The sequence below is a fragment of the Yersinia sp. 2545 StPb PI genome (assembly GCF_052217125.1).
GTDB lineage: Bacteria > Pseudomonadota > Gammaproteobacteria > Enterobacterales > Enterobacteriaceae > Yersinia > Yersinia enterocolitica_E.
The window spans coordinates 2,768,236-2,818,991 of sequence record NZ_JAZGPY010000001.1 but is presented as its reverse complement, the minus strand read 5'-3'; the positions used below and the strand labels follow the sequence as shown (position 1 = coordinate 2,818,991).

The window sequence follows — 50,756 nt, the reverse complement described above, 5'->3', positions numbered from 1 at the left end:
CAACCGAGAGGCGCTGAACCATGCCAGCTTGTTGCTGGGTATGACGGATTGTGCGGTCAACTTCAAAGTTAGTGGTTTGGTCGTGGCGGCTGTTGCTTGATGTCGCTGTCGATTTAGCGGCAGTGGCCGGACGATTAGCCGCGTTGGCATTGTTGGCCGTGGCACCAGCAGCACCGGCAGCAGGCGTCGCTGCTGGGGTTTCAATCGGTGCGACCGGTGTGGCAGATGGCTGATTGGATAATGCCCCCGGAACACCACCGACATTGGTTCCCCCTAGTTGTTCACTGGTGCTAACTTGCTGTGAGCGGACCGCGCCTTTGTCGGCGGCCTGATTAGGCTTATACTCTTCATCGGTCTGTTCACGGCTGGCAAAATCAACTTGAGCCGTGACCTGCGCATGCACATTACCGCTACCGACCATCGGGGCGAGTATGGTTTCAATGCGACGTTGGAAGCGATTTTCAACTTCGTTAGTAAATTTGAGTTGTGCGGCGTTTAAATCACGGCCCGCACTGTCGGATTGCGTCAACAAACGGCCGGTTTGGTCAACGACAGTCACGTTACCCGGCGGTAAACCGGCCACGCTACTGGAGACCATATATACGATGGCGTTAATCTGACCATCATCAAGGGCACGACCTGGTTGCAATGCGAGTGTTACAGAGGCGGTGGGAGACTTTTGTTCCCGAACAAAGAGAGAAGGTTTTGGCATTGCCAAGTGAACACGCACATTCATCACTGGCCCGAGGGTGCCAATAGTGCGCGCCAGTTCACCTTCCAATGCCCGTTGATAGTTAACTTGTTCACTGAACTGGCTGATGCCAAATTTTTCCTGGTCCAGCAGTTCAAAACCTACCGCACCGCCTTTAGGCAAGCCTTGTTGGGCCAGACGCAGACGGGTTTCATGCACCTTATCTGCCGGGACCAACAACGCGCCACCATTATCCGCGAAGCGATAAGGGATATTCAGTTGTGTCAGTTGCGTAACGATATCACCACCGTCACGATCATTCAGGTTGCTATAAAGGACGCGATAATCCGGGCTTTTAGCCCATAACATCAGCGCGACAATAATAGCGACGGCCGCAGCCGCAGCAATCAGCAGTGGGATTTTTGGATTCGCGCGTAGGCGTGCCAGTGTTGTCGTAAAAACATTTTCACGATTTTCACCGCCAGTTATCGAGGCATTCATACACGTCCTTGGCCAAGCTGAACAACGTTTGAGTTAGTATTTTTTATGTAACTAATGTGTCGAAACAAAACAGACTCCCAAGTGCTGTGAGCGATAAAGCATCAATAGCTGATCTCCCCTTTTATGGGCATGCCATTATTTGCTGTAAGTGATGAATTCGATGGCTCAATAAGCCGGTATTTTTGTGTCTAATTAGCGGCTTTAGTCCAAAAATGATGTGTTAGGGTGTCATCCTGAAAATAGTGACACGTGGCGAATGGTGAATAACTGCATTTACGGACTCACTTTCCATGTTGTTATTTGACCCATTACATCGTTTGAGGATGAGCATGTCTGTTCAAGGTATTGAAGGGGTTTTACAGCAGTTGCAGGTCACTGCATTGCAGGCATCCGGTTCGGCAAAGATGTTGCCAGCAGAAGCCGGTTTCGCCAGTGAGTTGAAAGCGGCCATCGGCAAAATCAGTGAAAACCAACAGCATGCCCGCACTCAGGCACAGAATTTTGAATTGGGTGTGCCCGGTGTTGGCCTGAATGATGTGATGGTAGATATGCAAAAATCATCAGTATCTTTACAACTGGGCATTCAAGTTCGTAATAAGTTAGTTGCGGCTTATCAAGATGTGATGAATATGGGGGTGTGAGCGGGTAATGCTATTGAATTATATAGTAAAAACCACTATACAATTTTCTTGTGGGGCATGAGTGGGGCATTTTGAGAAAATTTAGCATTCAAAAGTGCAATTTGCTCATTGTTGCTTTCTGGCATCCATTCCCCATAAACAGAGAAAACCATCTGCGCAGATGCGTGCCCCATCTGTGAAGCGATGAATGATGGGTTTGCCCCGGCCGACAATAGCCAGCATGCGAATGTATGACGTGATTGATATGGTTTCCTTGACCTGATCCCCGATCTCCTCAATGCTCCGTTCCATATCTGGCCTAGTGACTCAGTTGAGTAATAATCACCGCAAAGCTGGTTTGATGATGTAACTCTGGGTATGAAAACGAAAGTGCAACTGTCTTCCCTTGTTTTTCTTGCTTCTCTCGTATGGACCAGTATTTGATATTGCGGCCCCATCCTTGTGTGTAGCATTTGACTGCGCAGGGCTTCTTTTGCATTGTCCGTAAGCTGAATAATGCGATCGGTTCCTGCGTCGGTTTTTGGTAAAGTAAACTGCTTAACTCGGGTAAGATTTCTCCTTACCATAATTGTGCCTGCTTCGAGGTCTACATCCTCCCACGCCAGTGCACAAAGTTCTCCATGCCGCATGCCGGTATATACAGCGAGTGTCCATAAGTTTTTAATTTGCTGATGGGTGCAACCATTAAGCATTCTAAAGAACTCATCCCTTGTTAGCGGATCTGGCTGTGGCTTACTTTTCCGCAGTCGAACCAAATTTGATGTTGGATCTGAATCAGAGTACCCATTCCCCGCCGCAAACATAAATGCTGATTTAACACATGCCAGACAATAATTAACAGTCGGTACCGACCGCCCTCTAACCGCCGTAATCTGGTGACGTCGAGGTAATTGCATCCCATTAAGCAACTCATTTCTCAACTTCAAAATGTCTTCATTTCTGATTGATGAAGCCTGCCGGTCAGGACCAAGTAAAATAGCTGCCGTTTTCAGTGTTGATGTATATCTATCGTGGGTGTTTAGCGAAACCTCCGGCTCTTTCAGGGAAAGCCATTTGTTGAACAACTCCTGAACGGTAATATTCCTGATTTCTGTGGTGGCATATTGTGATGCATTTGGTGACTCAGGGAACTGCTTTGCATAGTCAAAGGTTCCGGTCTTAATGGCGTACCCAATTGACTGACGCAAATCAGATGCTATTTTTCTGTTCTTAGGCGTATCAGGAACCCCAAGGGATTCCCTACAGCGCTTTTTCTGATACATAAACCAAATGCGTAGATATCCTCCATGATGCTCTACGCCGGTAGGATATTGCTGTTTGCTCATAATTGACCCTTATGAGGTTGATTGGACTGTAGGTTATACCGCTTTTTTTAGCTTTGCGGTTGATGGCTGGATACTTTTTTGACGCTCTACCCAGTTATCAATAGCTTCCCTGTTATACATACACTCGCTATTAGGTTTTGGATCATCCTCAGGAGAAACCAGTAAATACTCTCTCCCTTGCAGCCACGATTTCTCTCTGGCCCTCTTAATTGTTCCAGGACGAAGGCCGGTTAAAGCAATAAGCAGATCCTCTGTTACCCACTTATTCGGCACAATTTGAATAACATTTGTCATAGCTGGCCTCTTATCTCTTTATCAACCCCATCACCTATTCCACTTAAACTGACCATTCAGCACGCCGATGGCGAAAAGAAGCCAAGCCAGCTTGTAGCCAAGCGGCTTTAGCTTTTCGTAGTGGCGCAGGATTATAGGGCGGGTGATGGAGTCTTTGTTTGTGTTAGCCGGCAGAGCGGCGAGGGTAGTTTTAATTTCGTTGTTACAGTTTTTTGCGGCTGACAGGAGGGCGTTTTGCTTCTCTTCTGGAGTCACGTATTACTCCTTCAGTCTTTAGCGTCAACGGGAACCAGTCTTCGCTCCGCAACCGTATCGACACACTCATCAAAGTCAGAGGTGTACGCATCGAGTAGCTGCTCGCGGTCCTGATATTTCTGCATGCCATCCCACCATAATTTCTGACCGGTACCGCGAACCACTGCCAGCCGCTTAGCCCAATGTGGAGCACCGATGAAATCACCGACGGAGCCGGATAAAATTGTCCAATGCATCATCATTCACTCCTTGGGTTTCCGGTAACCGGCATCGTAAATAGCCTCCATTCCCTTCCTATCCCAGTCATTCCCAACATCTACGCCTGCGCCGTCAGAAAAATAGATAGATAACAGGTCATCAACGGTAGCCTTTCTCCGCTCAGACTCTTCCTCGTCAAGGATCTCATTGCATAGGCCCACGCACTCATTGCAGATATTCACCTCAGGTCCGGTAATTATGCGAACCTCGCTTTCAGGCTTTTTGCAGAATGAGCATGTAACCCCTGCCGGTAGCTCTTCAACTTTCCACTTAGCGAAATCAATTTTCATAGCCATCATCAGTGAACCCCCTTCATAGCATCACCAATCACATAGATAATCATGCACATAGAGAAGAGGGTGAGAATTATCACCACTAATATCTCTGTTGATAATTTGAGTCGCTTCATGCTGCCTCTCTTAACGCTTTCAAATGTGGAGCATTAGCCCGGAAAACCGCTTCAGCGAAACCGCGAGGTGTGGCGCTTCGAATATTCTTCACTCGCTCTGACTTCCCACCCAGCTTTAGATGTTGAGTTGAATAACCATCAGGCACAGGAACTGGCAACTTATCCGGCATCACAAATCCCCCTCCAGTCCATAAACAGGTTTTCTTCGGGTATGCATCACGTGGAGCAATGTAGTCTGGATAGGTTGGGTGAACATCGTGCTCTGGCAGATAGCCGCCGTAGTCGCTCGGATTGAAAATGAAATTAGGCTTTCCAAATATGCCACTGAAAACACTTACTGGATTCTCGAAGAACCAGGGCGCTCCAGTTATTTCACCAATCATTCGGCATTGTTCAGCAACGAGAGCGGCCTTAGCCTGAAAGTGGGTGTCCGCATTGCGCTTCTTTTCGAAGTGAGCAGCACCACTTACAGCTACGTCCGTACATGGTGGAAATCCAGCAACAAACACAATTTCTTCATTCCGGATAACATCACCTAGAGCGCCGGCAGCCGTCAGGACTGTGTCTGGCCACTTTCGTATTCCCGCCTGGTTACTTTTCTCAATGTGCTGTGGGTCAATTAAAATTGCATCATACCCAGCCGCTACCCACGGTCCTGCCATAATTCCTGTCAGGTCGCACAGGCAAATAATCGTTCCTCTACTCATGCCGCCTCCATTATTTTTCTCACTTTCGCTTTAACTGACTTCACCGTTTTAACTGGTGTTGGCTGGACAACTTGCGTCGGTACCGGTCTCTTTGATTTATCGCCGGTTCGTAGCCGCTGCTTTATTTTCATGTCCCACAGGTAGCAGTCTTTGTGGTCACGTCCGTCATCCGGCGCGCGGCCAACAGTCAGAATTAGTTCGCTGATATCGTCCATCAGGCCACCTCGTTCAATTTCTGGTTAAGCAATACAAACTTGACGATTTCCAGAACGCCAATAACCTCACTGAGACCTAATTCACCGTCATACTCGTGAATAAGGTCATTAATTCGGCCCGTTAATTCAGCGGGCAGCGGAAATTTACGCTCGACGGGGAGCATTGAAATAGGCATAGGGAATCTCCAGGTTATTTAGATGAAGTCCGTTTCCCTTTGATTGCTTTCTCGCAATCTGTCCATACGGTTTTAGCGAAGTGTTGACGGGGTATGCTGAGGACGTAGCGGCGTTGTTCACCTTTAGGCCCGATTGGCTCGTTGAGCCACTTTTCGAATGAGTCGCTCATGATTTACTCCCAATAAAAAACCCCGCATTTAGCGAGGTTCATTGAGTTGTGCTTGGTTAGAATATCTTGAAGTATTTATTCATTCCGCGCTCACCCTCATCCATTAAGCTCCACCCGAGTTCATTTCGAGTGATATGGGCGTTAGCTTGCTCGGCATCGTAGAAGTGATTGACCTTTTTTAGCTCGGCAATAAATCTTGCCGTGGTAACCACTTTCCTTCCATTTGGCTCTATCTGCACTGCATCCATGAATGCGCTATGTACATCAGCCCGGCGCGCCATTACTTCTTCTCTGGCGGGGTGTATTCCATTTTACCCATCGTTCTACCCGCTTCCCTGTAGTGCTTCACTCGGTCACGAAAATACTCACGCAAATGCTCTGGCTGCTGGTCCTCTATTTGAGCAGGGATAACCGGCATGTTGTAGCGCTCTTTGAATGCAACGCCTGATGCGGCTAAGTCCACAGCCATCTTGTCTTTGTCGTCTTGCGGTATATCAGCGAGATTGTAGCTCATGGATTCCTCCTATTCGTTTGGAGGAGTATAGCGCGGTTACCGATACACTTCGCCGCAAACAAGCACAACGTCGGGCCTGCGCTCTTTAATCAGCGTTGATATTTTCAAACATTCGGATTGAGTGGGGTAGATGTCTTCTGTGACTGGTATGGCGTTGCAACTATCGTTAAAGCAGGAAGTAGTGAGAAGAACAAAGCCGATTAGCATTAGTCCTCCGGACAATTTATTCTTTTTACGAGCGACTCATACTGCATAGCAATCGTTTCGGTATCTGGAGTAATTTCATCGAACATGATTAGAAGTGCTTCTTTCTGAATGACCTCTGCAACCTCCTTCACCATGCTATTTTTCACCCCAGCCATGAATTTGGCTATTTCACTATCCTCCGCTGGTTTGGCTTCTAGATATAATAGTGTACCATCTTGAAAGTTATCCCAATCAGACTGGTCATGCAGACAAACCAATCGCGCCGTTCGTGTTCCGTCAGAGTCATAATCACTCAACACAATTTTACCAATCGGCTCCAACGCTTTCAACTCTGCAAGTTGCTCACGCAGTGATAGCAGTTCAGCATTTCTTGCTTGCCACCCCTCCCATGCCATCGTGTGATCTGTAGCGATGTAGTTACCAAACCTGTTTCGCTTCATGTTCAGCGGGTGCCATATGTTAGCGTACCAAGTTTCAAAATCTTGGCGGTCTACTTCTTCTTCACTCAGCATCTGCATTCCCCTCCACAGCGGTGGCTCGTTGTATCGTCGCAGCCATATCAGTTAAATCATCACCGTAGATGAAGAAAGGCTCTGACTCTTGGTAGTTACAGCTAACGCACATGCTGATTACGTAACATGGGTACTGTTCTGGCCCCTCTTCAAGCCATCGTTTTGAGATAACTTGCTTGTCATTGTGATAGTCATAGAAATAGTTATTACGCAGCCAGCGTTTATATGCTCTTGCGTCTTTGAGATACGATAGCCGGTCTGTTAATTTATTAGGCATCTGCATTCCCCTCTACCAGAGTGAATGTTTTGCAGCCACAATCGGGGCAGCAATTATCCGTCCAGCCGCTTTTATTCCGCTTTCCAACCAGCTCATCTTTAGCGTGAGTTTTCCGGCAGCGGCGACATTTGAATTTTTGCATCACTCCCCCTCTACCGTGAAACCGGCTTTGATAATCTGTTTTTTACTAAACTCAACGCCAGCTACCCATGCTTCACATTGCTTTTCTGAATACCAGTGAGCGATATGTGAAACCGCAGCAATATCACAATCAGGGAATGCAACAGGCTTACTCAGCTTCTCGTTTGCCGCTGATAACGCTGTTTCTGCTGCCAATAATTTAGTATTTATGTCTGCTATTGAGTTCATCAGTCGTGTAATTTGGTACTCAAGTAGCCCACCAACATTAGTTTTCCCTATATGTTCAGCCCATTCATTATTTTGCAGAAGCGTGATGATATCTCCGACATCAGAAGCTAAGTTAGCGTATACATCACGCTCTTTCTGCGCCCCTTCCAGTTGGGCTATCAGCTGCTCTATCCGTAAATCACGCCATGCAAGCTCTACTGCAATATCTGACTTGCTGTGTAAATCTTCCGCGGTCATTGCATGAATATGTACACCGTAATGGTTCGTTCCCATCACGGCCTCAAGTCTTACTTCGGTGTCGTATTGCTTTATCTCAGACATAACTGTTTCCTCAGCAGATTGCTGTAATGGGGTGGGGGATTAGGCTGCCAGTCCGTTGGTAGCAAGTGACAATTTCAGATTTGAGTTAATCCGCTCAGCAGTCCGTTGCGCTATAAATGGGTTTTTAATGACTTCGTTGTAAGGGGTAATCCATCCGTGGTGTACTTCTGAGTAGACTAGAGTTATGCAGCCAACAGTGATGTTGTCGTGAGAGTGGGTCATTGCGCCCTCCATTGCTCCCCGAACACAAATCCCAAATCGGTTAAAACGCTATCCATTGCTGTTATAAATTCAGGAATGTGCTCATCGAACTGGCGCATCATCTCCTCGTCACGATCCAGTGTGACATGGTGAATTGCCTCTCGTTTCATGCGTGGGTCGTAGTTTGCAAAGTGCCATCCTTGGCGGCCTGTCACCCACATGCTGAATTGGCACTGAGCGATGTATTCAGGTTTTATTTCACCATTAACGCGAAAATCTAAATAAACTGGCGTAGTGAACGGGCATTTAATTTCTAGCCCATTGCCATCATCAACTAACCCGTCTGGGCTGGCTGCCGTGCGCATACCTTCATCCTTGAAGATAATTGGCACGGTAGAAACCTGCTTACCGGTGGTGAATTCAAATAGGCTTCTTGCCTCATCTTCGTGGTTATTTCCCCACTCCAATGGCTTGCCGAAAATCTCAAGTGATTGCCCTGTACATACTTCAGCCACCAATTCCATTAAGTAGCCTTTCTTTTTCTCACCCCAGCCTTTACCGCCTCGTCCTGTTGCGATAACACAATGCGCTCTTGATGCCGTAATCACCCCAAGGCGTAACGCTTTCCATCCCTCACTACCTTGCTCCAGATTTCTTGCGTCAATCCCTGTGCGCTGCAAGATAACGTCATAATCAATCATGCTGCCGCCTTAGTTGTCTGAGTAGTTAGTAGTGAAAGTGCTGTTTTTGCCTCAGCTTCTGTTAGCTGGTTTGCTTCAGTGATTGGGCGTTTAAAACGCTTAGAGAGGTAAGGTAAAAAGGTATCCCATGCTCCATCACGGGGTAGCATTGCATCGTTGATTGCTTTCAGTGTTTCGTCAGTGGCGGGGCTTACATCCTTCTCAACCCCGCGTTCGGCTGCAAAGTTAATTCCCTCGCCACCTTCGGTATTAACGTAATCAATGGCTTGATCCAGTCGCTCACGGCGGGGCCAGTATTTAGCGGCCTGTTTAACCACTGTTTTTAGGATCATTTGTTCTTCATCGGTAGACCAGGGTGAAGGTTTTCCGCTTTTATACGCCTCAGATCTGTCTCGAATGGCATAGACATCTGCAATTCGCATGGTATTAGTCAGGTAGTCGCCATCATCTGTTTTGACGACACAATAAACACCGACCATTTCACCGCGTTCTTCAGCCGTAGCAAACTCGTTAAATTCATGCTCTGGCGCTCGGTCGATACCAACCCGTTTAAACTTATCGTTCTTTCTGACGATTGCTGACTGGCACCACTTGATAGCGCCAGACTGTTGAGCGATATGCATCAACCCCATGTAGCTTATGTCGAGACAAATCTTTCCCTTGCGTGGGACTAAATAAGCGAGCTTTTGGGCGGGGTTTAGCGTTATTCCAATGGCTGATACATTCATTACTGCACTTCGAGTTGATAGCGGATTCCCTGCCGCGACCTTCGCAAGGTATTCATTGCCGCTAAACGCCTGCATGGCGAATTCCATTTCGCGCTTGAATGCTATTGTTGGCTCTGAACATACAGCCTGAAAATCTTTCTCTAGTGGCTGTAACGTTCCGTAAATTACATCAATATTGCTAGCCATTATGCCGCCTCATCGTGTTCAGCCAGTCGCCGCTGTATTTCCAGCGCCTGTTGCCATTTGGCATTCTCAAATAGGACGTTGTAGAGTGCGGTGTCGAGTCCCTCGAAGTCGTACTCATCAACTAAAATATTGAAAGCTTCACGGTCGAATTCAGGAAGGTGTTCAAAGGCTTTAATTAGGTTATGAACCCGCAGTGCCTTTTCCTGCCTCTCTGCGACTTGTCCAGCTTGCTCTAAGTCTTGCTCGTTCAATGAGCTATAAAGATTCCGTGCTTCGGTAATGTCTGTGGGTGTCATAGCGGATTACCTTTCTGTTGAAATATGCTGAGAAACCAGCGGATCCACGGATTGGTGTTTTTAACTTTTGGCTGGTGTTGGCAATAGCGACCCATGACGGCATCGCCAGTTAGTACGAATTGGTACATGAGTGGCTCCTGACATTTAAGTTTGATTAGTAAGTGATGCGAACTGAGGCGATGAGGTTCTTAGCGATAGCTGCTACACATTTCTGTGCACAATCTTCTGGCAATCCGTTTGCAATTAAGTCGGCTACTGCCTGGCGGTTAATGGTGCGACGGTGTTCTACGTCAGCCGCGCGCTTGGCATTTTCATCAGCAACACGCTTCTCTTCAGCTAAACGTGCATCTTCTTTCTGCTTGGCTTCACGTTGAACTCGCTCAGCTTCCTGCTGTGCTTTAAGTTTCTCGGCTGCGATAGCTTCCTGCTTCTCGCGCTCGACGCGTTCAGCTAATTCCTTGGCATCACGCTCAGCTTTGGCTGCGGCATCCTTGGCGGCCTGTTCCGCTCGTTCCTGAGCTAGTTTTGCATCACGTTCACGTTGTTCCGCTGCTTCAATGTCATGCTTGGCTTTTTCTTCAACTTCCCGCTTCGCTTTCTCTGCGGCCTGTTGAGCTATGAATTCTTCATGGGCTTTCCGCAGGCGTTCAACTTCATCAGCTTTCGCTTTGGCGTCACGGTCGAAAGCGTCATTCATCAGCAGAGCCATCTCGTGGGCCACTTCAATTTCTGCCGCTAACTGTTCAGCTTTCTTCTTGGCTTCAGCTTCCTCCTTTAACCGGTCCTGTTCAGCCTCCCACTCAGTCAGCGAGCGGCGCGTTTCGTCGCGTATTTCATCGCATTCAATGACAAATCGACGAAGTTCGGCCTCAATGATTTTCGGCTGCTCTTTTAGGTGGCGAAGGTACTCACGCCCCGGCTTTTCGATTGCTGTCTTGCTGCGTGACGCACCAGCGGCAAGTGATGCTATCCGTGCTCGGCCCTTTGCAGTCGACACATCAGGGACTTCATTAACTGCCTGACGAATCTGGTTGAGGTATTTATCAAGGCCGTTCGTGACGTACAGGGTCGGGTAGGATTCTGGCTTAATGTCGATTACCACCAAGCCGGTGTTTTCGTCTGCCATGCTCATTTCCTTGTGTTTAGCCCACAGCAAAACACCGACAGTTGTCAGTTCTTTACTCTGGGGATTGGTGGGGGTGGGGATTAACTACGTTTTTGGGTTGTGTAATCAGCGATTACTTGTCCGTCTTTCCCGAAATATTTAACCTGGTCAGTTGGGTGGCAGTTCTGCTTATGCTTATAGAAACGGAAGGTGTACGGCAGCCTGACGCTACAAAAATCACCCTCAGCAAACACCAGCGCGCTATGCGCAAAGCCACTTTCTGCAACCTCAGCCACTTCATTACCCCGACGCTCCAAGATATGCAGTTTCATTTTCGCGCTAACTTCATCAAAACATTCACACGCCATACATCACCTCATCTAGTGGTCTTGCCAAAGCTCACTAATAAGTAAGCAGTGGTAAGGTCACTCATTAGCGGTCACATAATTACCTCTCCAGTTTTGCGCCTGTTAACCATGGTCAGGCTCCTTATAGAATCTAGTGGTTTTATTGCTGCCACCGGTTAAGTGGCAGGGGTAAGGTCACTCAACTAAAAGAATCCAAGCAGAGCGCCGAGTGGGGCCACGAAAATACCGATAATGCGAGCTACCTGCATGCCACCCCACTCAGCAATGACAAATCCGTAGGTAACCATTTTGTAGATGTTTGCTATATATCCACCCACCGCCAGAAACATCAGCGCATAGAATCCAAAAATCAGCTTATCCATCATTCATTCCTCATTTACCCGCCAATAAAAAAGGCCACCTAAGTGACCTCTATCGTTCTGTTGCTTTATCAATTATTCTCTTGAGACGCCGTAACATCTTTTCGTATCTCTCTGGCTCGCTGCTCGGAAAGTGATAGCCGGGGTAAGTCATATATCCGATATCACTATACTCACACTTTTCTACAGGGTAGCGCTGCATGATTTTGGCCTTGGCTTCCGCATGAATCGCACCTTTCCTTGTGAGGTATCTGCGCCCCTTAGTTGGAGAGCGCCAAACTTTGGTTGTTTCTGCCGTGACCATTCTCTTACCCCTTAACTATGTGGTGGGCTTCTTTGCGAACGTTATGTTAGATGCCTGAACTGTCTTAACCACCTCAGGCGGCGGTGGTTCTGCTATTCCCCAACAGCAAAATCGGTTATTATTCAATCACCCCAACAGTAGAAGGAATTATACCGTGAACGATAATCGCATTATGGCGCAAGACCACATGCCACCACGGATGCAACCAAAACCGCAGCCGAAGCCAGCAACACCAAAACCGCCAGGCAGCAAACAATAAAATTAGGAAACAAATGGACAGAGAAGAACTGCTTTATAGAGTTGAGTACTCATATAATTTTGAACATCTATTCAGCACGCTAACGTGGCGAATAGATAAACTTATTTCCTTGGCTCTTCTCGTTCTTGGTTCTGCTGTCTTTTCCGGAGTCCGTGGAGTCTTTTGGTATGGTTTGGCAGTGGCGGTTTTAACGGCGATACAAATAACTTATCAGTATGCAAAATCATCAGAACATTCGTCGCGACAGAGTAGGGAATATTTAAAGATCCTAACTCTTGAAAGTCGTTATTCTGATGATGAATTGCTAGATAAGCTTGTTGAGCTGGAAGATAACGACCTTAAGCCATGGCTCATACTCTCTGACATATCCTTGGTGAGGACAAATATCAGAAAGGAATACCCAGAAGATCAAGACCCTCACCTGTCTCGGACTAAGCGTTTTATTGCATGGTTTGCTGGAGATAATCCGCGCCGGTGAACCACTCGAAGGATCGATGATGACCCGTAGAGATATAACCCCTAACCACGCTATTCCTCGCCCAACACCAAAACCGCCTAAACCCAAAGGCTGAATTTATCGCGGTAGTTAATTCTACCGCGCCGTAACGCTCTCACTCTTACGGAAGCCTGCTGCAAACTTAGCTACTTCAGGCAAACATAATCCGCCCTCAATTACCGGCTTGCGCTTGAACTCATATTCGAAGAGATACGAAGCGCGAATAATCTGCATCTTGTATGCCTTAACGCGACCAAATGCTGCTTTAGCAATCATCCGTAGCGGAGCAGGTGAGTAACCAGCGCGTCTAACTAGTGAGACTGTTTGGGTATTAAACTGATACTTGCGACCGACTGACATAGGGTTAGCGCTGGCATATGTCTGTTGCTTCGCTTTACGCTGCGCATCACGACGGCTGCGGCAATTTTCTTTGATAGTGTGCGGCTTAATCATGTTGTTCTCCTGAAGTAGCTTTGGTGGTGTGGTGGCCGGTGCTGATATATTCCGGCACATGCGCCTGTTCAGGGCGCAAACAGCCTCTAGCCAGAGCTTCCCCGTCCGTACCTTGTGTTACGGACACCTTTTTCGCATCAGCCTGCGCATTCACCACATCCCAAACCTATCTCGTTTGGTTATTTGCACTTTTCAGCGCTCGATTGAGTTTTAACTTCCTGTCTTACTTTTGGCGTCCTGCCGTTTCGATAGGATGATTATCACCATTAGTAATTTGATAGTCAACACTAGTGGTGATAAATAATTACTAATGGTGATTTTGATTTTGATTTTTAAGGTAATTTAATTTGAAAATAATTCAGACGTGACCCTCCGCACCCATCTATCAGGCGTGAAAAGTGTGCTAGATTGGGTGAAATTTATTCTGTGAAGGGGCGAAATATGGATAGCGAACAAGAGTTTTTCGAGCAGCAGCGGCCGGAAGTGGCGCAAGTTATCGGTACTGCTGTGATGCAGCTACTAATAGAGAGTGGGGAAGTGTCGAAGGAGTCGATAGCTGAGATGATAGAGGTGCTGTATCAGGAGGAACAGGTAACTTTACCCGTCGAGCTAGCTATTGATATTCTGAGATTACCGCCAGAAGGCTGATTACAGGCACAAAAAACCCGGCAGCGGGGCCGGGTGATTATTTTATTCAGCGTTATCGTGATCTTCTGCTTCAGGAACTTTAAGGACAGGGTGAACCTTCTCAAGTAATGTTAGGAATTCATCATAACTATCACACGCTTTCATCAAGGTGGTAATGCCAGAGAATCTCTTCTGGAGCATTTCATTTCCAACGCCTTCAGAAAGAAACTGGTGCATTTTAGCTCCCTGTTTATTTGCTTTAGTACGCTCTTCCTTGAGTATGGCCCTAAGGTCTGGAGCCATACGATCATAAGTGATGTTATTGACGAGATGTCCGAAATACTGAGGTCTGCGCATATTCGCTTTAAAAGGAACATCTCTCAAACGGCATAATTCCTCAAAGAATTCAGGCGGGTAAGTTTTAACCCAAGGACGCATTTCTTTTGCTATAAATTGCTCAAGCAACTTAGCTAACTCGTCTCTTTCACGCTCTTTTTGGTATCCTGTGGCTTCATCAACAAGGGCAACCGCACCAACTCTTGCAAGTGCTTTATATAACGCCTCTGCTTTTCTTGCAGTAGTTAAGTGGTGTCTTTGTCGCAAAGCTCCGTCTCGTTCGGCAGCTAGCCAAACTTCGCAAAGTTCAGGCAGCAATGTTGCATCCAAACCGTATGCGGAACCTACCCCAGAAGTATTTTTAAATACAATTGGCTCGGCAATGGCCTCTCTTAATTCATCTGTAATGTATGGCTGAAGCTCTGTAGCCTGTAGAACATATGGTAGTTGCCCAGCATCCCCCCGAGGCACCCACTTAGGCATCTTAGATCCAACCGATACACCAAATGTTTCTGCCAGACCATTATTACCTTGCATGGATACTACTCGTCGCCCATCAGGTAGTACGGCACAAGAAACGCCTGTGGACATTAAGCCACTATGGGTGGGCTTTGGTGCAGATCGAACAACGGCGGAAACGGCTGCAGCCTTTTTGGATCGCTCTTTCTTATCCATAATATTCTCTTTCAGTGAGTAGTAAAAAAGATACTAGCTTACAATGACATTAGCTGTAAATAGTAGCTAATAAGTAATTTAGCTACTATATTTATCTTTCACAGTCAACTAACTGAAAAATAAGAATAATGAAAAAACAAACAATTTGCAAAAAGTTAAAAAAGCATAATAATTTAGCTTAAAATGCATTTAGCTATTATTGTGATCATTAAATGAAAAAGGCCGCCTAAGCGACCTTGATGACCCACCCCTCTATGGGCTAGCAGTGTTTTCGGTAAATATGAATATTATCAATACATATCCCACTGATGTTCAGTCCTTCACCCAGCAAGTCAAGCATACTCACTGCTACAAGCGAAAGGCTCACTATGCTTACTGCGACTAAAACTGTAGGAATCACATACTCTTTCATTAATCCTCCTTGAAATGTGAGCTAGCAGTGGGTTAGCTGAATGTCTCTTCGGGCCACTGAGCCTTAACTACCTTCCCGATGATCCGGCAGTTGTCATTGCATTCAATGCTTTGATAGCGAGGATTGGGGTTTAGAGGTTCCAACCATGGCTTGCCATCCTCCCAAACGAATTTCTTGAATGTCACCTCGGTATCGCCATAAATACCAGCCACGCAGAAATCACCAGGTTCAACATCTTCGGCTGGGTCAACCAAGATCAGCATCCCCTCCGGAAAACTTGGCTTGCTTCCTGGCGGGGCAGTCATGGAATGCCCAGACACTTCAAGCCAAAATGAATCGTTACTTGCTTTTCTAGTTGTATCAACCCAGCACTTTGCATCAGCCTCACGAAATGATCCAACAGCAGAGAATGCCCCCGCTTGAACCTCAGTAAGCACCGGATATGTATAGCGTCTTACTTGATTACCATTTTGATCTACAGCCTCAAACATTTCAGCTATTTCTCTAGCTAGTGAGGGGCTGAATTCATCAACTTTAATTCCCAGCGCCTTAGCAAACTGAGCGGCATGGGTCGCATTTATGGCGTTAGACCCATTTAGTAATTGAGACACTCCGCTTTGCCCCATGCCCATTTGCTCAGCCAATGTTTCTTGCGAAAGGCCGAGGTCGTTTTTTTTAGCGTCAAAGATTAATTTCAATCTTTCTGCGTCAGCTAACTGTTCGTTTGTTAAAGGCTTCTTTTTCATACGCTAAATTTATCACCAATAGGAATATGCGCCAATCACCATTAGTGTTGACACGTTCATTACTAACAGTGATAATTGATATTGATTCACAAGGAGACCTTTATGGAACGAATCCCGTTAGAAGCGTTTGTGTCCAGTAAAGGCCAAGAGAAGACAGCTGAGATCTTTGGCATTCGACAGAGTGCAATCAGCAAGGCTTTGGCCTTCGGACGAAATATTACGGTCATCATTCATGATGATGGTCGCGTGGAGGCTGAAGAATTAAAGCCATTCCCAAATAACAAGCACTTAGCTGCTTAATCACCACCCGCATTAAACACTTCAATCGAGCGCTGAAAAGTGCACCAGCAAAAAACTAATCACAAGTGGCATTAGCTACGGCTTTGTCACGTAACAACATCTAACAAGGGAAGAGTACGCAATGGAACGTGCACAGAAACGCACTAACGCAATTGAATTGGAAGTACAGGTTATGAATGGCATCAGCAGCAAGGGCCAACTGGAAGCCGCTAGGCACGTAGGTGTTGACCGGTGCCAGATAAGCCGCTGGATATCAGGCAAGGACAGCATGTTGAGCAAGTTCTGCCGGTTGCTGGAGTTTGCCGAGATTGAGAAGCCTGAAAACATTCTGGCAATAGCAGGGAATGAAGCAAGGGAGATAGCAACGACACTTCGAATGATGCGGTTGTTGATTAACCCGCAAAAGCAAAAAGCCCCGGCGGTAACCGAGGCTTCAGAACAGCAAATAACTATGTCGTTTTAACTGGACAAAACAACAGGAGTAATTATGCGAAAGAAACAAAGAAATAGCAATAGAAGCGATGTTACTCAGCAGCGTTCTGCAAAGCCAGACGAATTAGTCATGGTCTGTGTGGACAACCCAATATTCGGTCACAAGCGCGTTGAGAAATTCAAGGAGCTTAAGGCTATGCAGGGGAAAGCCAATGAGTAACGCTATCGATTATAACAGCAATGTCTCACCTATCAGGCCTCATCTGGAGGTCGTGGAGTGTCGTGTGGCAGATACCAATGATGGCTTCATCATGCTGGCCATGGAACTTTATGAGGAGCTTATAGGCGCTAATCTGACGAAGAATCAAGCCAAGGTGGTGCACGCTGTATGTCGCAAGACTTATGGCTATAAAAAGAAGATGGATCGCATTGCCGACAGCCAGTTAGCAATTCTATGTCGAATCAGTAGAGAGAAGGTCTGCACTGCAAGAAACGAACTGATTGAGATGAAAGTCATCCTTTCAGATGGTCGAAAAATAGGGCCAAATAAAAACATTTCTGAGTGGAAAATTCCGGTAAGCACCCGAATAGGTAACATTGTTACCAAGAAGGATACAAAAACTGTTACCGACTTGGTAACACCAACTGTTACCGACTTGGATACACACAAAAGAAATACTTTAAATAAAAAAGAAACTACCCCTAAATCCCCAGAGGGGACTTTGGTTGAGAAGGATAAATCAAAAACCAAACAGTCAGCATCGTCAAAGTTCACATTCGACCGTGAGCGTTTCAAAGAAACATGGAACCAAAAAGCAAATAAGCACGGCTTGCCTCGCATAGTAAGCATCAGCACCACTACCGAGAAAGGGCTTAAACGCCTGTATGAATCCCACCTTAAGCATTGCAAAGAAACAAAGCGCATCCCGCGAGACATGGACACCTTCATCAATGGATACATAGAGTTCGGTTATACGCCAAGCTCGTTTGCGATGGGTGAAAATCCGGCTGGTAAGAAATACGGGATAGATACTGCTCTAACCCAAAGGATCATCGACCAAGTTATTAGTCAGGAGGCTTAACATGGACAGTTACGACTTTGAAGAGCAGTTGATTGGCTCGATGATTATCAAAGGCGATCACATCGACTGCCATGAAATCACCGGCAAACTTCCTGCTGACGCTTTTGAAAATTTCCACCTACGCAGCATGTACAAGGTGATCGTTGCCCTACTCAGCAAGTGTGAGCCAATCGACCCGTTTACTATTCAGGACGCGGTTCCTGATTCAACCAAGGGAATGGTTCTTACAGTTTCCTCGCGTTGCAAGTCTGCGGCAAATATCAAGGCGTGGGCCAAGCGCGTTCGTCAGTGTTGGATGCTACGCAAGGGTGAGTCTGAATTCCTCAGAGCGGCAGAAATCCTGCGCAGCGCTGGATCTCACAATATCAACGAGTGCATAGCGGAAGTATCAGGAATTGTTTCTCGTTTGCAGTTTGAGACGAATGACAAGGTTCCCCGCAGAGTGGGTGACATGCTGGACGATTACATGCAGGTTCTGGAAAAGCGAATGCAAGGTTCTGAGTCTGGACTCTATCTGAAAACCGGCATTGAACCGATGGACGAAGAATACGGCGGCTTTGACCGTACTGACCTGATCATCATCGCCGGACGCCCCGGAATGGGTAAGACTGAATTGGCAATAAACATTGCTAACTCAATCGGCAGGCAGAAGGGGAGAGGCCTTATTGTGTCGATGGAAATGTCCGATATGCAAGTTGTTGAGCGTCACGTTGCAGATCGTTCCGGGCTGGCAATTGGGGCTTTACGCAATCCACTAGGGATGATTCAGGAGCAATACACCCGGCTAACAGCAGCGACAGGCACTCTGCTGAACGAAAATAACTATGTCATCGACGGGTCTTTCACCGTTGACGAATGTATAGCGCACGCTGAGCGAATGAACATGGATGGAGGGTTGAGTTTCCTTGCGATTGATTACCTTGAACTGATGAATTTGCCAAAGGCTGATCGATATGACCTATCCATTGCAGCAGTGACCCGCAAGCTGAAACAATTCTGCCTTCGAAATAAAGTCCCGGTCATTCTCCTCGCGCAACTTAACCGTAATGCGGAAGGCCGGCAGGAGAAGCGCCCGAACATGAGTGATCTCGCTGGATCAAGCTCTATCGAGAAAGATGCAGACGTTCTTATCTTCCCGTATCGCGACGAGGTTTATAACAAGAACAGCAACATGAAAGGGCTGGCAGAAATCATTATCGGCAAATACCGCTCTGGCAAACCAAATACGTTTTACATGGGCTGGCGAAATGGTCACTTCACTAACATTGATCAGGAAGATGCTGCGAGACAATTTGCTGCTAATGAAAATGAGCCTAAACAGGCTGCCAACTGGCGCTAATTCGAGGAAATCATGATGGACATAACTAAATCGCGGGAAGATTTTGAAAAGTGGGCAAATAGACTTCCATCCATATCCATTACTGGTCGCTTAGAACGATGCGGCGAAAACTATGTTGATGATTATCACACGGTATTTTGGCTAGCTTGGAAAGCCAGCCGTGAAAGCATTGAGGTGGAGTTGCCGAAACGACAGTCACTCTACGCATCTGGATATGGTGATGGTTATTTCGTCCCAAGTATTTCAGGCGAAGGTTTGGAATATGACGAAGTAGTTGAGGCCCTCCGCACTGCCGGTATTCGAATCAAGGGAGAGAGTGAATGAGTGAACTAGCCAATCAAATAATTGACGTTTTCAAGAAATACAAAGAATGGCAGGACGATAATGTAGGTGCTGGATACCCAGTGCAAATGGCTACGTGGAGCATTCGAAACCACTTGGAGAATGAGCACAAACAAAAATTCAGTTGCGCCGATATCAGAAAGGAAATTAAAGGAATGCCGGCCATCTGTCTGGACGAATACTATTCACGCCGCGGCAATTCAGTATGGAGATACACAGTATGAAAGAGTTAGATAGTTTTACTGTAGAAGAGATTGAAGAAATTATAAGTTCCTGCCAGCAAGAAATTCACAACACGCCAACCAGCGATGAGTTTCCTGTAAGCCCTCGATTACTGCTTTCACTAGCCCGAATCGCGTTAGCTGCAAAGAGGGCTGAGCCTGTTGCTTGGAAATGGCGTGGTGCAGTTGGTGATATTTGGACGGAGAAAAAAGAAAGGGCTGATTTCGTTACGAAGTTCTGTCCAGAATTGCCCGTGACTGAACTCTACACCACCCCACAGTTGAACTCTCCGGAGATACCGCAAGGTTGGATTAAGTGCAGTGACCGGATGCCTGAAAATGATGAATTTGTGCTTATCTGGCCGCTTCCTGATTTTGGGGTTGATCTGCATGTTGGCCAGTATATTAAATTCCATAAGAAAGGACCGGGATGGTTCGCTCAAGTGTCCGAGCAAAATTATGGCGTTGAGTTTTATCCCATCACTGTAACTCACTGGATGACACTACCCGCCGCTCCGGAGAGTGAATAATGGATAAACAAATAACCCTGTCCAAGAAGCAATACCGCCAACTCTGCGACGCATACATCAACACAGTAAACATGATGCCCCAACTCCTGATGATTACACCTCTTCAAGATGACAGGTCACCAGATGCTTTGTATGCGCTACAAACGACAATACAAACCGTTCAGCAGCAACTGAAAGGAGTAGTTGATGGTTAATCAAAAATATTTACTTCTAAACGAAAGCATCAGACAAAACGCAATAGCAGCCATCAGAAACACACCGCTCGATTTCAAATCTCCCAAAGAAGTAATCATCCAGGAACCCAAGCGAAGCCTTCCACAGAATAACAAAATGTGGCCGCTGCTTACTGACATTGCCGAGCAGGTTTTCTGGCATGGAGTGAAGTACAGCAAAGAGGACTGGAAGGATTTAATCACTGACCTTGTAGCAGAAACCAAGAAGCAGGAACGCAGACAGGCACCGGGCATTACTGGTGGCTATGTTCGCTTTGGTCATCGCACAAGCCAGATGAGAAAGAGCGAGATGGTAGAAATTATCGAGGCTGCTTACTGGTTCGGCACTGAGCATAACGTGAAGTTTAGCGATGATGCCAAGCGAGATGTGGAGTGGGCCAACCGGTTCGGTGACAAGGGGAAGGTGGCAGCATGACCGGAATAACAGTAGCGCTTTACATGTTTGTCGCTGGCATTGTCTGCGAATTTACCAGCACTCAATTACTGCGAATGGGGAAGGCTAATGTGTATATCACATCGCTATTGGCTGGGCTGCTATGGCCTTTATTTATTGCATGGGCGCTGATATGGAGGATTGAACGTGAATGAGTCGATATGTCAGTTCAACACAACTCGCACTAGATAATCTCAAATTCAAAGTATCCCACCGAACCAAGCCAACCAAACCAATCCCCGCCAGCGAAATACCCACATATGACCACATATGCGTTTTGCTGCAAGCAAAATTCGACAGAGTAAGGAGAACGCGATGTTAACGCTTAAGCACTTTCTCGATAGGCCAACATGGGCCGCCGCCGCTGGTTATGACTTCAATATCATTGATTGCATGTCATACGCCGCCGCCAGATACGGCGATATCTGGTCAACCCTACGAGACCATATATTGGACTTTCCCGATATTGAGGTTCGCGAGGTGCCGCTATCGATACTGATCATGCTTGCCGGATTATTTGGGATTGTTGTTTACCCATTCATATTCTGGATATTTGGCATAGCCCTCAACGTTCGATGCCGGAGAGACAGAGCTAAATACCATGGGCAGCCACAACCTGAGATTGTTCAAATAAATCTGCGTAACTGGTTGAATAAATGCGAGAAGAAATTCAAAAAAGGCGGGCGCCATGCTTGAACTACAGCGCTCCGTCTGCGCGCTCTGTTTCAAGCCAATGACTGACGGATCTATTTACGCTCATCAGAAATGCATTGATAAAGCAGCGAAGGAGAAAAGAGATGGCGAACTTACGCAAAGAGGCTAGAGGCCGCGAGTGCCAAGTTAGGTTACCAGGTATCTGTAACGGTAATAACGAAACCGTAGTGCTGGCCCACTACCGGCTATCGGGAATATGCGGTACCGGAATCAAGCCGCCTGACCTTTTCGGCGCATGGTGCTGCTCTGCGTGTCATGACGAAATAGACCGGCGTACGCACATTATGGATATCGAGAGTGCGCACTTGGCTCACCTGGAGGGAATGGTGAGAACGCAGGCAATCCTACTGTCGGAGAATAAGGTGAAGATATGACCGAATATCACATAGACCTACCCTGGCCGCCAAGTGTTAACACATACTGGAGACACGCAAGGGGAAGGCACTACATCAGCGAGAAAGGCACCAAATACCGACAAGCAGTAATCGATACCATCAAGCAGCTAAACCTCGATATCAACACCTCCGCACGACTCAAAATATCAATATCAGCACACGTACCAGACCGCCGCCGACGTGACTTAGACAACCTGCAAAAGGCCGTCTTTGATTCGCTGGTGCATGCGGAATTCATGCAGGACGACGAGCAGATAGATGATTTCAGGGTTAGGCGGAAACCGATTGAAAAGGGTGGGCGGTTATCAATATCAATTACTGAACTGGAGGTGGCATGAGCACTGATACCGAAAGTGAATTAAGTAATGTCGTCGCCTTCCCAGAAAGAAAAGAAGATATGGCTGATGAACTGGCGATGCGGCGCGATAGCGGGAAGAAGATTCATTGCCATCATGACGCCGTCTGGGTTGATGAGAAAGAGAGAACCTTGCGTTGCCGTCGATGCGATGCTCTGGTTGAGCCGTTCAACTACCTGCTTCACCTCTGCGAAACCGAAAATAGATACATGGAGAACGTTAAATATCTGCGACGGGAGGAAACACAGCGGCGGCAGAATATCGAAAAGCTGATTCAGATAGAGAAAAATGCAAAGGCCAGAATAAGAAAGGCTGGATGCAAAGAACCTCTCCCGCTATGGCAAAACGAAAGGGTGGAATCATGAGACTGGAATCAATAACGAAACACTTCTTCGCTAAATCTACGATGATTAGTGACTCTCCACGGGCAACGGCTTCTGATTCACTTACCGGCACCGATATCATGGCAGCTTTAGGGTTGGCAGACCTTAAAAGCGGCTTCGGGCTGGAATTGTTCTTGGCAAAGCAGGGGATCAGTAATCCGCATCGCGCCGTGGAAAGTCTTACTCAATATGCGCTGAAAGAATCCGTTAAGTACAAAGCAATCTCTAAGCTCGATGAGGATATTAAACAAAGCGTCGTGCAAACTCTCGCAAGATATGCGTTTGCTGATTATGCGCGGAGTGCTGCTAGCGTTCGTGAGTGCGAATGCTGCAAGGGGGAGGGGTTTACAGAGTCAGAGGTGTTCACAACTAAAACGTCAATGCCACTATTCAACAGGGAGATCGTTAAAGGCTCAATTAGCTTTGGAATTGAGGGATTCCGGCCTTCTGAGTATGAAGTTCATAGGGATCTGCGTGAAAAAGTGAAATTGCTATGTAAACCGTGCGGTGGGAAAGGTGTGGTTTCCAACTCATGCCGGTGTAATGGGAAAGGCACTGTGGTGGACAAAGAGAAATCAGAACAACAGGGGATTCCGGTTTATAAAACCTGTGGGAAATGCTCAGGTCGTGGATATTCGCGGCTTAAGTTTTCTGACGTCTACGAGGCTATTAGAGAGCACCTTCCTGAACTGGCATCCAGCACATGCTACGAGAGCTTTAAGCCGCTATATGAGCTGCTGGTAACGAAATGCTTAATGGAAGAGGGCGTGGCTGATTCAATGCTTGCAAAAGTAACACGATAGAACACGATGGGAGCATGATTGCCACGGATGGCGACATTATAAAAACAAAGTCTTGCATTTACCGGAAAAATGGACTAGATTCATCTCTAACGGTGGTAATTGCATCCGTTGAGTTGGTAAACAAGATTTTGCGGCGGCACTTGTTAACCATAGATACCGCCGAGTTGGTCACTTCGACTTAGGTCTGGAACTCCAACCATACTGGCTGAGAGGTCGGTAAAATTAGAAGCCCGAGGTTAACGACTTGGGCTTTTTGCATTCTACATTCGCGCATACCAATTTTAAGGCTCACTTCGGTGGGCCTTTTTTATTTCCACTACACGCCCAGCCCGTATGGGAGGGGGAGATATGAAAATGCATAACAACCCTGACCTTATGGACATCATTACCCGATGGATAGCCGCACATCGTCCCGAGTTGGGCTATGGCGGGATCGCTGGGATTATCGCCTGGTTACGTGGCCGGTATAACGAGAAGCCATGGCGTAGATGTTTTTTGGATGCACTGATGTGTGCTGCGATAGCTTTTGCGGTGCGTGACCTACTTAATTTCTTCGGGTTATCGACCGACCTCGCATACCTTTCAAGCGTAATTATTGGTTATCTCGGCACGGATTATTTATCCAGCTTGTTCAAGTGGAAAGTAACGGGCCGGCCGATTGAAGAAGGGAAGGGTAATGACAAGTAATTTCAGATTCAGCCAGCGGAGTGAGGGGAACCTCAAAGGCGTTAATGCTGACTTGGTTAGAGTGGTTCGCCGCGCCCTTGAGCTTTCGGCTGTTGATTTCGGCGTTATTGAAGGTGTCCGCACGGTAGAACGGCAAAAAGAACTGGTAGCCAAGGGTGCCAGCCAGACCATGAATAGCCGACATATTACCGGTCACGCTATCGATGTATTTGCTTACCCTACCGCAAGTGGCTCATGGGAATGGAAATACTACGAACAGATAGCAGCGGCATTCAAACAGGCCGCTAAAGAAGTTGGCGTTCCTATTGAGTGGGGCGGCGACTGGAAGACATTTAAAGACGGGCCTCACTTCCAGCTTCCACACAAAGAATATCCGGCATGAATCGGGTGACGGCAATACTCATTGCTGTGTTGGTAGCTTCACTATTTGGGCTGACTTACTACCACTACCGAGTGCAATCACTTAACCGTGATGTAGTCGAATTAAAAGAGGTGGCCAAGCAGCAACAAGTCACCCTCGACCAGATAGAAACCCAGCGCCAAGCAGTAGCCGCTATAGATATCAAACACACCAAGGAACTAGCAGATGCCAAATCTGAAAACGAGCGCCTTCGTGCTGATATCGCTAATGGCACTAAGCGGTTGCAGCTCAACGCCACATGCACAAAGCCAGTGCCCAAAACCACCGGCCCCGCCAGCGTCACTGATGATGCCAGCGCCAGACTTACTGAGTCCGCTCAGCGGGATTATCTCAGTCTCAGAGAGCGAATCGGAATCGCAACCAGCCAAATAAACGGATTGCAGGCGTATATCAATAACGTGTGCCTGAAATAAACGAGAGAAACCAAAATGGAAAAAGAACACAGCTCTACCTTTGCCTATGATTCATCCGCATTTGAAAATGCAGCTAAGCCATTAATTAAGTGGCTAAACGATAATGCAAACCCTCATGCGTCTGTGGTTGTAGATGTAGGCAGCGCAACACTATTCACCGGCGAACTGTACGTCCATACCGATGAGTATTTGAAAGATTAAGTAGATAACTTCTCTCGATGGAGGTGTTCAGCCAGTTTCACTGGGCCTATCTTGCTGACGGGTAAGCCGTAAGTGGTGTAGCAACGCCGAGAGGAGTCGCAAAGCCGCGAACAAAGAACATGAAGGCTCAGTTTAACGACTGGGCCTTTTTTGTGTCCGCAATATCTCGTGCCATGCCCGGCACACTTCAAAGCATAGAGTCTTACAGAAACAAGCCTCGGAGAAATGCTGGTTTAGGCCGGTAGCCGTCTCTGTGCGCTGGCGTTTCTGGGCAACGAGGCTCGTTTCTATAAGGTAACTACCGATATGAATAATCCGTCAATTATTCCCGCCTTTGATTTTCGAGACATGGTTGTCATGTCAGAGAACAAGGTGATAACTACATCACTTAAAGTCGCTCAATATTTTGGGAAGCGACATAAAGATGTGTTAAGGGCAATTCGTAACCTGAAATGCTCCAGTGACTTCACCCAGCGCAATTTTGCGCCCATTGATTTCATTGATAAAAATGGTGATATCCAGCCGATGTATAACATCACACGAGATGGTTGCATGATGTTAGTCATGGGCTTTACAGGGAAAACCGCCACCGCCATCAAAGAGTGCTATATCAATGCTTTTAACTGGATGGCAGAACAGCTAAATCGCCGCATGTCTATCGGTGAAGAAATGCAGCATCGGTTTGCTATTAAAGAAACTCGCTCAAAACTGAAAGGCACCATTGGTAGTCGATTAATGAATGAGCGGAAGAAAGAAAAGCCCATTCTTGCTGTAGAGCACGAGCAAATCATGAAGATTACGGCCCCTGCGATGCTAGCCATTATGGAAGGCAAGTAACAATTACAAATTGAGAGCCACTTTCACAACGGCTCTTAATAATCACATGTTAAACGGTTAAGAGAGATAACAATGACCGATAAAACTGAGTTTGCTCGCGTCGTTCCAGCAATGATTCAAGATAAGGCTAGCGATTGGTTGCTTGGAAAGCTTGATGAAGAACTTGATGCGTTAAGAGATCTGGGAGCGTCAGGGGTAGACATTACTGAAATTCTTCCTGGCTCTATCAGAGGAGCAAAGTTTAGAGCTGAGTTAATTAGAGAAACATTCATCGCACAGTATTCAGACGAGAAATAAAAATGGCAAAGCTCGTAACTCAATTCAATTGGAAATTTCCCTCATTCGAAGAAGTCATTCAGATTGGGATTGATGTTGAAAGTGAAATGACAGGATTGCCGCTTAATGCAGTAAACGCATTCAAATTTACTGAAGAAGTGAAAAAGAGAGTGGGCAATTTGATTGTGGTAGAAATCAGTGATTAAGGATTAAACAATGGCTAGGCCAACCAAGTATCAGAAGGCGTATGCCGAGCAGGCTCGCAAACTGTGCTTGCTTGGGTATACGGATAAAGCGTTAGCAGACTTTTTCGAAGTAAACGAAGCCACAATTAATCGTTGGAAAAAAGACCACAAAGAGTTTTGCGAGTCCATAAAAAAGGGAAAGGACATTTCTGACGGCAATGTGGTTGATAGCTTGTACCAGAGGGCTATGGGATTCGTTGCTCCCGACCTCGACATTCGAGTTATCAACGACAAGATAGTCAAGACAGAAATCACTAAGCATTACCCGCCTGATACCGCAGCCGCCATATTCTGGCTGAAGAACCGACAGAAGAAAACTTGGCGCGACAAGATAGATCACGGCATAGAAGGCGCTGATGGCGGCCCCGTTCAGGTTGTCAACTTCACGCCTGCCGATTACGCAGCCGCCTCTAAAGCACTGGAGGACAAACTAGACGGGTTGGATTGATATGGCAAAAGTTATTGAGTGGGATGACTTGTCATTTCTTGAGCGCCTGGCGCTAAAGCGTAAATCCGCAAAATCGTTTCTTAACTTTACCCGCATTTGGTTTGAACTGATTCAAGGCGATCGGCTACTAGTTAACTGGCACCACCGGCTAATGGCCTCAAAGATTGATGACTTAATCGCTGGGCGTCTTAACCCGCGCAACCTGATTATTAATATTCCACCTGGCGGCACAAAAACAGAATTCTTCTCCATTCACTTCCCGGCATACGTTAATGCCCTTGTTCAAGAGGGCCAGTTAAACCGGTTCAGAAACTTGAATGTGTCATTTGCCGACACACTGGTTAAACGCAACTCGCGTCGTACTCGCGACATTATTGCCAGTAAGGAATACCAAGAGATATGGCCTTGCTCGTTTGGTGTTAATCAGGCTGAAGAGTGGGAAATACTCAATGAACGCGGTCGCTCGACCGGACAGACGATATCGCGCTCAAGCAATGGGCAAATAACCGGTGGGCGTGGTGGTTACTACGGTGAAAAGTTCTCAGGCGTTGTAATGCTTGATGACTACAACAAGCCGGTAGACATGCTGAGTGAGTCGCGCAGGAATAGCGCCAACACCCTGCTAGTTAACACCATTCGCTCTCGGCGCGGGGATAAGTCCAAAGAGCATCCAACGCCGTTCTGTTCGATACAGCAGAGACTGCACACCAGTGACGCTACAGGCTTCATGCTAACTGGCGGGATGGGGGTTGATTTCCACCATGTCGCGATCCCTGCGTTGTTGAATGAAAAATACATTCAAGGGCTAGCTGAACCTTGGCGTTCACTGTGCTGGGAGACGGTAAAAGATACCGAATCAGTCGTTATCGGTGGTGAGCGTTATTGGTCGTACTGGCCGCAAATGGAATACGTTGGCGACCTTGCGGCTCTGTGGGAAAAAGACCGGTACACATTCCTGTCTCAGTACCAGCAGAACCCAATGGAGTTGACTGGCGGCATCATTGATACCAGTTGGTTTCAGACTTACCAGAAGCTCCCAGCACTTCGATATAGAGCCGTATACGTTGATACAAACAGCGGAAAGGTTGGCGACTTCCTTGATTACACCGTTTTCACACTTGTTGGGATGGGCGTTGACGGGAACCTCTACATTATCGAAGTGGTTAGAGGCCGTTGGGACCCTGAGGACATGCTAAAAAAAGCAGAAGAACTTTGGGACAAATGGAAACCGTTTAACGCCTATCACCCGAGACCTCTCACTAAGATGGCAATCGAGGATAAGCAAGCAGGTCAGGGGTTAATAACCACTCTGAAGAAACGCAAGTCTATTCCCGTGCATGAAATCCCGCGCGGAGCCGGTCAAAACAAGATTGTCCGCTGCCTGAATGTCATCCCTCAAATAAAAACTGGGAAAGTATACGTGCCTGCTACTCACGATGAGACGGGGGCGGCGATCCCATTCGTTTATTACGACGATGACAGCGTTGCTGGTTCAACAAGTTGGGTATTAACAGCCCTTACTGAGTGCGCCGCGTTCTCGGCTGATGATAGTCATGACAACGACGATATTCTCGACACGTGGATGGACGCCATCGACGACAACCTTATTTCGGGGGTAACTCCGATGCGTATCTCACAAGAAACTTTGAGGCGAGCTTAATGTGGTGGTTTAAAAAGAAAGATGAAGCCGCCGAAGTTAAACCGGTTGGCAGTGATGAAGAAACTAAAAGCCCAATCGGTACGAAGATACATAGTCAAACAATGGCACTTGCTGCAAAGCCAAGGAGTGAGCCAGAAAGACCAATTGAAGCATATGAGCCACCACCTGGTGTCATACCTGATAGCGTTGGTAAAAGTGCAGCAATGGCGATGGACTCCACGCCTTATGGTTATGTTAACCAAGTATTCGGCGCTGTTGGCTTCCCTGGCTATCCGTACCTTAGTCAATTGGCGTTGCTTCCTGAGTATCGGAATATGGTTAGCATTCGTGCCGAGGAAATGACGCGCAAATGGATTGAGGTTAAGTCAGTTGGCGATGAAGATAAAACAGACCGGATTCAAGCAATTGAAGAGGCCTTAGTCAGATATCGCGTTCGTGAGAAATTTAAGGAAGCAGCCGAGCATGATGGCTTCTTTGGGCGCGCGCAGATCTATATCAATATTCGCTCACCAAAAGGCACTCTTGCGACATTCGACCCGGTAGAGCTTCAGTCTCGATTGTTCCTGTCGAACAAGAAAATAACGAAAGATAGCTTGGTTGGATTTCAAGTCATTGAGCCTATATGGACTTACCCAGGCGTATACAACGCAGATAACCCGCTGAGTGAAGATTTCTATAAACCGACATCTTGGTATGTCATGGGGAAAGAGGTTCATAGTAGCCGGTTGCTGTCGTTTATAAGCCGTGATGTTCCTGATGTTTTAAAGGCGGCCTATAACTTTGGCGGCCTCTCGCTTAGCCAGATTGCCGAGCCATATGTAAATAATTGGCTCAGAACGAGAGATAGCATCTCAGACATGATCCACTCGTTTTCCATTACCGCCATCAAAACCAACATGCAAAACACCCTTTCGGGTGTGTATGACCAAGGATTCTTCGACCGGCTCGACTTGCTTAACCAATGTCGAGATAACCGTGGGGTGTTGGCACTGAATGCTGGGAATGGTCAAGATGGAAGTGGCGAAGATTTAATTCAGGTTAACACTCCGCTAAGTGGACTTGACGCATTACAGGCACAAGCACAAGAGCAACAAGCAGCGGTCAGCAAGACGCCATTAGTTAAGCTTTTGGGCATTACCCCAAGCGGATTAAATGCGTCGTCTGACGGCGAGATTAGAGTGTTTTATGATGGGATTAAATCAGAGCAAGAATGCATTTTCCGCGACCCGTTGAAAGTGATTTTCGACATCATCCAGCTTTCTGAGTTTGGTGATATTGATCCGGAAATTACGTTTGAGTTTGTATCTCTGTATGAGATGTCAGACAAAGAGAAAGCGGAAATACGCAAGATTGATGCCGATGCAGATGCTGTTCTAATAGGTGTTTCTGCCATTTCAATTAATGAATCTCGCGAACGCCTTGCAGCTGATCCTGATAGTCCTTATCAATCGTTGGAGATAACCGATGAACTCGACGAAGAAGAGGACGACGAAACCAACGACATTGAAGCGGGTACAACCTAACGCCGGAGTGCATGCCTGGTACCATAAACAACTGACTCAGCTTGTCGATGAGATGAACGAGTCGGTTGGGTACTGGCTGAAAAGTGGATACAAGACAGCGCTAGCGGAAGTAGAAGAGGATAGGCAAAAGTCTACGCAACAAGTTATTGCTATAGATGCCAGCCCTGTAAAGCTACTGCAAAGCGCTATCAAGAAGTTGAGTCGGCGCTGGCAGAAAAGGTTCGATGATATGGCCGACAAGCTGGCTGGTAGATTTGCTGACCGGTCATTGCGAAACTCTGATGTGTCTCTGTCGTCTGCTTTAAGTGATATCGGCGTTACCGTTAAATTCACTATGACCAATGAAATGAATAACGCGCTTCAGTCGGTCATCGGTGAAAACGTAAATCTGATTAAGTCGATCCCCGAGCAATATCTAACGCAAGTCGAAACAATGGTTATGCAGTCTGTAGGCCGAGGCCGTGATTTGGGCCATCTAGCTGAAGAACTGCAAAAGCGATACGGAATAACTAAACGCCGCGCCGCAACCATAGCCAGAGACCAGAACAATAAAGCTACCGCAACCATGCAATCAGCAAGGCAGCAGGCGCTGGGGATTACAGAAGGAATCTGGCATCACTCGCATGCAGGGAAAACTCAGCGCGCATCACATGTGAAAGCTGATGGGAAACGTTTTGAGTTATCCAAAGGAATGTATCTTGATGGTGAGTGGCAACTTCCCGGTGAAGCCATTAACTGCCGGTGCACATGGAGTGCTATAATCCCTGGGTTGGATTCGTAAAAAATCGAGGCCATTATGAGTAATAGAAGGCATGGCGCAAGAAAACTTAAGCAAATGAAAAATGATGAAGTTATTTTCTCTGCGGTAAATAAAATGGTTCAAGATATTCTTGATCGCGAGTCGGTGAAAAAGTCTATCGACAATCAGAGTGATATTTTTTCTAAATTAATAAAGTAATTCCCCACTACAAAATCAAGGTCGCTTAGGCGGCCTTTTTTATTGCCTCAAATCCGAGATAGAAAAATGAATCCAGATCGCCTCGCGTTCGATCGCGCATCCGTGCGCACGTATGACGTGGATGGTCGGTTGCATGTGGCTGTATCACCCATAACCAAGGCGAATATTTGTGCCTATTACGGCAGTGAGATACCAAACTCGCAAGCTTTGGGATTAGAGCCGGACAGGCGTTATTACCTGTTGAGGCACCCTGAAGAACTTGAAAAGGCAGCCAACTCATTCAACAACCTTCCTATTTTAGATAAGCACGTTTATGTAAAAGCCTCAAATCCCCAGAAAAACAACATCGTTGGCACTACCGGTTCTGAAGCTGCTTTCGATGGCAAATATTTAAAAAATTCCCTGACGATTTGGGATGACTCAGCAATTGCAGGAATTGAAACCGAAATTCAGGACGAGATTTCATCCTCCTATCACTACCGAGCAGATATGACTCCAGGCGTATTTGAAAATGAAAAATATGACGGAGTTATGCGCGACATCATCGGGAACCATGTGGCCCTTGTCGAAACGGGAAGGGCTGGATCCGATGTTGTTGTCTTTGATTCACAACCACTGGAGTTAAAAATGAGTAAACGCAAAGAGGCGGCTATCCGCTCCGCGCTAAAGCCTGTGCTAGCACAAGATGCTGATATTGACGCCGCTGTGCGTAAAGCAATGCTGGCGCTAGATGAAGCCGAAAAAGAAGACAAGGCCGATAAAAAGGCAGAAGACGAAGAATCTGAAGCAGCCAAGAAGAAAGCTGAAGACGAGGAAACGGAAGAAGAAAAGGCCGAACGTGAAGCCAAAGAGAAAGCGGCTGAAGACGAAGAGGAAGACGACAAGAAGAAAGACGATGAAGACAAGAAAACAGCAATGGATGCAGCTATCCGCAAGGCCGGTTCGGATGCAGAAGCTAAAGCCGTAGCTCGTTTTAATGCCATTCGTCGGGCTGAAGCTGATGTTAAACCTTTGATTGGTGATGTAGTAGCGATGGACTCAGCAGACGATATCTACAAGTTTGCTTTGGACTCACTGAATATTGCTCACAAAGGTGTTCACCCATCGGCGTTCCCTGCGCTAATCGAGATGGCAAAAACGCAGAAAGCAGCACCAAAGAATCCGGTGATCGCTCTCGACTCGGTTGCTACTGATGACTTCAGTAAGCGCTTCCCTTCTGCTGGCAAATTGGTACGGAGTTAATCATGGGATTTCAGAAACAAATTAATCAATATCCAGCGCCTGGCGTAGAGGGTGATTTTGCCTCTGCCAACCCACATGCATCGTTCCTTGCTGGTGAGGGTGAGTTAGTTGCTGGCTCAGCCGGTGTGACCGTTGGCCGCTTTGCATGGGCTGTTGCTGGGGTAGCTTCTAATGCTGGTTCTGGTGCTCCTTCAGGCTTCGTTCACCGTGAAGGACAAGCGCTAATCACTGACTGGCTAGGTCAGCAATCAATGCTCATCCCTGAGGGGTTGCCTGTCACGCTTCAAGTCGCCGGGGATTACTGGGCTAAGTCATCAACTGTGGCAACCGTTGGCCAGAAGGTATTCGCATCTCTAACTACCGGGCAAATCCAAACCGGTGCGGCTGGAGCAACTATTGCTGGCTACATCGAAACTTCATTTAAGGTTGGCAGTGCTGCCGCCGCAAACGAACTTATCAAAATCGGCACCTGGAGCTAAATAATGAATCGAGCACAATTTAACGCTGACATGCAAAAGCTTGCCGGTGATTATGGCGTAGTCATGCCAACAGCGGGTGGTTACGTTGAGGATCACTTCAAGAGTCGATTTGACTTAGCAATGGATGCCCAGCCATCACTGGTAACTGTGAGCAACGCCGGTATTCCGGCTTTCCTATCCAATCTGATTGACCCTGAGTTCGTTCGAGTGCTTGTTACGCCGATGAAAGCAGCTGAAATCATTGGTGAAACTAAAAAAGGTGATTGGACGCTGAAAACGACTCAGTTCCCAGTCGTCGAATCAGCGGGTAAAGTTAGTTCGTATGGCGATTACTCTAACAACGGTTCAACCAGTTCAAACGTGAACTTTGTTCCTCGTCAGAGCTATCACTACCAGACAGTAACCCAATGGGGCGAGCTGGAGCTGGAAATGTATGGCCTGGCAAAAATCAATTATGCCTCCGACATGAACATCGCTTCCGCTCTGGTATTGAACAAATTCCAGAATAAGAGTTATTTCTTCGGCATTGCTGGGTTGGAGAACTATGGATTATTGAACGACCCTAACTTGTCAGCGCCAATCACTCCTGCCGCAACGGGAACCAGTGGAGGCACAACTTGGGCTACCAAAGGCGGTCAGGAAGTTTATGACGATGTTCAGGCGTTATACACCCTTCTGGTTACACAGAATAAAGGTTATGTAGACCGTGAAACACGCATGACTTTGGGTCTGTCTCCGCAATCTGAAGCTAACTTCACCAAAACGAACATGTACAACGTGAACGTTTCTGACCAGTTGAAGAAAAACTTCCCTAATCTGCGTGTTGTTACTGCAGTTGAATACTCCACGACATCTGGCGAACTGGTTCAGCTGATCGCCGATGAATTGGAAGGCACTAAATCAGCATACGCAGCGTTTACTGAAAAGATGCGTGCGCATCCGGTAATCATCCAATTATCCAGTTTCTTGCAGAAAAAATCTGCTGGCACCTGGGGTTCTATCATTCGCCGTCCTACGGCTATCGCTCAATTACTTGGGGTTTAAGTCATGGCAGAAACAGTAATCGTTGGCTGCAAGCTGCCACATGGACTGAATATCAATATCGATGGCAAGACTGTCGTGTTGAACGGATCCAACTCATCCTCCATTGCGGGTGGTTACGGGCTGACAGAGGGCGTCGATAAGGACTTATTCGACCGTTTCCTATCAGTTTATGCTGATGTTCCTTATGTGAAAAACCAGCTTGTTTTCGCACAAGGTAAGCACTCAAGCGCAACAGCGCAAGCCAATGAGCAGAAGGATATTCAGACTGGGCTTGAGGGGCTAAATCCAGACAAGCCTGCGCCAGGTATCGAGCCAGTTAAAGGTAAGGATAAATAATAATGGCGGTCGTCAGCTTCGATATTGCTGCGTTTCGGGCGCGTTACCCCGAGTTTCAGGCGGTAGATAATGCGCTTCTTGAGCAGTATTTCATCGAAGCGACGATTTACCTTAATAACACCGATGCAAGTCCAGTCACCGATGTTAGTCAGCGTGCAATGCTGCTTAACATGCTTGTCGCTCACATCGCCCAACTCAATCTAATCGTCAATGGTCAGGTCGCTAACCCATTAGTGGGCCGCATTGACAGTGCGAGTGAAGGATCTGTGAGTGTTCATGCAGACATGGGTACTGTGTCGGCTGCCGCCGTGTGGTTCATGCAAACAAAATACGGTGCAGCTTACTGGCAAGCTACCGCTCCATTCCGTTCGTTCAGGTACGTTCCCGGTTCATCACCGTCAAATTGGCCGAATCATTACTTTAGAAATGGTAGGGGGATCAGGTGAGCGAGGTGACTGGTGGCGACAAATTACAAAAATACCTTGAGGAACTAGCAAAAAACCTCTCAAAAGGCGATGAGCTTAAGGTGGGGTTTTTGGAAGGTTCTACTTATCCAGATGGTACTTCCGTTCCAATGGTCGCAGCAGTAAACGAGTTTGGTGGTTCCATTGATATCCCAGAGAGAACGCAAGATCTGGAGTTTAATCAAAACTCGCGCACTGGTGAAGTTGGTCGAAAATTTACCAAAAAAGGAAAGGGTAATTTTGTGCAGACGGTAACAATCCCAGCCCACACAATCACTATTCCTCCAAGGCCATACTTCAGAAATATGCTTATTGAAAAGGCTCCTGGTTGGGGTGCTGAGATGGGTAAGATTTTAGTGTCATCTGGTTATGACACCAAAAAGGCTCTTGGGTTAATGGGTGAGCGCATTCAGGGGCAGTTAAAGGAGTCCATTATTAAGCTGGATTCACCCCCAAACGCGGCATCAACGCTAAGGAAAAAGGCCGGGACAAACCCCCTTATTGATACCGGTCACATGCTTAACAGTGTTGATTATGAGGTAAGCGAATGAACCTACACGGCATAGTTTCAGGAGCTATTGGGTCGGTTAACCCAAACGTTGCCGCTCAAATAAAAATAAGTAGTGGATACATCACACTCCCCAGCGGAAAACGTGAGGCCTCCTATTTATCTCCAATTGATGTTACCGCTCAAATACAGCCAATTACCTCAGATGATTTAAAGCATATCGATGGATTGAATATCCAGGGATATATGAAGTCAGTACATGTAAATGGGAGCTTTGAGGGGGTCAATAGGCTTAAACAAAAAGGGGGGGACTTGCTCGTAATTAATAGTACTGGTGAGGCATGGCTAACTGTTCAGGTGCTTGAAGAGTGGCCGGACTGGTGTCGATTGGCAGTCAAATTACAGGTGACAACATGAGTGCTTCAGTCGATGTCACAGAAGATGATTTAACAACCGCCTTGCGCGGTTTTTTGTTGTCCCTGATTAGTGGTGAGATTGTTGTCTCACAAGAAAACTTGGTATCTACCCCGCTGGGTGAGTTTTGCACCATGACATCACTTGGCATCACACGATTATCAACCAATAGAAAAACATATCACGACACCGGCAATCCAGTTGGAGGGACTTCCAGCGATATCCGTTCAGCAAAATGGCGATGTCAATTAGATTTCTACGGAGATTCCGCTCACGACAACGCCAACATTATATCAACCATGATGCGCAGTGATTATGCGTGCGAAAAACTTAAAGCATCAGGCATTGAGATGCAGCCCCTGTATGCGGATGAACCCCACAACACAACAATGATTAACGGTGAGCAGCAGTATGAAAGCCGTTGGACCATGGATGCACATTTCCAATTCAATCCAGTGATTACCACCCCAATGGAATTCGCTGACGAACTCAACATCGGGTTAGTCGAAATCGACGCTAAATACCCACCGGGAGCTTAATGTAATGACAATCCCAGCTAAGAAGATCGTACAAGTTAATCCCGGTGTTTTATCTGCCGGCGGGTCTGCTGTTGATTTAAACGGACTGATCCTAACCACTAATACCGCAATCCCCATCGGTTCAACACTACAGTTTTCCAGCGCTGATGCTGTATCTAAATATTTTGGCGCGACCTCAACTGAGGCGGAAATGTCCGGTATTTATTTTGGTGGTTACTTGAATGCCACCAAGATGCCTGGTCTTCTTAACTTAACTCAATACCCATCAGCCGATGTATCTGCTTATCTTCGTAGTGGGTCCCTTGCTGCAATGAAGCTGGATGAGTTGAAGTTACTTACCGGATCGCTGACCATCTCAGTGGATGGCACTCCAGTCACCGCGGCAAGTATCAGCCTAGCAGCGGCAACGAGCTTTAGTTCTGCTGCTACCATTTTAGCAACGGCGTTAAGTCTGCCGGTAACATTTGACTCTATTCAGTCAGCATTCACGATTAAGTCAACCACCTCTGGTGCTGCATCAACAATCGGTTATGCCACTGGCACACTTTCAGCTGGGTTGAAGCTAACCAACGCAACTAGCGCAGTAACCTCACAGGGCGCAGATCAAACCAATCCAGTTGAGTTTATGACTAATCTGGTATTGCGCACTCAAAACTTCGGTGCTTTCACTACGGCATTCGAACCTGAACTGGAAAGCAAACTAGCATTCTCACAATGGACCAATAGCACCAATAAGCGATATGCATATATAGGCTTCGACACTGACGCTAACGCCATTGTTGCCGATAGCACTAACACATGGGCCTACGCTGTCAAACAAGCTGAGTATGAAGGCAGTTGCATGGTGTACGGCGACTTAACGCATGCAGCATTTGTACTTGGTGTTACAGCAGCGATTGATTTCACCAGGACCAATGGGCGCATTACCTACGCATTCAAGCGTCAAGGAGGATTGCTGCCATCAACAACTGATGAAACAGAAGCAACCAACCTGATTGCTAATGGTTATAACTTCTACGGTCGCTATGCAACATCCTCTGATGAGTGGAATTTCTTCTATCCCGGCTCAGTAAGTGGCTCATTCAAATGGATGGATGCTTACGTAAACCAGATTCAGCTTAATGCTAGCCTGCAATCAGCGATGCTAAATCTGTTACTAAGCGTTGGCTCTATTCCTTATAACAACCCTGGTTATGCACTGGTTGAAACGGCATGTCTTGACCCTCTGAATGCGGCCATCAACTTCGGTGCTATTCGTACCGGAACCACGCTGTCAGAGACTCAGATTGCGCAGATTCAGTTTGCTATCGGCTCTGATGTGTCGCAGGCAATTATCGCGAAAGGTTATTACTTGCAAATTGTCCCAGCAACGGCGCAAATCCGTTCGGCGCGAACCAGTCCAAGCATGACGCTTTATTACGCTGATGGCGGTGCCATCCAGAAACTGACCCTCGCATCTATCGAAATCCAATAGCGGAGCGCTAACTATGTCAACAATTACTGCTGCTAACTCCGTATTTTCGTTAGCGATCACCAATTTGTATGTTACCCCTCAAATTCTTGAGGGATATAGCGCCGACGACGCCTTTTCCACTGATGCTTTGGATATCACAGAGACCGTCATGGGCATAGACGGCAAGCTGTCTGGTGGCTTCGTATTTAACCCAACCAACCAGACTATCACCATCATGCCTGACTCTCCGTCTCTGGTTATTTTTGAAACGTGGGTTACTGCAATGAAGGCCATGCGTGAAACATTAACCTGCAATGCAACCATTCAACTACCAGCTTTGGGGCGCAAGTACACGCTGACCAAGGGTTATTTGGTGAGTGCGAAAACAATCCCAGACGTGAAGAAAACACTTCAGCCAACACCTTTCGTTATTCGTTGGGAAAGAGTGACAGGAGAGACAATCTAATGGCGCGTAAAAAGGCGATGTACGAGGTTAAGGACGAAGGACGCGACAAAGGTAAGGTATTTGTCCTGACTGAAATGTCAGCTTCTCAGGCTGAGTTATGGGCTGCGAGAGCACTACTGGCTATTGGCCGTGAGGGGATTAATATTCCAGAAGGTATCGAGAAAATGGGTTTCTCGGCAATTGCTACTTTCGGGCTGAATATGGTCATGAAATTACCATTTGAGACTGCCGAACTTCTTCTGGGTGAAATGTTCAAGTGCATTCAAATAATCCCCAACCCAGCGAATAAAGAGTTTTCTCGGGACCTGGTAGAAGATGATATTGAAGAAATCACCACCCGCGTTAAGTTGCGTAAAGCTGTATTTGATTTGCATGCGGATTTTTTAATGGCCGCCGCGCAATTGACTTCGGCCCCCAATTCATAGGGGACATGCCAAGCGGCCTAGTCGAATACCTCAACGTCCCCGCCCCGATAGCAACCGTAATTTCAGCCGGGAAAGCATCCCTTCATGAGTTGGACACCGTTTATGGTGTGGCTGACCTATGGATGATGCTGGAGGTTATTACGGTTGATAACCATAACGCCAGAATCATGAACCAGCCCAAGGAATAAAGATGGCAACTATTATCGATGCTCTCGTCGTCAAACTTGGGCTGGATAGCTCTGATTTTGAAAAGGGGCAAAAGCAAACTCAGGAAGGGCTTAAAAAGGTTAAATCTGACTCAACCGATACAGCCAAGGTGATGCAAGAGCAGGGTAAAAAAGCTGGTGCATTCTTTAGCAGTATCAGAAATGAGTTGTTAGCACTGGTCGGGATATCCCTTTCCATTAAGGGATTTAAAGACCTGATCATCGGTACAGCTAACAGCATGGCTACGTTAGGTCGCTCAGCAGCACCCTTAAACATGTCAGCCCGACAGTTAGATGCCTGGCAACATGTGGCTCAGGCTACTGGTGGAACTGCTGAGGGGTTGACGGGTTCAATGCAGTCCCTAAGCGATAGCATTCATGCTTTCTCCATGGGTAAAGGCGGAGAGCAAGCAATTGCAACACTAGGGTCACTTGGGATATCAGCGAAAGACGCCCAAGGTAAGATGAAAGGCGTTGGCGATATCTATGTGGAAGTTGCTCAAAAATTCAAAGATAAAAAGCTTTCAATTGGTGCCGCAAGACAGTTTGGGATGGGGTTGGGGATGGACTCAGCAACCGTCAATATGCTCATGGAGGGTCCTGAAAAGGTACAAAAACTTTACCAAGACATGTACAAAAATTCTGGCGTTACTGATGCGGCGGTCGAGAGATCAAAGCGATTCCAAGAGCAATGGGCCAAGATAGATCAAACCTTCCAAAGTGTGAGAGAAAAGCTATTCACTGCACTGATCCCACATATTGATAAGTTATTAATACTTCTAGATAAGTTTGCTACTTGGGTTGGTTCTCATCAGGAAGAAATTAATGCGTTCTTTACCAGTACAGCAACTGAATTTAGCAATATTGTTGAAGCTGTCGGTGGTATAGAAAACGCATTAAAGCTGCTCCTTTTATTTGTTGCTGGCAAGTGGCTTTCTGGAATGCTTGGCGCTGTTGGTAGGGTTTCTGGGGCGCTGGGTGGAATACCCGCTTTAGTGACTGTAGCGGGGGGGTATGTAGCCGCCATTGCCGGTAACGAGGTAATAGAAAGAATCAAGGCGCTTAGTGAAGGCCGCGAATACGACCAAATCCAAGGTCATAGCGCCGAAATGAGTGAACTTGAGAGATTGAAGCGGAGAAATTGGGCCGTGAACAATCCAAACACACCATATCCAGAGGGTGAGCCTGTGCAGCACGCTCAGGCGGCAAAGGCCACAGGTAAAGGTAAGGCTTTGCTTGACTGGATGAGCGGTCAGTTTGGGAAACTTGAAGCGCAATATGGGTTGCCTACAGGATTGCTTAGAAGCGTGGCGACCACTGAATCAGGTGGCAACCAATATGCAATTTCTGGTGCTGGTGCTAAAGGATTATTCCAGTTCATGGATCCGACAGCCAGGGATATGGGTCTTAAAGGTAATGATGTATATGACCCGGAAAAATCAGCGAATGCAGCAGCTAAATATCTAAGCCAGTTACTCAAAGCCACTGGAGGGGACTTAAGCAAAGCTTTAGGCGCTTACAACTGGGGTATTGGGAATGTACAGAAAAAAGGGCTTGGAAACGCACCATTAGAAACTCTCAATTACATCCCGAAAGTTTTAAGTGGGATGCCTATGGGAGCGCAGGTTGGCGCTCAACGTTTTGCTAACAACACCAATAATAATCAGACATCTAGCACCACAAGCACTGAGATAAGCATTGGTAAAATTGACGTACTGACTCAGGCAACAGACGCCACAGGCATTGCTAGAGATCTTGGTGGTCAAATTCGTCGTAATGGCTTGGTTGCTGCTGCCAATGGGGGATTTAGCTAATGCCATTAATTAACTTTCCAAATGTCCCTAATGTTCTTGGTGTCCCTAATGTGGCTCGTTCTGGTCTGAGTATTGATCAGGACGCCATCATGAGCGCCATATACAGTGGCGATATACTGTCAATTCTGGACTCGGTAATCACCCCCAAGTGGGGGATTTACGCACAAGATGGTAGCCAAGTAATACTTCCTGATTCTGTACTTGATATCGAATATAAAGGGGAGTCGAGAATATTAGACTACCCGATTGAGGCGGGAGGGTTTGCTTCATTTAACAAGGTTGCGACCCCCTTTGATATTCGTATGAAAATGGCATGTAGCGGCAATTTGTCAGCGGCGAGAATGACAAGGGAGTCCTTCCTTGCGCGGCTGGATGAAATGCAAGCTTCGCTCGACCTCTACAACATAGTTACCCCTGATTATGTTTACAACAATGTTGATTTGGTTGGATATGACTATCGTCGAACCAATGAGAACGGGGTGACCTTGCTGATCGTCGAAGCAAGGTTTAACGAAGTTCGAGTTACTGGTGATGCTCAATACAAATCAGTAAAAAGTGATAGTGCTGCTAACCCGGTAAATCAGGGGCAAGTTTATGCCAATAAGCCGACTGCGGAGCAATTCTCAGCAGCCCCCCAAACTGCTGAGGAAATATTCTAATGTTAGTTATTCCAGTTGCTGCCGTTCCATCCCAAACACTCAATGTAATTCTGGCTGGGCAAAGTTGCACAATATCGCTGAGTCAGAAAAGCGGCATCATGTATTGCACTCTAATGGTAGGTACAGAAACCATTCTTTCATCCGTTGTATGCCGAGACCGAGTCAGAATAGTTAGACTTACCTATCTTGGATTCGTTGGTGACCTTGTATTTTCTGATACTTCGGGTGCTGATGAACCCGTATATACCGGCCTTGGCAGCCGCTTTGTATTTTACTATCTGGAGGCTGCTGATTTATGAGTTATCAAAAGCGAAAGATAACAGTCAATTTCACCCTGAGTGAAGATGATTTCGGTGACGGCAATGACAGCCTTACAATTTCGGGGTTAAGGGTTGAGGCCCAAATAGACAATGCTGGCGGAGTATCAGGAAGTACCCTGTATGCCAAGATCTATGGCATGAAAGAATCAGATATGAATAAATGCTGCACGTATGCACAAGTCTACGGAGTGATTAAAAACATTGCGGTAACAATGACAGCCGGGGATGAAGCAAGCGGAATGTCGCAAGTTTTCCAGGGAACAATTTTTAACGGTCTGATTGATTACAATGAAGCGCCAAACGTTCCATTGGTTATTCAGGCCAAAAGCGGATTTGTTGAGCAAATCCTGCCGGCCGCTTCAAATAGCTCACAAGGAAGCACTAATGTTGCATCTATGATTGAATCTATAGCCAAATCTATAGACTTCGGATTTACAAATAATGGAGTGAATACATCATTATCGAATCATTATTCTTGGGGATCTCCAGTTGAGCAAATAAGAGATATTGCGAGAGCTGCTGGGATTGATTTATCGATTGAAAATCGCATTGTCTCCATATGGCCGACTGGTGGTGTTAAAGATAACCAAATGGTGCATCTATCACCATCAGAGGGGCTTGTTGGTTATCCTACCTATCTTGGGTATGGATACTCAATAACTGCGATATTTACTCCTGATATTGTTCGTGGAAGGCGACTTAGATTGCTTAGTGCCTCACCTCGAGCCAATGGAGATCTTTACATCCAAGCAGTAAGCCATTTGATATCGAGTGAAATACCAGGAGGCCCATGGTTCACGATGTCTACATTAACTAGCACCTCTTCTGGTGGGGAATTTTAATCATGTCATCCGCAATCCAAAGCACTCCGTTATCTTCATCTTCAGACCCAAATTCCTTAGAGTTTTTCATTAGTCAGTTCATGAATAAGATATGGACATCAACCATAGTTGTGGTCAAAGAGTCATCAAATGATGGTGGTGTATCACCAGTTGGCAAAGTAACCATCCAGCCAATGGTTACCATGACAGATAGTAATGGCAGAGTTATCGATCATAGTGATATCTATGAGGTTCCATACATGAGGCTGCAAGGTGGAAATGATGCGATCATCATTGACCCAAAGGTTGGTGATATTGGAATAGCTATGTTCGCCAATAGGGATATCTCAGCAGTAAAATCTTCAAGGAAAACATCCCCTCCGGGATCGGGAAGGAAATTTCACGCTTCGGATGCCTTCTATATGGGCGGTATTCTAAATGGAATCCCAACTCAGTTTTTGCGATACTTTTCAGGTGGCATTGAAATAGTATCCCCGAATAAAATTACAATTATCGCTCCTGAAATTGAACATAATGCCGCCACTTCATTTACCGTTAATTCCCCAACGATCACCCTTAATGGGAATGTTTCTCAAGGCGAGGGAAGTAACGCAGGTGATGCGACTTTTGGTGGAACGATTACAGCTATTGGCGAGATAAAAGGTAATGGAATTAACTTATCAACACATAAGCATAGTGGCGTTCAGGTAGGTAATGGAGATACAGGATTGCCGGTTTAATGATAGAATGATGGCATGTTTGATTTACTCCAAGAGTGACATAAAAATGAGAAATATTATTATTGGTATGCTGTTATCTATCATGTCATTTTCAAGCATCGCTGACATGAACGCGATGGGCGAGTGCATGCAGCGTGCTGGGATACTAAAAACAGCCATCCAACTAATAAATTCTGATTTCACAAGGAAAGATGCTGAAGTTCAGATTATGTCGAAGATAACTCCTAAGCAATTCTATTATGATCGAACGGCTAAGTGGGTTAGTAAGTTGCTGGATTCTGTATACGCCGATCCAGAAGCACCGTTCGCTAATCCTCAATATAATTACGATGTATTTTATCGACATTGTGTTTCAAATTTTGATAAATACAGTGGTAAAAATTCACTCTTGAAATAGGGATGTTCATGGTTAGTGTAAATAGAATTATTTTTTTATTTGTTTTTTCAGTAACTTCATTTAGTGTCTTGGCCGAAGGAGAATCGCTAAATGATTTCTTTGCGGACAATCCCAGCCTTGAAAAAAACATCTTCACAAAGCAAGCAATCACAGGCCAGGCCCAAATGCATGCTGGGCAGCAATTACAGATGGAAGATACCCCGCCAGAAAAATTAGTTAGAGGTATTAATATCCAACTTAAAGAGCGCGGCTATGATTACGCAAGGCTTGGGGTTCGAACGCTAAGTATGGTCTGCCTTGATGAAGAATTAGCAGCTATAAACGAGTTAAAAAAAGATGACTGCGTGCTAATTATAGAAGCGGCAAAAAAAGACTAACTATCCGACTGCTTTCGCAAGTAATAGTCTCTTGAAGTAGTTCCTGCCCATACCGAACAACCCACTTAACCGTGGGTTTTTTATTACCTAAATTCCGGAGAATCAATGAAAACTAGCGACATGGTGGTGACTCTATCCTTAGACACCACCTTGCTTGATGTGAAAATTAAGCAGTTAACAGACTTGATTAAATCACGATTTCCCGAGGGAGTTCCTGAAGGAATCGATAGCCAACTTACGAGCTTGAGTAATAACATCGTCTTTATCGATGGACCTTCCACAGTCAAGACAACTGGCATCAACCAGATCGTCCAGCGAGTGGATTTCGGATTTAGCTTTGATGCGCTCACTACCGCAATCCGGGCAGGCAATTTTGATTTCCATAAAAAATCCTCTTCAGATGTAGGGATTAAACATTAGTTCAACCTTTCACCACCGCACTTCGAAATAGCAATTTTGTGGAGAATCAATGCAAAACACTCTGCTTCTAGATCGCACTGCATGGGATTTAGTTCTTGATGCAAACGGCGACATTTCCATGGCTAGCTTGCCTTACTCAATCGCTCAGGACGTCGCCAGCGCTATCAAAACATTCATCGGTGAGTGCTGGTATGACACGTCTCAGGGGGTGCCTTACTGGCAGCAGATACTCGGAGAGTGGCCTCCAATATCATTGGTTAAATCACATTTAGTATCTGCGGCGATGTCAGTTCCGAATGTCGTCTCTGCCGAATGCGTGGTAGTCAGCTTCAAAAACAGAGAACTAACCGGACAGGTGCAAATCACAGATAGCGATGGCGTGGTATCGCTGGTCTCATTTTAAGGAATTCACATGACTACGAATGTACCGGCCATTGTCTTTACTGATAATGGACTGACGCTTCCAGACGAGACAGCTATCCTCGCGGGAAGAATGGCTGATATCAATACGGCGTTCGGCGGCGGAGTCAATCAGCAACTTAGCACGCCACAGGGACAGATAGCGCAGAGTGACACTGCAATCATTGGCGATAAGAACAATCAGATTGCATTGATGGCTAACCAGGTTAACCCAGATTATTCATCAGGACGCTGGCAGGATGCGATAGGCCGTATTTACTTTATGAATCGGATATCAGCATCAGGAACTGTGGTTACTGGGCGTTGTACTGGGCTGGTTGGTACCGTCATACCTATCGGCGCGATGGCACAAGATAACAGTGGTTTCTTGTATGCTGCTATCACTACTGGCGAAATACCTGACACTGGATTTATTGATATAGACTTTCAGTGCACAACTACTGGGCCTATAGCTTGCCCAGCGAATACATTATCAAGAATATACAACGCAAGGATTGGCTGGGACACTATCGATAATGCTCTGGCCGGAACGCCAGGCATCGATGTTGAGAGTCGTGCTGATTTTGAAGCCAGACGCCGAAACTCTGTAGCCGCAAATGCTGTTAACTCACCCCAGTCAATATTTGCCAGAGTACTTGCTGTTCCTGATGTTATTGATGCATACGTTATTGATAATCCAACTGGGGCTGCTGTTAATGTTGGGTCAACTAATTACTCGGTTATAGCTCACTCTGTTTATGTTGCTTGTGCCGGCGGTGATTCGGCTGATATTGCGGCCGCGATATGGAATAAAAAATCTCTTGGCTGTAGTTACAATGGGGATACCTCTTACACCATTGAGGATATGAATTATATCCCTCCTCGACCTCAATATCTGGTTAAGTGGGTAACCCCTACAGCGATACCGATTTACTTCGATATTCAAATCGCCAATAACTCTGCATTACCTTCGAATATTATCGTGTTGATACAAAATACAATTATCAATGCTTTTAACGGTGCCGATGGTGGGTCACGGGCAAGGATCGGAGCAACTATTTATGCTTCACGTTATTACTCCGGAATAGCGTCTGTAAGTAATAACGTAAATATACAATCAGTATTGCTTGGCACTGTATCGCCTGGACTTTCGACGTCTGCAACCATAGGAATAGACCAGCGACCCACACTCGACGCCGCCAACATAACAGTTACGTTGGTATAGCTATGAAAGACTATAAAGAAACTCTTCTTAGCCAATATGCCAATAGCCCAACAATTACTTCAATAATCAGCACCTTCAACGATGCAATAGACCCTGAAACAGACTTAGATAATTTCTATGATTTTATTTGGAATGTAGAAACAGCGGTTGGATTTGGATTGGATATATGGGGAAAGATTGTTGATATTCCTAGGCTATTGCAGGTTGAAACATCCCAGTTAAATTTGGGATTTGTTGAATCAGAGGGCGCTGGTTCTGATTTGACTAGTCCGCAGCCATTCGACCAGGCTCCATTTTACGAGGGACCATTAGCAACAACAACAGTCGCACTATCTGACGATGCATATCGATTGTTAATAATGGTTAAGGCTTTGGCAAATATTACTGATTGCACAGCAATGAACCTAAATAAGTTATTGCGATATTTGTTTGCAAATAGAGGAATTGTATTTGTTACAGACACGGGTGGAATGGAGATTCGGTATGTATTTGGTTTCGATTTAACGCCAGTGGAGCGATCAATAGTTCTCAACTCCACGGCAATACCAAGATCTGCCGGCGTTCTTGCTCAGATGATGATTACCAACTTCGACAACACATTCGGCTTTGCAGAGGCAGGGCTGGCCCCGTTTGATCAGGGAACTTTCTTCCCAGACTCAGGACTTCAAAATGCTAAATAGCGCAATTCCTACAAAAATGGCAGTACCATTCGCTAATAGCGGAGAAAAGCAAGCTATCCCAGTAGCATCACAAATTGGCATATCTTCTGGACGAGCTTCTTTTACTGACGGATTCCCGCCACTTACAAGAACACCGCTTACCGCAGGGGGCATCCCTCCTTACGGGACCGATTTTAACGGAATTTTGAACGCAATAACCTCTTCAATAAGATGGTCAAATGCTGGCGGCGCATATCCATTCGACTCTGATTTCTCATCATCAGTGGGTGGATATCCTAAAGGTGCATTGCTATCAAATTCAATAAACTCAGGATATTGGTTTAATACCACCGACGCGAATACTGCTAACCCAGAAAACACCAACGCATCGCTAACAGGATGGGTTCCTGCGTTCACATACGGCACAACTGATGTAACTGGATTGGCTGCTACAAATGTTACTCTTACTGCGCTGCAAGCTGCAAATGAGCGCATCACATTAGCAGGTGTGCTGACAGCAAACATTAATCTAGTATTTCCCGCATGGCGAAAGAACTGGGCCATTGTTAACAATTGCACTGGCGCTTTTAGTGTTACATGCAAAACACCAAGCGGCACCGGCATAGCTGTCGCGGCGGGAACAACAGTTAGAATTATTGGTGATGGTACGAACATTATCTCCAACGAGTCTTCGCTGGTTGCTGGGGCACTCCAAAAATCAAATAACCTGTCTGATTTAGTTAGCGTGCCAGCCTCATTAGCAAACCTTGGGTTAAGCGATGTGGCTCACCTTCCTCAATTAACAGGTGTTGTTGGTACATCACGCAATGCAAAAATGAGTGTTACAGCCGCATCGACAACAGCCACTTTCACGGCAGATGAATTAATTGTTCAATCCGCCTTGGGAGGGTTGCAATACAAACTGAGCGGGTTTAGCAATACAATCAACCTGGCTACTACCGGCGCTGGCGGGATGAATACAGGCACCGCACCTGTCAGTGGGTTCGTTGCTTTATATGCGATTTACAATCCGACAACTCAAGTGTCAGCCTTGCTTGCTGTTAACGCGACATCAGCAGCGGTACCAGAAATTTGCGGTGTAACAATGCCCGCTGGATACACTGCATCAGCATTGCTGACTATTGTATCCACTGATGCATCATCGCGCTTTAATGTGGTGATGGTTCAGGGGAGATATATATCAATTCAGTACACCGCGATGTTTGGTACTACATCAAATGTTGCCAGCTCTCCGACCAGCGTGAGTGGGGTTATCCCAAGAAATGCAATCAGCGTGTCTGGCTCGATTACGATGTCATCAACTACCGCTGGGTCAATTTCTGCTGATATCTCCGGGCCGAGCGCGATAGGCAATCAGCGGATAGCGAACTACATGAATGCTACAGAAAGCAACACTTCAAATTTCAGTCAGATTCCCATTGCTACGCCATCTACCGTGACACTTGCAGTTAGCAGTACCACCACAACTTTCAGTTGTTATTTTTATGCTTCGGGGTATTCAATATGAAATATATACAAATCGTGAACGGAAAGGTTATCGCTGAATTCTCTTGTTTCCAAGATGAGGAAATATTCCCAGGGATTATAGAAGTTGAAGATGATGATCCGCGCTATGTAGATTGGTACAACTCAGTACCTCATTTCATGGCTGGAACAGAAGACATGTAGATTTGATGACGGGCAGGGATGCCTATTGAGGTGGTGGTGGGTAATGGGGCAAAAATGGGGCAAAAAATTACCGCAAACTAACTCGAACTATGCCAATCACAGTTGAGACACTTTGCGGTAAGTCACTGCCAGCCACGAAGTTCACACGAACTTACGCGAATTTAAAAATAACCACTTCACATGATGAATATGGGGGTGTGAGGCTACTTATACCGTCTCATGTGACAGTGCCCATAGATAGAGGGATGCCGTTGTTCCATAGGGTGTGTAACGGCGGCGGTAACGCTCAAAGCGTTCTCGTGGCAGCGTTTTATGGCCATATAGATTCATCATGCCGCGCCGGATCGCTAAATCTCCCCAACTGACGACATCGGGTCGTGCAAGTGAGGAGATCAATAACATTTCTGCGGTCCAGATGCCAACACCGTTGAGGTTTGATAGCTGTGCAATAACGTCGTTATCGGGCAGCAGAGAAATAGCAGATAAATCCAGCGTGCCATTAAGTGCAGCATCTGCAGCACCTTTAATGTATCCCGCTTTCCTCATCGTCATACCACACCCTTGAATAGCCTCTACCGTTGCAGTTGCGACAGTTATTGGCGTCACGACCCCGAGCAATGCGACCAACCGTGAGTTGACCGTTAGTGCCGCCTTGACCGAAATTTGTTGGTCAACGATATTTCTGATCAATGCAGCAAATAAATCAGGGGATAGCGGGCGAGTTATCATCCCCAGCCGTTCGATGGCTGCGGCCATCTTTTTATCACGCCGTTTGAGATGGTTAATTTCTGTTTCACCGTAATGATAGAACATGCCCGACAGCCCCCTGTTATCTAAGTAATAAAATATATAAGTAGAAAGTTAAAAATCATAGCGCTAATTCTAGCTGCTGCACACTCTGTTTGTTGCTGATGTTTTTTTACAATTGAGAATTATCTGACCACTATCACTGCTATATTTATTATTCATCTATTTAAAAAAGAATGCTTCATTTAGGTACATATCACCTATTAGCATAATGAGGATTAGATAATGAGTGAAGAAAATAGAAAGACAAACAGTGATCCCTCATCGAAAACGGGTGAGAAAGCTTTTCCGACAAAGGTAGGTTATATAATCGGGATTGTTATTTTATTTATTGCTGTAAGTTATATGTTTATGTATTGGTAATTAGCTGAAAAAAGAATGGGTTATGCCTTATAAATCTAATGAATTACTACCAGACTCAGTGAGGAGTGTTCTCCCCGCCCATGCGCAAGATATATATCGTGCGGCATTTAACAGTGCATGGGATCAATATCAGGACAGTGATGAACGACGCGGACATGACTCGCATGAAGAGACTGCCCATAAAGTCGCCTGGAGTGCGGTAAAACAAAGCTATCGTAAAAATGAGAGCGGTGAATGGATTAAAAATAACACTCACCACTCAGGAAAATAACACGCCTTGTCGTTATCCTGTCTTTGCCAATGAGATATTCTGGTGGCCAATTTTTTGCAATAATACAGGAATATCAATTGGATCAATTTTATCTGCTTGTAGATAAGCAACGGCATATTCGTGCCAGATACCCGATTGCAGGAACAAAATAAACAGTTCCCGGTCCAGATGATTCTCATTCACCATGTTGACCATGATATTGAGGGCTTCAGACAACAACTTCCCTGGTTTATAAGGTCGATCGGCAGCCGTCAGAGCCTCAAATACGTCAGCTATGGCCATCATCCTCACCGGAATACTCATCTGTTTATAGGTGAGCTGATAAGGATACCCTTTACCGTCCATGCGTTCATGATGCCCACCCGCAATCACTGGGACATTTGCCATGGTTCGTGGGAAGGGGAGTTTATTTAACATCACGATGGTCTGCATGATGTGTTCGTTTATTTTATAACGATCCTCGTCTGTCAGGGTGCCACGGCGAATACTGAGGTTATAAATTTCGCCACGGTTATAGAGGAACCTCGGTTCTTGTACTTTGAAATCAAAATATTCCGGGCGTTTATTTTTATTATCACGGAAAATAATATGTTCATCTTTATCCGCCAGCATCGGCTCCTGTACCGGCAGTGGAGCGGCGGGTTGTCTGGCTTTACGCACTCGCTCTTCTTGGGCTATACCTGCATTATCATCTAATGTGCGAGTCCAATGGTAAGCGGCAATTTGCTGGATACGTGCGATAGCTTCGTCAGACATATACTCGCCACCCACATTGCAGTTGGCAATAAAGTAAAAATCTTCATCTAATTGGCGTAATTCCTCAGCTAACAACTGTTGTTCGGCTTCACTGGCGCTCATCGCACCATATTGGCGTAAGAAGGCGATTTCTTTCT

Annotated in this window: 86 protein-coding genes (2 of these 86 only partly in view); 57 read left to right on the top strand and 29 right to left on the bottom strand. The window is 46.3% G+C overall.

Annotated features, from left to right (window positions below):
* Positions 1 to 1,192, bottom strand: partial view of a flagellar basal-body MS-ring/collar protein FliF gene (gene fliF / locus V1955_RS13230; RefSeq protein WP_442821026.1) — the 5' portion only. Its footprint begins 521 nt before the window's first position; 1,192 of the gene's 1,713 nt are visible here — the first part of the coding sequence; its start codon is at positions 1,190 to 1,192; its stop codon lies beyond the left edge, outside the window.
* 329 nt (positions 1,193 to 1,521) lie between these two features.
* Between fliF and fliE the strand changes: the two genes are divergently transcribed.
* Positions 1,522 to 1,833, top strand: coding sequence for a flagellar hook-basal body complex protein FliE (fliE, locus tag V1955_RS13225; RefSeq protein ID WP_005189374.1), 312 nt, complete (start codon positions 1,522 to 1,524; stop codon positions 1,831 to 1,833).
* Positions 1,834 to 1,868: 35 nt separating this feature from the next.
* Here the strand turns inward: fliE and V1955_RS13220 are convergent, their stop codons facing one another.
* From V1955_RS13220 to V1955_RS13115, 22 genes are all read right to left on the bottom strand, one after another.
* Positions 1,869 to 3,158, bottom strand: a complete 1,290-nt coding sequence (locus tag V1955_RS13220) for an Arm DNA-binding domain-containing protein (protein ID WP_442821025.1) — start codon at positions 3,156 to 3,158, stop codon at positions 1,869 to 1,871.
* A gap of 33 nt (positions 3,159 to 3,191) precedes the next feature.
* A complete protein-coding gene (locus V1955_RS13215) occupies positions 3,192 to 3,452 on the bottom strand; it encodes an excisionase family protein (RefSeq protein ID WP_442821024.1) in 261 nt (86 codons plus the stop codon).
* 30 nt (positions 3,453 to 3,482) lie between these two features.
* Positions 3,483 to 3,707, bottom strand: coding sequence for a hypothetical protein (locus V1955_RS13210; protein ID WP_050297890.1), 225 nt, complete (start codon positions 3,705 to 3,707; stop codon positions 3,483 to 3,485).
* An 11-nt stretch (positions 3,708 to 3,718) separates the two neighbouring features.
* Complete coding sequence (locus V1955_RS13205; protein WP_442821023.1) at positions 3,719 to 3,949, bottom strand: hypothetical protein; 231 nt, start codon at positions 3,947 to 3,949, stop codon at positions 3,719 to 3,721.
* Entirely contained in the window at positions 3,950 to 4,264 is a 315-nt protein-coding gene (locus V1955_RS13200; protein ID WP_442821022.1) for a ClpX C4-type zinc finger protein, read from the bottom strand. It lies immediately after the preceding gene.
* A 106-nt stretch (positions 4,265 to 4,370) separates the two neighbouring features.
* Positions 4,371 to 5,081: a dcm methylase gene (locus V1955_RS13195; RefSeq protein WP_442821021.1), complete on the bottom strand. Its 711-nt coding sequence runs from the start codon at positions 5,079 to 5,081 to the stop codon at positions 4,371 to 4,373.
* Positions 5,078 to 5,296: a hypothetical protein gene (locus V1955_RS13190; RefSeq protein ID WP_442821020.1), complete on the bottom strand. Its 219-nt coding sequence runs from the start codon at positions 5,294 to 5,296 to the stop codon at positions 5,078 to 5,080. The genes V1955_RS13195 and V1955_RS13190 overlap by 4 nt, the downstream gene beginning before the upstream one ends.
* Positions 5,296 to 5,472 carry a hypothetical protein gene (locus V1955_RS13185; protein ID WP_442821019.1) on the bottom strand — a complete coding sequence of 59 codons (177 nt, stop codon included), beginning with the start codon at positions 5,470 to 5,472 and terminating at the stop codon, positions 5,296 to 5,298. The genes V1955_RS13190 and V1955_RS13185 overlap by 1 nt, the downstream gene beginning before the upstream one ends.
* 14 nt (positions 5,473 to 5,486) lie before the next feature.
* On the bottom strand, positions 5,487 to 5,642 hold the full coding sequence (locus V1955_RS13180) for a hypothetical protein (protein WP_442821018.1): 156 nt from the start codon (positions 5,640 to 5,642) through the stop codon (positions 5,487 to 5,489).
* A gap of 56 nt (positions 5,643 to 5,698) precedes the next feature.
* Positions 5,699 to 5,923, bottom strand: a complete 225-nt coding sequence (locus tag V1955_RS13175) for a hypothetical protein (RefSeq protein WP_442821017.1) — start codon at positions 5,921 to 5,923, stop codon at positions 5,699 to 5,701.
* Positions 5,923 to 6,156, bottom strand: a complete 234-nt coding sequence (locus tag V1955_RS13170) for a DNA polymerase III subunit theta (protein ID WP_442821016.1) — start codon at positions 6,154 to 6,156, stop codon at positions 5,923 to 5,925. The genes V1955_RS13175 and V1955_RS13170 overlap by 1 nt, the downstream gene beginning before the upstream one ends.
* A 206-nt stretch (positions 6,157 to 6,362) precedes the next feature.
* Entirely contained in the window at positions 6,363 to 6,875 is a 513-nt protein-coding gene (locus V1955_RS13165; protein WP_442821015.1) for a hypothetical protein, read from the bottom strand.
* The gene (locus tag V1955_RS13160) at positions 6,865 to 7,152 is read right to left on the bottom strand and encodes a hypothetical protein (protein WP_442821014.1); all 288 of its coding nucleotides are present in this window, start codon (positions 7,150 to 7,152) and stop codon (positions 6,865 to 6,867) included. The genes V1955_RS13165 and V1955_RS13160 overlap by 11 nt, the downstream gene beginning before the upstream one ends.
* Before the next feature lie 141 nt (positions 7,153 to 7,293).
* Entirely contained in the window at positions 7,294 to 7,842 is a 549-nt protein-coding gene (locus V1955_RS13155; RefSeq protein ID WP_442821013.1) for a hypothetical protein, read from the bottom strand.
* 39 nt (positions 7,843 to 7,881) lie between these two features.
* Positions 7,882 to 8,064, bottom strand: coding sequence for a DUF1317 family protein (locus tag V1955_RS13150; protein WP_442821012.1), 183 nt, complete (start codon positions 8,062 to 8,064; stop codon positions 7,882 to 7,884).
* Positions 8,061 to 8,741, bottom strand: coding sequence for a lambda exonuclease family protein (locus V1955_RS13145; RefSeq protein ID WP_442821442.1), 681 nt, complete (start codon positions 8,739 to 8,741; stop codon positions 8,061 to 8,063). The genes V1955_RS13150 and V1955_RS13145 overlap by 4 nt, the downstream gene beginning before the upstream one ends.
* Positions 8,741 to 9,658, bottom strand: a complete 918-nt coding sequence (locus tag V1955_RS13140) for a recombinase RecT (RefSeq protein ID WP_442821011.1) — start codon at positions 9,656 to 9,658, stop codon at positions 8,741 to 8,743. Before V1955_RS13140 ends, V1955_RS13145 begins: the two co-directional genes overlap by 1 nt.
* Positions 9,658 to 9,954, bottom strand: coding sequence for a hypothetical protein (locus tag V1955_RS13135; RefSeq protein WP_442821010.1), 297 nt, complete (start codon positions 9,952 to 9,954; stop codon positions 9,658 to 9,660). Before V1955_RS13135 ends, V1955_RS13140 begins: the two co-directional genes overlap by 1 nt.
* Entirely contained in the window at positions 9,951 to 10,082 is a 132-nt protein-coding gene (locus V1955_RS13130) for a hypothetical protein (protein ID WP_256966774.1), read from the bottom strand. Before V1955_RS13130 ends, V1955_RS13135 begins: the two co-directional genes overlap by 4 nt.
* Before the next feature lie 26 nt (positions 10,083 to 10,108).
* Positions 10,109 to 11,080 carry a hypothetical protein gene (locus tag V1955_RS13125; RefSeq protein WP_442821009.1) on the bottom strand — a complete coding sequence of 324 codons (972 nt, stop codon included), beginning with the start codon at positions 11,078 to 11,080 and terminating at the stop codon, positions 10,109 to 10,111.
* An 80-nt stretch (positions 11,081 to 11,160) separates the two neighbouring features.
* Positions 11,161 to 11,427 (bottom strand): hypothetical protein, encoded by a 267-nt coding sequence (locus V1955_RS13120; protein WP_442821008.1) that lies wholly within the window; start codon positions 11,425 to 11,427, stop codon positions 11,161 to 11,163.
* A 182-nt stretch (positions 11,428 to 11,609) separates the two neighbouring features.
* Complete coding sequence (locus tag V1955_RS13115) at positions 11,610 to 11,792, bottom strand: hypothetical protein (protein ID WP_442821007.1); 183 nt, start codon at positions 11,790 to 11,792, stop codon at positions 11,610 to 11,612.
* Between the two features lie 570 nt (positions 11,793 to 12,362).
* On the opposite strand from V1955_RS13115, the gene V1955_RS13110 reads away from it, so the two are divergent.
* Positions 12,363 to 12,827 carry a hypothetical protein gene (locus V1955_RS13110; protein ID WP_442821006.1) on the top strand — a complete coding sequence of 155 codons (465 nt, stop codon included), beginning with the start codon at positions 12,363 to 12,365 and terminating at the stop codon, positions 12,825 to 12,827.
* A 114-nt stretch (positions 12,828 to 12,941) separates the two neighbouring features.
* On the opposite strand, the gene V1955_RS13105 is transcribed toward V1955_RS13110, so the two are convergent.
* Both V1955_RS13105 and V1955_RS13100 read right to left on the bottom strand, forming a co-directional pair.
* Entirely contained in the window at positions 12,942 to 13,298 is a 357-nt protein-coding gene (locus tag V1955_RS13105; RefSeq protein ID WP_442821005.1) for a transcriptional antitermination N peptide, read from the bottom strand.
* Positions 13,291 to 13,455 carry a hypothetical protein gene (locus V1955_RS13100; protein ID WP_442821004.1) on the bottom strand — a complete coding sequence of 55 codons (165 nt, stop codon included), beginning with the start codon at positions 13,453 to 13,455 and terminating at the stop codon, positions 13,291 to 13,293. Before V1955_RS13100 ends, V1955_RS13105 begins: the two co-directional genes overlap by 8 nt.
* A gap of 284 nt (positions 13,456 to 13,739) precedes the next feature.
* Here V1955_RS13100 and V1955_RS13095 point away from each other — a divergent pair, with 284 nt between their 5' ends.
* Positions 13,740 to 13,946 (top strand): hypothetical protein, encoded by a 207-nt coding sequence (locus V1955_RS13095; RefSeq protein ID WP_442821003.1) that lies wholly within the window; start codon positions 13,740 to 13,742, stop codon positions 13,944 to 13,946.
* Between the two features lie 42 nt (positions 13,947 to 13,988).
* Here the strand turns inward: V1955_RS13095 and V1955_RS13090 are convergent, their stop codons facing one another.
* Positions 13,989 to 14,936 (bottom strand): P63C domain-containing protein, encoded by a 948-nt coding sequence (locus tag V1955_RS13090; RefSeq protein ID WP_049678919.1) that lies wholly within the window; start codon positions 14,934 to 14,936, stop codon positions 13,989 to 13,991.
* Positions 14,937 to 15,380: 444 nt separating this feature from the next.
* Positions 15,381 to 16,094, bottom strand: coding sequence for a LexA family protein (locus V1955_RS13085; RefSeq protein ID WP_442821002.1), 714 nt, complete (start codon positions 16,092 to 16,094; stop codon positions 15,381 to 15,383).
* A gap of 102 nt (positions 16,095 to 16,196) precedes the next feature.
* On the opposite strand from V1955_RS13085, the gene V1955_RS13080 reads away from it, so the two are divergent.
* The 52 genes from V1955_RS13080 to V1955_RS12825 all read left to right on the top strand — a co-directional run bounded on the left by V1955_RS13080 (position 16,197) and on the right by V1955_RS12825 (position 48,422).
* The gene (locus V1955_RS13080; protein ID WP_050072789.1) at positions 16,197 to 16,394 is read left to right on the top strand and encodes a Cro/CI family transcriptional regulator; all 198 of its coding nucleotides are present in this window, start codon (positions 16,197 to 16,199) and stop codon (positions 16,392 to 16,394) included.
* A gap of 121 nt (positions 16,395 to 16,515) precedes the next feature.
* A complete protein-coding gene (locus V1955_RS13075) occupies positions 16,516 to 16,857 on the top strand; it encodes a CII family transcriptional regulator (protein WP_442821001.1) in 342 nt (113 codons plus the stop codon).
* Positions 16,858 to 16,881: 24 nt separating this feature from the next.
* The gene (locus V1955_RS13070; RefSeq protein ID WP_442821000.1) at positions 16,882 to 17,046 is read left to right on the top strand and encodes a hypothetical protein; all 165 of its coding nucleotides are present in this window, start codon (positions 16,882 to 16,884) and stop codon (positions 17,044 to 17,046) included.
* 64 nt (positions 17,047 to 17,110) lie between these two features.
* Positions 17,111 to 17,908: a replication protein gene (locus V1955_RS13065; protein ID WP_442820999.1), complete on the top strand. Its 798-nt coding sequence runs from the start codon at positions 17,111 to 17,113 to the stop codon at positions 17,906 to 17,908.
* 1 nt (position 17,909) lies between these two features.
* On the top strand, positions 17,910 to 19,247 hold the full coding sequence (locus V1955_RS13060; protein ID WP_442820998.1) for a replicative DNA helicase: 1,338 nt from the start codon (positions 17,910 to 17,912) through the stop codon (positions 19,245 to 19,247).
* Positions 19,248 to 19,259: 12 nt separating this feature from the next.
* A complete protein-coding gene (locus V1955_RS13055) occupies positions 19,260 to 19,571 on the top strand; it encodes a hypothetical protein (RefSeq protein ID WP_442820997.1) in 312 nt (103 codons plus the stop codon).
* Positions 19,568 to 19,813, top strand: coding sequence for a hypothetical protein (locus V1955_RS13050; protein ID WP_442820996.1), 246 nt, complete (start codon positions 19,568 to 19,570; stop codon positions 19,811 to 19,813). The genes V1955_RS13055 and V1955_RS13050 overlap by 4 nt, the downstream gene beginning before the upstream one ends.
* A complete protein-coding gene (locus V1955_RS13045) occupies positions 19,810 to 20,340 on the top strand; it encodes a DUF551 domain-containing protein (RefSeq protein ID WP_442820995.1) in 531 nt (176 codons plus the stop codon). The genes V1955_RS13050 and V1955_RS13045 overlap by 4 nt, the downstream gene beginning before the upstream one ends.
* Positions 20,340 to 20,534 carry a hypothetical protein gene (locus V1955_RS13040; protein WP_221870192.1) on the top strand — a complete coding sequence of 65 codons (195 nt, stop codon included), beginning with the start codon at positions 20,340 to 20,342 and terminating at the stop codon, positions 20,532 to 20,534. Before V1955_RS13045 ends, V1955_RS13040 begins: the two co-directional genes overlap by 1 nt.
* Positions 20,527 to 20,988, top strand: a complete 462-nt coding sequence (locus V1955_RS13035; protein ID WP_442820994.1) for a recombination protein NinB — start codon at positions 20,527 to 20,529, stop codon at positions 20,986 to 20,988. The genes V1955_RS13040 and V1955_RS13035 overlap by 8 nt, the downstream gene beginning before the upstream one ends.
* The gene (locus tag V1955_RS13030; RefSeq protein ID WP_174634471.1) at positions 20,985 to 21,161 is read left to right on the top strand and encodes a hypothetical protein; all 177 of its coding nucleotides are present in this window, start codon (positions 20,985 to 20,987) and stop codon (positions 21,159 to 21,161) included. Before V1955_RS13035 ends, V1955_RS13030 begins: the two co-directional genes overlap by 4 nt.
* Positions 21,162 to 21,321: 160 nt before the next feature.
* Positions 21,322 to 21,702: a hypothetical protein gene (locus V1955_RS13025; RefSeq protein WP_442820993.1), complete on the top strand. Its 381-nt coding sequence runs from the start codon at positions 21,322 to 21,324 to the stop codon at positions 21,700 to 21,702.
* A gap of 101 nt (positions 21,703 to 21,803) precedes the next feature.
* On the top strand, positions 21,804 to 22,094 hold the full coding sequence (locus tag V1955_RS13020) for a DUF1364 domain-containing protein (protein ID WP_042562425.1): 291 nt from the start codon (positions 21,804 to 21,806) through the stop codon (positions 22,092 to 22,094).
* Positions 22,091 to 22,453: a RusA family crossover junction endodeoxyribonuclease gene (locus V1955_RS13015; protein WP_442820992.1), complete on the top strand. Its 363-nt coding sequence runs from the start codon at positions 22,091 to 22,093 to the stop codon at positions 22,451 to 22,453. The genes V1955_RS13020 and V1955_RS13015 overlap by 4 nt, the downstream gene beginning before the upstream one ends.
* Positions 22,450 to 22,836, top strand: a complete 387-nt coding sequence (locus V1955_RS13010) for a hypothetical protein (RefSeq protein ID WP_442820991.1) — start codon at positions 22,450 to 22,452, stop codon at positions 22,834 to 22,836. The genes V1955_RS13015 and V1955_RS13010 overlap by 4 nt, the downstream gene beginning before the upstream one ends.
* Positions 22,833 to 23,657: an antitermination protein gene (locus V1955_RS13005; RefSeq protein WP_050300763.1), complete on the top strand. Its 825-nt coding sequence runs from the start codon at positions 22,833 to 22,835 to the stop codon at positions 23,655 to 23,657. Before V1955_RS13010 ends, V1955_RS13005 begins: the two co-directional genes overlap by 4 nt.
* A 348-nt stretch (positions 23,658 to 24,005) precedes the next feature.
* Positions 24,006 to 24,344 (top strand): phage holin, lambda family, encoded by a 339-nt coding sequence (locus V1955_RS13000; RefSeq protein WP_442820990.1) that lies wholly within the window; start codon positions 24,006 to 24,008, stop codon positions 24,342 to 24,344.
* Positions 24,334 to 24,726, top strand: coding sequence for a M15 family metallopeptidase (locus V1955_RS12995; RefSeq protein ID WP_442820989.1), 393 nt, complete (start codon positions 24,334 to 24,336; stop codon positions 24,724 to 24,726). The genes V1955_RS13000 and V1955_RS12995 overlap by 11 nt, the downstream gene beginning before the upstream one ends.
* The gene (locus V1955_RS12990; protein WP_442820988.1) at positions 24,723 to 25,178 is read left to right on the top strand and encodes a lysis protein; all 456 of its coding nucleotides are present in this window, start codon (positions 24,723 to 24,725) and stop codon (positions 25,176 to 25,178) included. Before V1955_RS12995 ends, V1955_RS12990 begins: the two co-directional genes overlap by 4 nt.
* A 15-nt stretch (positions 25,179 to 25,193) precedes the next feature.
* On the top strand, positions 25,194 to 25,379 hold the full coding sequence (locus V1955_RS12985; RefSeq protein WP_442820987.1) for a hypothetical protein: 186 nt from the start codon (positions 25,194 to 25,196) through the stop codon (positions 25,377 to 25,379).
* Positions 25,380 to 25,685: 306 nt separating this feature from the next.
* On the top strand, positions 25,686 to 26,216 hold the full coding sequence (locus V1955_RS12980; protein WP_442820986.1) for a Rha family transcriptional regulator: 531 nt from the start codon (positions 25,686 to 25,688) through the stop codon (positions 26,214 to 26,216).
* Positions 26,217 to 26,288: 72 nt separating this feature from the next.
* Positions 26,289 to 26,513, top strand: coding sequence for a hypothetical protein (locus V1955_RS12975; RefSeq protein ID WP_263816446.1), 225 nt, complete (start codon positions 26,289 to 26,291; stop codon positions 26,511 to 26,513).
* A gap of 2 nt (positions 26,514 to 26,515) precedes the next feature.
* Entirely contained in the window at positions 26,516 to 26,698 is a 183-nt protein-coding gene (locus tag V1955_RS12970) for a hypothetical protein (protein WP_145484380.1), read from the top strand.
* A 10-nt stretch (positions 26,699 to 26,708) separates the two neighbouring features.
* Entirely contained in the window at positions 26,709 to 27,185 is a 477-nt protein-coding gene (locus V1955_RS12965; protein ID WP_442820985.1) for a terminase, read from the top strand.
* Between the two features lies 1 nt (position 27,186).
* On the top strand, positions 27,187 to 28,845 hold the full coding sequence (gene terL, locus V1955_RS12960; RefSeq protein WP_442820984.1) for a phage terminase large subunit: 1,659 nt from the start codon (positions 27,187 to 27,189) through the stop codon (positions 28,843 to 28,845).
* A complete protein-coding gene (locus tag V1955_RS12955) occupies positions 28,845 to 30,368 on the top strand; it encodes a DUF1073 domain-containing protein (RefSeq protein ID WP_442820983.1) in 1,524 nt (507 codons plus the stop codon). The genes terL and V1955_RS12955 overlap by 1 nt, the downstream gene beginning before the upstream one ends.
* A 52-nt stretch (positions 30,369 to 30,420) precedes the next feature.
* Entirely contained in the window at positions 30,421 to 31,149 is a 729-nt protein-coding gene (locus V1955_RS12950) for a phage head morphogenesis protein (protein WP_442821441.1), read from the top strand.
* Positions 31,150 to 31,392: 243 nt separating this feature from the next.
* Positions 31,393 to 32,568, top strand: coding sequence for a DUF2213 domain-containing protein (locus tag V1955_RS12945; protein WP_442820982.1), 1,176 nt, complete (start codon positions 31,393 to 31,395; stop codon positions 32,566 to 32,568).
* The gene (locus tag V1955_RS12940) at positions 32,568 to 33,047 is read left to right on the top strand and encodes a structural cement protein Gp24 (protein ID WP_263700952.1); all 480 of its coding nucleotides are present in this window, start codon (positions 32,568 to 32,570) and stop codon (positions 33,045 to 33,047) included. The genes V1955_RS12945 and V1955_RS12940 overlap by 1 nt, the downstream gene beginning before the upstream one ends.
* Positions 33,048 to 33,050: 3 nt before the next feature.
* Positions 33,051 to 34,091 carry a DUF2184 domain-containing protein gene (locus V1955_RS12935; RefSeq protein WP_442820981.1) on the top strand — a complete coding sequence of 347 codons (1,041 nt, stop codon included), beginning with the start codon at positions 33,051 to 33,053 and terminating at the stop codon, positions 34,089 to 34,091.
* A 3-nt stretch (positions 34,092 to 34,094) separates the two neighbouring features.
* A complete protein-coding gene (locus V1955_RS12930) occupies positions 34,095 to 34,427 on the top strand; it encodes a hypothetical protein (protein WP_050941608.1) in 333 nt (110 codons plus the stop codon).
* Between the two features lie 2 nt (positions 34,428 to 34,429).
* Entirely contained in the window at positions 34,430 to 34,873 is a 444-nt protein-coding gene (locus tag V1955_RS12925; RefSeq protein ID WP_442820980.1) for a DUF4054 domain-containing protein, read from the top strand.
* Entirely contained in the window at positions 34,870 to 35,442 is a 573-nt protein-coding gene (locus V1955_RS12920; RefSeq protein WP_442820979.1) for a hypothetical protein, read from the top strand. The genes V1955_RS12925 and V1955_RS12920 overlap by 4 nt, the downstream gene beginning before the upstream one ends.
* The gene (locus tag V1955_RS12915; RefSeq protein WP_442820978.1) at positions 35,439 to 35,816 is read left to right on the top strand and encodes a hypothetical protein; all 378 of its coding nucleotides are present in this window, start codon (positions 35,439 to 35,441) and stop codon (positions 35,814 to 35,816) included. The genes V1955_RS12920 and V1955_RS12915 overlap by 4 nt, the downstream gene beginning before the upstream one ends.
* Entirely contained in the window at positions 35,813 to 36,352 is a 540-nt protein-coding gene (locus tag V1955_RS12910; protein WP_442820977.1) for a phage neck terminator protein, read from the top strand. The genes V1955_RS12915 and V1955_RS12910 overlap by 4 nt, the downstream gene beginning before the upstream one ends.
* A 4-nt stretch (positions 36,353 to 36,356) precedes the next feature.
* Positions 36,357 to 37,826 carry a DUF3383 domain-containing protein gene (locus tag V1955_RS12905; protein WP_442820976.1) on the top strand — a complete coding sequence of 490 codons (1,470 nt, stop codon included), beginning with the start codon at positions 36,357 to 36,359 and terminating at the stop codon, positions 37,824 to 37,826.
* Positions 37,827 to 37,839: 13 nt separating this feature from the next.
* Positions 37,840 to 38,271, top strand: a complete 432-nt coding sequence (locus V1955_RS12900; protein ID WP_442820975.1) for a phage tail fiber protein — start codon at positions 37,840 to 37,842, stop codon at positions 38,269 to 38,271.
* Positions 38,271 to 38,696: a hypothetical protein gene (locus V1955_RS12895; protein WP_145568917.1), complete on the top strand. Its 426-nt coding sequence runs from the start codon at positions 38,271 to 38,273 to the stop codon at positions 38,694 to 38,696. The genes V1955_RS12900 and V1955_RS12895 overlap by 1 nt, the downstream gene beginning before the upstream one ends.
* Before the next feature lie 5 nt (positions 38,697 to 38,701).
* Positions 38,702 to 38,884 (top strand): transcription elongation factor GreA, encoded by a 183-nt coding sequence (locus V1955_RS12890; protein ID WP_145536910.1) that lies wholly within the window; start codon positions 38,702 to 38,704, stop codon positions 38,882 to 38,884.
* A gap of 2 nt (positions 38,885 to 38,886) precedes the next feature.
* Positions 38,887 to 40,716 (top strand): transglycosylase SLT domain-containing protein, encoded by a 1,830-nt coding sequence (locus V1955_RS12885; protein ID WP_442820974.1) that lies wholly within the window; start codon positions 38,887 to 38,889, stop codon positions 40,714 to 40,716.
* Entirely contained in the window at positions 40,716 to 41,375 is a 660-nt protein-coding gene (locus V1955_RS12880) for a phage baseplate protein (protein ID WP_442820973.1), read from the top strand. The genes V1955_RS12885 and V1955_RS12880 overlap by 1 nt, the downstream gene beginning before the upstream one ends.
* Positions 41,375 to 41,674 carry a phage baseplate plug family protein gene (locus V1955_RS12875; protein ID WP_442820972.1) on the top strand — a complete coding sequence of 100 codons (300 nt, stop codon included), beginning with the start codon at positions 41,375 to 41,377 and terminating at the stop codon, positions 41,672 to 41,674. Before V1955_RS12880 ends, V1955_RS12875 begins: the two co-directional genes overlap by 1 nt.
* Complete coding sequence (locus tag V1955_RS12870; RefSeq protein ID WP_442820971.1) at positions 41,671 to 42,537, top strand: baseplate hub protein; 867 nt, start codon at positions 41,671 to 41,673, stop codon at positions 42,535 to 42,537. The genes V1955_RS12875 and V1955_RS12870 overlap by 4 nt, the downstream gene beginning before the upstream one ends.
* A 2-nt stretch (positions 42,538 to 42,539) precedes the next feature.
* Positions 42,540 to 43,256 carry a Gp138 family membrane-puncturing spike protein gene (locus tag V1955_RS12865; RefSeq protein WP_442820970.1) on the top strand — a complete coding sequence of 239 codons (717 nt, stop codon included), beginning with the start codon at positions 42,540 to 42,542 and terminating at the stop codon, positions 43,254 to 43,256.
* Positions 43,257 to 43,302: 46 nt separating this feature from the next.
* Positions 43,303 to 43,653, top strand: a complete 351-nt coding sequence (locus V1955_RS12860; protein WP_442820969.1) for a hypothetical protein — start codon at positions 43,303 to 43,305, stop codon at positions 43,651 to 43,653.
* Positions 43,654 to 43,661: 8 nt separating this feature from the next.
* Positions 43,662 to 44,030, top strand: a complete 369-nt coding sequence (locus tag V1955_RS12855; protein WP_442820968.1) for a hypothetical protein — start codon at positions 43,662 to 43,664, stop codon at positions 44,028 to 44,030.
* Between the two features lie 105 nt (positions 44,031 to 44,135).
* Positions 44,136 to 44,450, top strand: a complete 315-nt coding sequence (locus tag V1955_RS12850; protein WP_442820967.1) for a hypothetical protein — start codon at positions 44,136 to 44,138, stop codon at positions 44,448 to 44,450.
* Positions 44,451 to 44,499: 49 nt separating this feature from the next.
* The gene (locus tag V1955_RS12845) at positions 44,500 to 44,853 is read left to right on the top strand and encodes a hypothetical protein (RefSeq protein WP_442820966.1); all 354 of its coding nucleotides are present in this window, start codon (positions 44,500 to 44,502) and stop codon (positions 44,851 to 44,853) included.
* 9 nt (positions 44,854 to 44,862) lie between these two features.
* Positions 44,863 to 46,074 (top strand): baseplate J/gp47 family protein, encoded by a 1,212-nt coding sequence (locus V1955_RS12840; protein ID WP_442820965.1) that lies wholly within the window; start codon positions 44,863 to 44,865, stop codon positions 46,072 to 46,074.
* Positions 46,075 to 46,076: 2 nt separating this feature from the next.
* A complete protein-coding gene (locus V1955_RS12835) occupies positions 46,077 to 46,754 on the top strand; it encodes a DUF2612 domain-containing protein (protein WP_442820964.1) in 678 nt (225 codons plus the stop codon).
* Entirely contained in the window at positions 46,744 to 48,261 is a 1,518-nt protein-coding gene (locus tag V1955_RS12830; protein WP_442820963.1) for a hypothetical protein, read from the top strand. Before V1955_RS12835 ends, V1955_RS12830 begins: the two co-directional genes overlap by 11 nt.
* Entirely contained in the window at positions 48,258 to 48,422 is a 165-nt protein-coding gene (locus V1955_RS12825; RefSeq protein ID WP_442820962.1) for a hypothetical protein, read from the top strand. Before V1955_RS12830 ends, V1955_RS12825 begins: the two co-directional genes overlap by 4 nt.
* 207 nt (positions 48,423 to 48,629) lie before the next feature.
* Here V1955_RS12825 and V1955_RS12820 read toward each other — a convergent pair whose 3' ends face one another.
* The gene (locus V1955_RS12820; protein WP_083159144.1) at positions 48,630 to 49,235 is read right to left on the bottom strand and encodes a DNA-3-methyladenine glycosylase family protein; all 606 of its coding nucleotides are present in this window, start codon (positions 49,233 to 49,235) and stop codon (positions 48,630 to 48,632) included.
* 219 nt (positions 49,236 to 49,454) lie between these two features.
* Here V1955_RS12820 and V1955_RS12815 point away from each other — a divergent pair, with 219 nt between their 5' ends.
* Both V1955_RS12815 and V1955_RS12810 read left to right on the top strand, forming a co-directional pair.
* A complete protein-coding gene (locus V1955_RS12815) occupies positions 49,455 to 49,592 on the top strand; it encodes a hypothetical protein (RefSeq protein WP_372569024.1) in 138 nt (45 codons plus the stop codon).
* Between the two features lie 22 nt (positions 49,593 to 49,614).
* A complete protein-coding gene (locus V1955_RS12810) occupies positions 49,615 to 49,863 on the top strand; it encodes a ChaB family protein (RefSeq protein WP_372569025.1) in 249 nt (82 codons plus the stop codon).
* A 12-nt stretch (positions 49,864 to 49,875) separates the two neighbouring features.
* Here the strand turns inward: V1955_RS12810 and V1955_RS12805 are convergent, their stop codons facing one another.
* Positions 49,876 to 50,756, bottom strand: partial view of an HD domain-containing phosphohydrolase gene (locus V1955_RS12805; RefSeq protein ID WP_083163700.1) — the 3' end only. The gene runs 2,080 nt beyond the window's last position; the window shows 881 of its 2,961 coding nt (coding positions 2,081-2,961); the start codon falls outside the window, past its right edge — the gene reads right to left on this strand; it ends in the stop codon at positions 49,876 to 49,878.

Bases quoted from the DNA above. Each gene is read 5' to 3' on its own strand.
- V1955_RS12950 (WP_442821441.1), top strand. From the start codon at position 30,421: ATGAACGAGTCGGTTGGGTACTGGCTGAAAAGTGGATACAAGACAGCG.
- V1955_RS12990 (WP_442820988.1), top strand. From the start codon at position 24,723: ATGAATCGGGTGACGGCAATACTCATTGCTGTGTTGGTAGCTTCACTA.
- V1955_RS13095 (WP_442821003.1), top strand. From the start codon at position 13,740: ATGGATAGCGAACAAGAGTTTTTCGAGCAGCAGCGGCCGGAAGTGGCG.
- V1955_RS13050 (WP_442820996.1), top strand. From the start codon at position 19,568: ATGAGTGAACTAGCCAATCAAATAATTGACGTTTTCAAGAAATACAAA.
- V1955_RS12885 (WP_442820974.1), top strand. From the start codon at position 38,887: ATGGCAACTATTATCGATGCTCTCGTCGTCAAACTTGGGCTGGATAGC.
- V1955_RS12910 (WP_442820977.1), top strand. From the start codon at position 35,813: ATGAGTGCTTCAGTCGATGTCACAGAAGATGATTTAACAACCGCCTTG.
- V1955_RS13090 (WP_049678919.1), bottom strand. From the start codon at position 14,936: ATGGATAAGAAAGAGCGATCCAAAAAGGCTGCAGCCGTTTCCGCCGTT.
- V1955_RS12965 (WP_442820985.1), top strand. From the start codon at position 26,709: ATGGCTAGGCCAACCAAGTATCAGAAGGCGTATGCCGAGCAGGCTCGC.
- V1955_RS13135 (WP_442821010.1), bottom strand. From the start codon at position 9,954: ATGACACCCACAGACATTACCGAAGCACGGAATCTTTATAGCTCATTG.
- V1955_RS13155 (WP_442821013.1), bottom strand. From the start codon at position 7,842: ATGTCTGAGATAAAGCAATACGACACCGAAGTAAGACTTGAGGCCGTG.
- V1955_RS13150 (WP_442821012.1), bottom strand. From the start codon at position 8,064: ATGACCCACTCTCACGACAACATCACTGTTGGCTGCATAACTCTAGTC.
- V1955_RS12930 (WP_050941608.1), top strand. From the start codon at position 34,095: ATGGCAGAAACAGTAATCGTTGGCTGCAAGCTGCCACATGGACTGAAT.
- V1955_RS13205 (WP_442821023.1), bottom strand. From the start codon at position 3,949: ATGATGATGCATTGGACAATTTTATCCGGCTCCGTCGGTGATTTCATC.
- V1955_RS13220 (WP_442821025.1), bottom strand. From the start codon at position 3,158: ATGAGCAAACAGCAATATCCTACCGGCGTAGAGCATCATGGAGGATAT.
- V1955_RS12875 (WP_442820972.1), top strand. From the start codon at position 41,375: ATGTTAGTTATTCCAGTTGCTGCCGTTCCATCCCAAACACTCAATGTA.
- V1955_RS12815 (WP_372569024.1), top strand. From the start codon at position 49,455: ATGAGTGAAGAAAATAGAAAGACAAACAGTGATCCCTCATCGAAAACG.
- V1955_RS13000 (WP_442820990.1), top strand. From the start codon at position 24,006: ATGAAAATGCATAACAACCCTGACCTTATGGACATCATTACCCGATGG.
- V1955_RS12860 (WP_442820969.1), top strand. From the start codon at position 43,303: ATGAGAAATATTATTATTGGTATGCTGTTATCTATCATGTCATTTTCA.
- V1955_RS13120 (WP_442821008.1), bottom strand. From the start codon at position 11,427: ATGGCGTGTGAATGTTTTGATGAAGTTAGCGCGAAAATGAAACTGCAT.
- V1955_RS13070 (WP_442821000.1), top strand. From the start codon at position 16,882: ATGCGAAAGAAACAAAGAAATAGCAATAGAAGCGATGTTACTCAGCAG.
- V1955_RS12840 (WP_442820965.1), top strand. From the start codon at position 44,863: ATGACTACGAATGTACCGGCCATTGTCTTTACTGATAATGGACTGACG.
- V1955_RS13165 (WP_442821015.1), bottom strand. From the start codon at position 6,875: ATGCTGAGTGAAGAAGAAGTAGACCGCCAAGATTTTGAAACTTGGTAC.
- V1955_RS13055 (WP_442820997.1), top strand. From the start codon at position 19,260: ATGATGGACATAACTAAATCGCGGGAAGATTTTGAAAAGTGGGCAAAT.
- V1955_RS12870 (WP_442820971.1), top strand. From the start codon at position 41,671: ATGAGTTATCAAAAGCGAAAGATAACAGTCAATTTCACCCTGAGTGAA.
- terL (WP_442820984.1), top strand. From the start codon at position 27,187: ATGGCAAAAGTTATTGAGTGGGATGACTTGTCATTTCTTGAGCGCCTG.
- V1955_RS13115 (WP_442821007.1), bottom strand. From the start codon at position 11,792: ATGATGGATAAGCTGATTTTTGGATTCTATGCGCTGATGTTTCTGGCG.
- V1955_RS13025 (WP_442820993.1), top strand. From the start codon at position 21,322: ATGTTAACGCTTAAGCACTTTCTCGATAGGCCAACATGGGCCGCCGCC.
- V1955_RS13035 (WP_442820994.1), top strand. From the start codon at position 20,527: ATGGTTAATCAAAAATATTTACTTCTAAACGAAAGCATCAGACAAAAC.
- V1955_RS13010 (WP_442820991.1), top strand. From the start codon at position 22,450: ATGAGCACTGATACCGAAAGTGAATTAAGTAATGTCGTCGCCTTCCCA.
- V1955_RS12980 (WP_442820986.1), top strand. From the start codon at position 25,686: ATGAATAATCCGTCAATTATTCCCGCCTTTGATTTTCGAGACATGGTT.
- V1955_RS12845 (WP_442820966.1), top strand. From the start codon at position 44,500: ATGCAAAACACTCTGCTTCTAGATCGCACTGCATGGGATTTAGTTCTT.
- V1955_RS13045 (WP_442820995.1), top strand. From the start codon at position 19,810: ATGAAAGAGTTAGATAGTTTTACTGTAGAAGAGATTGAAGAAATTATA.
- V1955_RS13040 (WP_221870192.1), top strand. From the start codon at position 20,340: ATGGATAAACAAATAACCCTGTCCAAGAAGCAATACCGCCAACTCTGC.
- V1955_RS13215 (WP_442821024.1), bottom strand. From the start codon at position 3,452: ATGACAAATGTTATTCAAATTGTGCCGAATAAGTGGGTAACAGAGGAT.
- V1955_RS12850 (WP_442820967.1), top strand. From the start codon at position 44,136: ATGAAAACTAGCGACATGGTGGTGACTCTATCCTTAGACACCACCTTG.
- V1955_RS12835 (WP_442820964.1), top strand. From the start codon at position 46,077: ATGAAAGACTATAAAGAAACTCTTCTTAGCCAATATGCCAATAGCCCA.
- V1955_RS13170 (WP_442821016.1), bottom strand. From the start codon at position 6,156: ATGAGCTACAATCTCGCTGATATACCGCAAGACGACAAAGACAAGATG.
- V1955_RS12925 (WP_442820980.1), top strand. From the start codon at position 34,430: ATGGCGGTCGTCAGCTTCGATATTGCTGCGTTTCGGGCGCGTTACCCC.
- V1955_RS12820 (WP_083159144.1), bottom strand. From the start codon at position 49,235: ATGTTCTATCATTACGGTGAAACAGAAATTAACCATCTCAAACGGCGT.
- V1955_RS13005 (WP_050300763.1), top strand. From the start codon at position 22,833: ATGAGACTGGAATCAATAACGAAACACTTCTTCGCTAAATCTACGATG.
- V1955_RS13110 (WP_442821006.1), top strand. From the start codon at position 12,363: ATGGACAGAGAAGAACTGCTTTATAGAGTTGAGTACTCATATAATTTT.
- V1955_RS12955 (WP_442820983.1), top strand. From the start codon at position 28,845: ATGTGGTGGTTTAAAAAGAAAGATGAAGCCGCCGAAGTTAAACCGGTT.
- V1955_RS13030 (WP_174634471.1), top strand. From the start codon at position 20,985: ATGACCGGAATAACAGTAGCGCTTTACATGTTTGTCGCTGGCATTGTC.
- V1955_RS13105 (WP_442821005.1), bottom strand. From the start codon at position 13,298: ATGATTAAGCCGCACACTATCAAAGAAAATTGCCGCAGCCGTCGTGAT.
- V1955_RS12890 (WP_145536910.1), top strand. From the start codon at position 38,702: ATGCCAAGCGGCCTAGTCGAATACCTCAACGTCCCCGCCCCGATAGCA.
- V1955_RS13190 (WP_442821020.1), bottom strand. From the start codon at position 5,296: ATGGACGATATCAGCGAACTAATTCTGACTGTTGGCCGCGCGCCGGAT.
- V1955_RS12825 (WP_442820962.1), top strand. From the start codon at position 48,258: ATGAAATATATACAAATCGTGAACGGAAAGGTTATCGCTGAATTCTCT.
- V1955_RS13160 (WP_442821014.1), bottom strand. From the start codon at position 7,152: ATGCCTAATAAATTAACAGACCGGCTATCGTATCTCAAAGACGCAAGA.
- V1955_RS13140 (WP_442821011.1), bottom strand. From the start codon at position 9,658: ATGGCTAGCAATATTGATGTAATTTACGGAACGTTACAGCCACTAGAG.
- V1955_RS13195 (WP_442821021.1), bottom strand. From the start codon at position 5,081: ATGAGTAGAGGAACGATTATTTGCCTGTGCGACCTGACAGGAATTATG.
- V1955_RS12855 (WP_442820968.1), top strand. From the start codon at position 43,662: ATGGTTAGTGTAAATAGAATTATTTTTTTATTTGTTTTTTCAGTAACT.
- V1955_RS12975 (WP_263816446.1), top strand. From the start codon at position 26,289: ATGACCGATAAAACTGAGTTTGCTCGCGTCGTTCCAGCAATGATTCAA.
- V1955_RS12900 (WP_442820975.1), top strand. From the start codon at position 37,840: ATGTCAACAATTACTGCTGCTAACTCCGTATTTTCGTTAGCGATCACC.
- V1955_RS13085 (WP_442821002.1), bottom strand. From the start codon at position 16,094: ATGAAAAAGAAGCCTTTAACAAACGAACAGTTAGCTGACGCAGAAAGA.
- V1955_RS13020 (WP_042562425.1), top strand. From the start codon at position 21,804: ATGGCGAACTTACGCAAAGAGGCTAGAGGCCGCGAGTGCCAAGTTAGG.
- V1955_RS13125 (WP_442821009.1), bottom strand. From the start codon at position 11,080: ATGGCAGACGAAAACACCGGCTTGGTGGTAATCGACATTAAGCCAGAA.
- V1955_RS12970 (WP_145484380.1), top strand. From the start codon at position 26,516: ATGGCAAAGCTCGTAACTCAATTCAATTGGAAATTTCCCTCATTCGAA.
- V1955_RS12865 (WP_442820970.1), top strand. From the start codon at position 42,540: ATGTCATCCGCAATCCAAAGCACTCCGTTATCTTCATCTTCAGACCCA.
- V1955_RS13200 (WP_442821022.1), bottom strand. From the start codon at position 4,264: ATGATGGCTATGAAAATTGATTTCGCTAAGTGGAAAGTTGAAGAGCTA.
- V1955_RS12985 (WP_442820987.1), top strand. From the start codon at position 25,194: ATGGAAAAAGAACACAGCTCTACCTTTGCCTATGATTCATCCGCATTT.
- V1955_RS12810 (WP_372569025.1), top strand. From the start codon at position 49,615: ATGCCTTATAAATCTAATGAATTACTACCAGACTCAGTGAGGAGTGTT.
- V1955_RS13185 (WP_442821019.1), bottom strand. From the start codon at position 5,472: ATGCCTATTTCAATGCTCCCCGTCGAGCGTAAATTTCCGCTGCCCGCT.
- V1955_RS13015 (WP_442820992.1), top strand. From the start codon at position 22,091: ATGACCGAATATCACATAGACCTACCCTGGCCGCCAAGTGTTAACACA.
- V1955_RS13075 (WP_442821001.1), top strand. From the start codon at position 16,516: ATGGAACGTGCACAGAAACGCACTAACGCAATTGAATTGGAAGTACAG.
- V1955_RS12935 (WP_442820981.1), top strand. From the start codon at position 33,051: ATGAATCGAGCACAATTTAACGCTGACATGCAAAAGCTTGCCGGTGAT.
- V1955_RS13130 (WP_256966774.1), bottom strand. From the start codon at position 10,082: ATGTACCAATTCGTACTAACTGGCGATGCCGTCATGGGTCGCTATTGC.
- V1955_RS13080 (WP_050072789.1), top strand. From the start codon at position 16,197: ATGGAACGAATCCCGTTAGAAGCGTTTGTGTCCAGTAAAGGCCAAGAG.
- V1955_RS12915 (WP_442820978.1), top strand. From the start codon at position 35,439: ATGAACCTACACGGCATAGTTTCAGGAGCTATTGGGTCGGTTAACCCA.
- V1955_RS12945 (WP_442820982.1), top strand. From the start codon at position 31,393: ATGAATCCAGATCGCCTCGCGTTCGATCGCGCATCCGTGCGCACGTAT.
- fliE (WP_005189374.1), top strand. From the start codon at position 1,522: ATGTCTGTTCAAGGTATTGAAGGGGTTTTACAGCAGTTGCAGGTCACT.
- V1955_RS13180 (WP_442821018.1), bottom strand. From the start codon at position 5,642: ATGAGCGACTCATTCGAAAAGTGGCTCAACGAGCCAATCGGGCCTAAA.
- V1955_RS13060 (WP_442820998.1), top strand. From the start codon at position 17,910: ATGGACAGTTACGACTTTGAAGAGCAGTTGATTGGCTCGATGATTATC.
- V1955_RS12880 (WP_442820973.1), top strand. From the start codon at position 40,716: ATGCCATTAATTAACTTTCCAAATGTCCCTAATGTTCTTGGTGTCCCT.
- V1955_RS13175 (WP_442821017.1), bottom strand. From the start codon at position 5,923: ATGGCGCGCCGGGCTGATGTACATAGCGCATTCATGGATGCAGTGCAG.
- V1955_RS12895 (WP_145568917.1), top strand. From the start codon at position 38,271: ATGGCGCGTAAAAAGGCGATGTACGAGGTTAAGGACGAAGGACGCGAC.
- V1955_RS12830 (WP_442820963.1), top strand. From the start codon at position 46,744: ATGCTAAATAGCGCAATTCCTACAAAAATGGCAGTACCATTCGCTAAT.
- V1955_RS12995 (WP_442820989.1), top strand. From the start codon at position 24,334: ATGACAAGTAATTTCAGATTCAGCCAGCGGAGTGAGGGGAACCTCAAA.
- V1955_RS12905 (WP_442820976.1), top strand. From the start codon at position 36,357: ATGACAATCCCAGCTAAGAAGATCGTACAAGTTAATCCCGGTGTTTTA.